We start from the raw sequence: 55554 nt of genomic DNA, 5'->3' as shown, positions 1-55554 counted from the left end.
GGCCGGGCCGTGCGACCAGCACCATCGGCGCGGTGTTGAGCATGCCGACCGGGGCCAGGTCCTTGAGCGGATCGAACTTGAAGGCCGAGGGATTGACCAGCCGCCCGATGGCGATGGCGCTGTCGGGGCCGACCACCAGCGTGTAGCCGTCCGGCGCCGCATTCACGGCCTTGGCCACGCCGATGGCGCCGCCCGCGCCGCTCACGTTCTCGATGACCACCGACTGCTTCAGCCGTTCGCCCAGTCGCGTGGCGACAAGGCGCGCGTTAACGTCCACGCTGCCGCCCGCGGTGTAGGGAACGATCAGCGTGATCGGCTTGGCGCTGGGCCATGCGCCCTGCGCAAGCGCCGCGGCGGGCAGCATCGAACAGAGCGTTGCGGCAAGTAGAAGGCGGCGAGAGTGGGTCATGGCGTGGGTCATTTCTGCTGAATGGGAGGTGGTGGCTCTGGTGCAAGGCGCGCGCGCAGCGCGTCGAATTCGAAGCTCCACTGCGTGCGCCACGCGCGGCGCTGCGTGTCGTCGATCCATGCGCCGTCGAGCCCGTTGTGCATGAAGCCGCGCAGTTCGTCCAGCCCGAAGCCGAAGTCGCGCGCCATCATCAGCCAGGCCCCTGTGGGCGTGACCTTGTGCAGCGTCGGATCGTCGGTATTGGGATGGATGCGCAGGCCCAGACCGGGCATGCGGCGAATGGGATGGTCGAGCGCCCAGCGCTCCGGGGGCAGCGTGCGCAGGTAGTAGGAGTTGGTGGGCACCACGGTAAAGATCACGCCTCGCTCGGCGCACTGGCGCGCGAAGTCGGGCTGGTCGACCACGGTGTAGCCGTGGTCGATGCGGTCTACCTGCAGCAAGTCGAGCGCGGTGCGCACGTTGGTCCACGGCATGCCGAACTCACCTGCGTGCGCGGTGGCCTTGAGCCCCGCGCGCCGTGCCTCGGCGTAGGCCTCTGCGAAGAGTTCCGGCGGGCGGTCGACCTCGCGGTAGTCGATGCCGATGCCGATCACCTCATCGCAGCGGTGGGACTTGACCCACTCCACCATTTCCACCGCGGCCTCGGGGCTCGCCTCGCGGTCGATGGCGGCGATGAGCCGGCCCGTGATGCCGAATTCCTGCTGCGCGTCATGGATCGCACGGACGATCGCGCCCTGCGCCATCGGATACGAAATGCCGGAGCCGTGCACCGTGCCCGTTGGGTTCCAGAAGAACTCGGCGTATCTCACGCTGTGAGCCGCCGCGTCCTCCAGGTATTCGCGCGTCAGCTGGTACAGGTCGCCGGGGCTGCGCACCAGCTGCGCGTCGAGCGCGCGCAGCACGCGCAGTACGCCGACCGGCTTTTCCCCGCGCGTATAGAAGCCCTCAATCTCCTCGGCCGCGAGCGGCGAGCCGGCGCGGTGGTTGAGTTGCTTGAAGGTTTCGTGGCGCACCGTGCCGAAAAGGTGGCAGTGCAGCTCCACCTTCGGAATCGCATGCAGCATGGATTCCAGCGAAAGCGGCGGCAGCACGGGGTGAGTCATGCCGTCCAGTCTAGGGATTGGCGGCCCATAAGCAAAATTTTGAATTCCTATAATTTGATTCACTGAATCGATAACGGGAACGCTATGGCCTCTTTGCCGCTTCGGGCGCTCACGCTGCGCCAGCTGCAGTTCTTCTCGGTGCTGGTGGAAGAAGGGCACTTCGGCCGGGCGGCGCGGCGCCTGGCCATCACCCAGCCGGCGCTGAGCAATGCCATCAAGCAGATGGAAAAACTGCTCGGCGCCGAGTTGTTGACCCGTTCCACCCATCGCCTGCAGCTCACGCCGGTGGGCGCCGAAGTGCTCGCGCGCACCGATTTTCTGGTCAACACCTTCGAGGTGGCCTTGCGCGACATCGAAAGCACGGTGCAGCGCGGCCGGGCTTTCGTGCGCGTCGGCGTGATCCCGTCGGCCAGCGCGCGCGTGACGGCCGCGGCCAGCGAATTTCTTGAAGCAGGCGATCGCGAGGTCGAGATCGCGTGGCGCGATGCGCCTTCGACCGTGCTGCTGGCCGAACTGCGCAGCGGCCAGCTCGACATGGCGGTGGCCGCCATCACCGAGCCGCCGGGCGGATTGGATTGCATCGACCTGTTCCGCGATCCGCTGGTGCTGGTGGTGCGCCGCGATCATGCGCTGGCCGCGGCCGGCGATGCCAGCTGGGAGGCCATCGGCAAGGAGCGGCTGGTGTTGTTCGAAAGCGGCAGCATGCCGGCACTCGGCAATCCGGCGCGTGCGCAATTCGAGCAGGGCGCCGAGCCCTATCGCGTGAGCTATTCCGAAACGCTCTACGCGCTGGTGCGCAGCGGGCAGGCGCTGGGGCTGATGCCGCGGCTCTACACCTCGTCGCTGCGCGACCCCGAGCTGGTGGTGCTGCCGCTGCTGAAGCCGCGCATCGAGCGGCGCGTGGTACTGGCCTACCTGCCGGGGCCGATGCGCAACGTGGTGGCGCAGGAGCTCATTGCGTTCTTGCGCGAATGGCTCCCGCAGCCCGGCGAGGCCGCGGTGCGGCGTGTGGCGGCCAAGGGAAAGCGCAGCCGGCGTTGATGGCGTTGATGGCGCTGAGGCCGGACAGCCGGCTCAGTGCAACTCGGCCGCCGCGTGGATGGTTTCGCGCACGCGCGGGTAGATCTGCGCGTTCCACTTGCTGCCGCTGAAAACGCCATAGTGGCCCACGCCGGCCTGCAGGTGATGGACCTTGAGATAGGGACGGATGCCGGTGCAGAGGTCTTGCGCCGCCACCGTCTGTCCGACCGAGCAGATGTCGTCGCGCTCGCCTTCCACCGTGAGCAGCGCGGTGCGGCGGATGGCTGCCAGGTTCACCGTGCGGTCACCCACCGTGAGCACGCCGCGCGGCAGGTCGTAGGTCTGGAACACGCGCTCCGCGGTCTCCAGATAGAACTCGGCCGGCAGGTCGTTCACCGCCAGGTATTCGTCGTAGAACAGGCCGATGGTGCGGGCCTTCTCGATGTCGCCCTCGATCAGGTGGTGGACCATGTCCTGGAACTGCTTCTTGTGGCGCTCCGGGTTCATGCTCAGGAAGGCCGCAAGCTGCAGGAAGCCGGGGTACACGCGGCGCATCATGCCGGCATGCGGCCACGGCACGTGGGTAATAAGGTTGCGGCGAAACCACTCGATGGGCTTGCTGTTCGCGAGCACGTTCACGCCCGTGGGATTGATGCGGCAATCGACCGGCCCGGCCATGAGCGTGAGGCTGCGCGGCGTGGCGGGGTTGTCGTCTTCGGCCATCAAAGCCGTGGCCGCCAAAGCTGCCACGCAGGGCTGGCAGACGGCGACCATGTGCACGCCGGGACCGATGGCTTCCAGGAACTGGATGACCTGCAGCGTGTAGTCGTCCAGGCTGAAGCCGCCATGCCACAGCGGCACGTCGCGCGCGTTGTGCCAATCGGTCAGGTACACGTCGTGGTCGCGCAGCAGGGTGCGCACGGTTTCGCGCAGCAGTGTGGCGAAATGGCCCGACAGTGGTGCGACCAGCAGCACGGGCGGATGCACGGCCTGCGTGTCCTTGCGGAAATGCAGCAGCGTGCCGAAGGGCGAGACCAGCGCCGTTTCTTCATGCACCGCGGTTTCCACGCCATCGACCGGCACGCTGGCAATGGCGTAGTCGGGGCGCGAATGGGTCAGCCGCATGCGCGAAAACACGTCGAACTGGGCGGCCATGCGCCGCAACATGGTGCGTTCGGTGCCGTCCTTCCAGAGCGCCTGGCCGAGGTACTGGGCTGCGAGCCGGGAGGGCGAGAGCAGGTCGGCTTGGTTCTGGTAGGCCCGGTACAACATGAAAGTAGTACAGGCAAGTTGCGGGCCAAGCGGTGGCACAGGCCTTGCAGGCCATCAAAGCCAACCGGCAGCATGCAGCAAGTCCGTCCAGGAGATCCACGATGGCCAAACCCGTTCTCACGATCAGCAGCAAGAACTACGGCGCATGGGCGCTGCGCGGCTGGCTGATGTGCAGGCTGGCCGGGCTCGACTTCAGCGAGAAGATCATCCCGCCCGACGATCCGGCCATGAAGGCCGAGATGCTGCTGCTCTCTTCTTCGATGCTGGTGCCCTCGCTGCAGCACGGCAACGTCAAGGTGTGGGATACGCTGGCCATTGGCGAATACCTGAACGAGATCAAGCCCAAGGGGGCGCTGCTGCCGTCCGACATCCAGGCCCGTGCGCACTGTCGCGCCATCTGCGGCGAAATGCATTCGGGCTTCGCCTCGATGCGCGGCGCATTGCCGATGAACATCAAGGCCCGGTTCCGAGGCTTCAAGATCTGGTCACGCGCGCAGGCCGACATTGACCGCATCGTCGCCATCTGGCGCGAATGCCTGAAGACTTACGGTGGACCCTTCTTGTTCGGCAAGGAGGCGGGCATGGCCGATGCGATGTATGCGCCGGTGGTCACGCGATTTCTCAGCTACGACGTTCCGCTCGACAGCGTGTGCGCCGCCTACTGCAAGCGCGTGATGGATTTGCCCGCCATGCGGGAGTGGGTGGCCGCCGCGAAGGAGGAGCCCGAGGAGATCGACGAGCTCGATGCGGAGTTCTGACCCGTCGCCGGTTCCGGCAATGCCGGCTAATGCCGGAACATCCGCAGGTCGAGCGGGCGCTCTTCGCCGAGCCACATGGCATGCGCCGTGTGGTCGGCAAAGTCGTTGCCCGTGACGCCGTGCACGAAGATGTCCAGGCCGTCGCGATGAGCCTCGAGCCATTCGATGACCTGGTCGAACTCGGCAGCGTCGAAGGCCAGCTGGCAGCTCCAGTGCGTGTGCGGGCCAACCAGCCGCTCGTGCACCCGGCCGACCACCACCATCAGCTCCCGGCCGGCCTGTTCGCACAGCTGCCTGGCCTGCGCCACCGTGGCGGGGCCGAAGTAGACGTGGGCGTGGTATTGCGGATAGAGGTTCTCGGGGCGGCGCGGCATGATGCGGTCATTGTGAACCCAACCGGAAGCGCCCGCTGTAGCGGAACACGTCGCCGAACCAGCGGTGGCGCAGCACCATCTTCATGGTGAAGCGGTCGGCATCATCCGGGTCGGGCCGCTCCTCGACGTAGGCGGTTCCCATCAATAGGCCGAGCGGCAGCGGCAGGTGCAGCCGGCCAAGGCGCCAGACGTAGCCCAGGTCGCGAAACACCAGCGCGCCTTCTTCGGCGCTCACGGCCAGGCGCATGCCGAGGCCGAAGCGCACATACTCGATCACCTCGCCGCCGCCCGCGGGCGCGTGCGCCATGTGCGAGCGAAAGTGGAACGGCGCGCGGCCCTCGAAGCTGAAGACGCGGTCCCAGTACAGGAGCGCGTCGCCGGGCCGGCAGCGGTAGTGCACTTCGATCGGCACGCGGGTGCCGGTGTAGGGAACGAGCGCACCGAACAGGCGGCCGAAGGGCATCAGCACGCGCGCCCAGGGCGCATGGTGCACCTCGTCCATCGTGCCGCGCACGCACACGTGGGCATTCGAGAACGGCGCCATCGTGTAGTGCCGGCGGATCACGTCGCCCAACTGCTCCCAGCCCGGGCCGAGCGCCTGCTGGAAGACGGGGCGCACGTCCTTCATGCGGCCGCCGCGGCGGTTTCGCTGCGCGCCTTGTAGAAGCGCAGGATGTGCTCGGAGAAGTCGCCCAGCAGAAACTGCGCTACGCGGTCGGCATACCAGTTGAAGCGCGTGCTCACGCGCCAGGAAACGTCGATGCGAAGCTCCGTGCCGCCCTCGCGCGGCGTGAGCGTGTAGGACGAATCGCGCAGTTCGAAATAGTGGCCGCCGATGACCACGTGGTCGTCCAGCGCGCCGGCGGGAAAAGAGTCGGGCGAAAAGCGGTAGCGCCAGCTCACGCGCTGCAGCGGCTGCCACTCGGTGATGACCTCCTCGAAGTGCACGTCCTTCTGCCACTGCACCTTGCGCACGCGGCCTTCTGCGGTGTCTTCGGTCAGGGCGGCCACTGGCATCGGCACGCCGATGCGATAGGCCCAGGCATCGCCGACTTCGCTCGGCCGGATGTCACGCACTTCGTTGAGTTCATGCCATACGCGCTCGGCAGGCGCGGCGATGAAGAGCGTGCGCGAGGTGTTCGAAATTTGCTCCGGGTTGGGCCAGTGCGGCTCGACGGCACCCAGCGCCAGAGGCAGCACCGCGAAGCCGTAGAGCGCAGGCTTCGGCCAATTGGTGATGCGGCAGACGATGCCCATCGCAAGGCCGCCGAGGCTGCCCATCACGCCGAACAAGGGCACGATGACGACGGCGCAGATCATTCCCTCGATGAACACCAGCAGCGTGCCGACGACGAACAGCGCGGTCGAAACCCACGGTGCCCAGATGTAGTAGCCCCAGCTGCGCCGCTCGATGCGCTCGGCCATGTAGACCGTGACGGCGCCGCACACCGCGGGCGCGAGATAGATGAAGGAACCCAGCATGGCGGAAAAGCGCTGGCCCGGCAGGCCGCTGAACGCGATGCGAAGCACCAGGGCTGCCGCGGCGCCTACGATCAGCGGCCAGAACCATGCGAAGGGCATGCGGCGCACGGGCATGTCGCGCATCTGCGTGGCGTCGGCCTCGATGGGTGCCAGTTCCCCGAGACTGGTTTCGGTGGGGTCGGTGCTCATGGAAGTTTCTTCTCCTCGTGTGTTGTTGTGATCTAGCTGGCGTTCAGCCGCTGCGCTTCGCAGTCACCATGCAGTAGTCGAAGTCGCGCCAGAAAAGGCCCAGCACCAGCGCGCAATAACTGGCCACGATGTGCTTGCGGCGCCAGGGGCTCAGCCTGCCGCGCGCCTTCCAGAGTTCGGCTAGCGCAAAGCGCGTCGCAAGCGCCGGAATGTGCAGGGCGCTGGGCGCCACGCGCCAGCGCAGCGACTGCACCTCGATGTCTTCGAATCCGTTGCTGCGCAGCGCCTCGACGAAATCGCCGCGCACGGCCAGCGTGGGCACGGCCCAGCTGTCGGCCCACAGGCGGTGCAGCCAGCCGGCGAGCCGGCCCGGCCGATGGCGCAGCAGGAAGCCGTCGACCACCGCGAGCCGCGCACCCGGCTTCAGCAGTCGGGCCGCCTCGCGCACGAAATCCGCCTTGGCCGTGCCGCTCGCGTAGCAGGCGCTTTCGACAGCCCAGGCGCCGTCCGCTTGGGCGGTGGGAAGGCCCGTGCGCGTGTAGTCGGCTTCGATATGCGCCATGCGGTCGGCCACTCCGGCGCCCGCGTCGAGCCGCACGGCAATGCTGTTCTGCACCGGCACATTGGTGACGGTGACGGCATACAGCGAAGGGTCGTCGCCCACCAGGGTGCGCGCGGTGGCGCCGGCGCCGCAGCCGAGGTCGATCATGCAGCGGCGTCGCGGCGCCTCCTGCGTGGCCCGGGGTTCGTCGAGCTTCAGCGCGCGGCCGACCGCACGGTTCATTTCCACCAGCATGCCTTCGCGACGCAGCGGGTTCAGCCCGAGCCGCCAGAAGCCGAAGTGCATGTTGTAGCTGGGGCTCCATGCGCGGTAGTCGTACGCCACCTCGGTGAAATAGTCCTGCGTGTCGGCCTTGGTGATGGGCGGCGCGGCTTCGGGCGAGGGCGCTTCGGACGCACCGGCGGTTCGAGGCACGCGGAAATCGGGCGGGAAGACATTCGGCATGAAAGCTCCTTTTCAGATCCGGCAGTTGCCGCCGGCGCAGGTGCGGGACGACTGCGCCGCCTTGCCGGCGACCAGGGCCACCAGCCAGCGCGGCAGCCGGTAGCGGTTGCGCGCAAGCAGCGCATACGCGCGATCGGCGAGCGGCGCGACCCACGGCAGGTCGAGCAGGAAGCTGCCGCTCGGCAACCCGACGGCATCGCGGCAAGCCCGGATGGCTGGAACCCCGACGAACACCTGGCCCGCCGCGTCGACCACATGGATGGCCCTCATGAGTGTGTCGCGCGGCGCCGGTCCGGCATCGAAGCCGGCGGGCGAGCAGTCGACGAGCCTCAGCCGGTCGGCGGCATCGCGCGCTTTCATCACGCTCATTTCCGCCGAGCACAGCATGCATGTGGCGTCGAAGTAGATGGTGAGTGGATACGAGGAGGAGGGCATTGCAGTTTTGTTTTCGTTATTTCTGTCAAAACAGAAATATAAGAGCAAAAAAAGGGGAGACTCAGATCATCGGCAGGCTGGCATGGTGGGCATCGGGGTCGTCGTTTTTCTTCAAGGCCGGAGTCGTCGGCGCCGGGGCATCACCGCGAACGAACTTCTGCACGCTGGCGCCGAGCGTCAGCACTTTGTCGAGCGTGCCGGGCGAGAGCCGCAGCATCTCGTCGGCCCAGGTGGCGAGCTTGCTCATCAGGTCCATGGTGGAGCGGATGCGGTCTTGCGCATCGGCGGGCTCTTTCTGGAAATCGGGGCTGGCGACGATTTCGCGCAGCATGCGGATGGTGGGGTCGAATTCGCGCTCCTTGCGCTCCCGCACCACGGTGCGAAACAGTTCCCACACGTCGACACTGGTCTCGAAATAGTCGCGCCGGTCGCCCAGGATGTGGGTGACGCGCACCAGGTTCCACGCTTGCAGTTCCTTCAGGCTGTTGCTGACGTTGGAACGGGCCACGCCCAGCGTCTCGGAGAGCTCTTCCGCATGCATCGGCTTGCCGCGTGCGAACAGCAGGGCGTGGATTTGCGAAACCGTGCGATTGACGCCCCACATCGAGCCCATTTCACCCCAGTGAAGAACAAACTTGCGTTGGATGTCGGTGAGTTCCATGCCTCGAAGTCTAGGATTTTAGAAATTTCTGTCAAGAGAGAAATAAAAAATCGGATTGCTTAATGAGCGGCCGAAGGATACTGTATGAGCATACAGTATTTGACGAGAAAGGATCTGCCATGCCGGCCGCCTACATTCCCATTCACGCCATCAAGGGCCGCGGCGCCGCCACGCGCCTGGCGCACCGTTTTTCGCGCGATGAGCGCAATGCTTTCGACGACGGCTGGGGCACGCTCGAAGAAGGCGCGGCCGAAGCCGAAGAGCTGCCGCCGCTCGCTACAGAAGTGCGGTTCGAGGACGTGAAGTCGGTGCTGAACGAAAACGACTCGCCCGACGTGTCGTTCGACCGCTCGCTCAATCCGTACCGCGGCTGCGAGCACGGCTGCATCTACTGCTTTGCACGGCCGACGCACAGCTACCTCAATCTCTCGCCCGGCCTCGACTTCGAAACCAAGCTCATCGCCAAGCGCAACATTGTCGAAGTGCTCCGCAGCGAACTCGGCCGCAAGAGCTACAAGCCGAGCCACGTCGCCATCGGCACCGCCACCGACTGCTACCAGCCCATCGAACGCGAGCTGCGGCTCACACGTTCGGTGATCGAGTTGCTGAAGGAAACACGGCATCCGTTTGCGCTGGTCACCAAATCGAGCGCGGTGGAGCGCGACCTCGACCTGATCGCACCCATGGCCGCCGAGCACTTGGCCGCCGTGTACATCACCGTGACCACGCTCGACGGCGAGCTGGCCCGCAAGCTCGAGCCGCGCGCCGCCGCGCCGCACCGGCGGCTGCGCACCATCCGTACCTTGGCCGAGGCCGGCGTGCCGGTGGGGGTGAGCGTGGCGCCGCAGATTCCATTCGTCAACGAAGACATGGAGCAGGTGCTCGAAGCCGCATGGGAGGCTGGTGCGCGCAGTGCGTTCTACACCGTGATTCGGCTGCCGTGGGAGGTGGCGCCGCTCTTCAAGGAATGGCTTCATCTGCACTACCCGCAACGCGCGGACCGCATCATGGCGCGCATCCACGAGATGCGCGGCGGCAAGGACTACGACGCCGACTTTGCGACTCGCATGAAGGGCACCGGCCTGTGGGCCGACCTGATCCGCCAGCGCTTCGAGAAGGCGGCAAACCGCATCGGCTTCAACCGCGAGCGAATCGAACTCGACCTCAGCGCGTTCCGGCCGCCTGGCGCAGCGGGGCAGGGCAGCCTGTTCTAGGGTCTACTGAATCGGGGGCGCCCGCGCCGCACCAGTCGCCGCCGAGCGCCTTCACCAGAAACACCGAGGTCAGCAGCCGCTGGCCCTGCAGCTGGGCGGCCTGGCGCTCCACTGTGAGCAGCGACTGCTGCGCGGTGATCACGTCCAGGTACGTCGAGGCCCCGCCTTCGTAGCGACTGGTGGCCATGTCGAGCACGCGGCGCGCAGCGGCGACTGCGGCCTGCGCCTGGGTGGTCGCGCGGTCGAGCGAGGCCAGGCCGGTGATGCCGTCTTCCACTTCCTGCATGGCGGTGAGCACCGTGCGGCGGTAGTTGCCGACGGTGGCGTCGTAGCCGGCCTTGGCAAAATCGACATTGGCGCGCACGCGGCCGCCGTCAAACAGCACTTGCGTGGCCGACACGCCCACCGACCACAAGAGGCTCGGCCCGTTGAACAGCGTCTCGATCATGCGGCTGTCGACGCCAACGGTCGGCGAGATGATGAAGCTCGGATAGAAGGCCGCCGTGGCCACGCCGATCTGTGCGTTGGCCGCGGCCATGGCGCGTTCGGCCGAGGCCACGTCGGGCCGGCGCTGCAGCATTTCAGACGGCACGCCCAGCGGCACCGGGGGCGGCCTGATCTCGCGCAGGTCCGCCGGCAGCGCGAAGCTCGGCGCCGGTGTGCCCGTGAGGGTGGCGAGCGCATGCTCGTACTGCGCGCGCTGCTTCTTCAACACATCGACCTGCGTCAGCGTGGTGTCGAGCAGCGCCTGCTGCTGCGCCACGTCGAGGCCGGACACGGCGCCCAGATCATGGCGCGCCGTGACGAGTTCGAGCGCGCGCCGCTGCAGCGCGATGGAACGCGAGAGCACGTCGAGCTCGATGTCGGTCGAGCGCAAGTTGAAATAGTTGTTCGCGACGTCGGCGGTGAGCACGAGCCGCGTGTTCTCCAGGTCTGCGGCCGATTGTTCGGCCGAGGCAGTGGCGCCTTCAACGCTGCGCTGCACGCGGCCTGCCAGATCGAGTTCGTAGCTGGCGTTGAGCGACAGCATGAAGTCGTTCTGCACCGTCGACGAATTGGCGGTCGCATAGTTGGTGAGCGGCCGGTTGGCGGAAATCTTGAGGCGCGAGGCGCGGGTGCCGAGCCCAAGCTGAGGAAACCGGCTGGCCGAGTTGGCCGCGAGCGTGGCGCGCGCCTGGGCGAGCCGCGCATTGGCAATGGCCAGCGTCGGGCTGCCGCCCAGGGCTTGGTCCTGCAGCGCATCCAGCTGTGCGTCGCCAAAGCGCTTCCACCACGGGCCCTTGTCGGCGCTGTCGTTCGGTGCGCTCTGGCGCCAGGGCTCCTCGAGTTTCCAGCTCACGGGCAGGGGCGTTGCGGGCGTCTTGTAGTCGGGGCCGACCGCGCAGCCCGCTGCGAGCAGCGCCGCGCCTCCTGTAGCAACCAGATAGCGCAGCCTCACGCCGGTTCCTTTCGCACGGGCGGCTTGGCGTCCGCCGGCGGTGCGTCGGGCGCGACCGTCACCACGTCGCCCTCGGCCAGCGAATCGGAGGGGTTGAGCACCATGCGGTCGTTGCCGCCGATACCGTCGATCACCTCGACGTTCTCACCGTAGTTGCGGCCCAGCGTGACCGGGCGCAGGCCGATGCGGCCTTGCGCATCGACCACCGCGATGCGCGTGCCTTCGGCGCGGAACAGCAGCGCATTGGCCGGCACGGTGAGCGTCTGGGCCGCCGCCAGCGGCAGCGAGACCTGCACATAAGCGCCCGGCAGCAGCGCGCCATCGCGGTTGGGCAGCGACACCTCGACCTGCATCATCCGCGTGGTGGCGTCGATCGAGCCCGAGGTGCGCCCCACCTCGCCGTTGAAGCGTTGGCCACGCAGCTCGGCCTGCGTCACGACCACCGGCTGGCCGGCCTTGACCAGCTGTGCATAGGCTTGCGGCACGTTGATGTACACGCGCAGCGGATCGGTCTGCGCCAGCATGAAGAGCGCGCGCCCGGCGCCGCCGCCCGCACCCGCGTCGATCAGGTCGCCCACGTCGACGTTGCGGCGCGTGATCACGCCCGCAAACGGCGCCACGATGCGCTTGAAGCTCTCGGTCTGCCGAAGCCGCTGCACGTTGGCATCGGCTGCCGCCACGTTCGAAGTGGCCTGCGCCACCGCACTGCGGCGCTCGTCCAGGTCCTGTTGCGAGACCACGTCCTTCTTGCGCAGGTTTTCCCAGCGCTCAGCCGTGCTCTTTGCGAGTTCCAGCCCCGATGCTGCCTGCGCGCGCGCCGCGATGGCCTGCGACAGCTGCTGGTCGATCTCGGGTGTTTCGATCTCGGCCAGCAACTCGCCCTTTTCGACGCGGCTGCCGATGTCCCGGGTCCAACGCTTGAGGTAGCCGCTCGCACGTGCCGAGATGGGCGATTGCACGAAGCCCTGCAGCGTGCCGGGCAGCGCCAGCGTCTGGCCAGCGGTGGGCGTGCGCGGCAGGGCTGTCTGCACATGCAGCTTGGCGCGTTCGGCGGTGCCCGCTTCGAGCGCGCGTGCATTGGCCATGCGCACGATCACCGTGCGCGCGGCGCCGAGCGCCAGCAAAACAAGCACGATGACCACGAGCCAGCGCGTGCGCTTCACGATCTGCCGGCGCCGCAGCAGTTCGCCCTCGCCCTCTTCGGCGGCGATGGGGTGGATGGCCAATGCCGAGTGGCGTTGCTCCGTCATGGGATCAGTTCTCCTGGGGCTGCGCCCGCTGGCGGTTCCGCGGCTGTTGCTGCACGTGTCGCCTTGCGGTGCGCAAGTCGACTGTGCACGCCCGCGAACACCGCGGGCACAAAAAACAATGTCGACACCGTGGCGAAAAGCAGGCCACCGATCACCGCGCGGCCGAGCGGCGCGTTCTGCTCGGCGCCTTCGCCGAGGCCGAGCGCCATCGGGATCATGCCGATGATCATCGCGAGCGCCGTCATCAGCACCGGCCGGATGCGCGTGGCGCCGCCTTCGAGCGCGGCCGAGAGCGGCGGGATGCCCGCCTGCAGCCGCTCGCGCGCGAACGACACCAGCAGGATGGAGTTGGCCGTGGCCACGCCCATGGTCATGATTGCGCCCGTGAGCGCGGGCACGCTCAGCGTGGTGCCGGTGATGAACAGCATCCACGCGATGCCGGCCAGCGCCGCGGGCAGGGCGGTGATGATGATGGCCGCGTCGAGCCACGACTGGAAGGTAACCACGATGAGCAGGTACACCAGCACGATGGCCATCGCCAGCCCCACGCCGAGCCCAATGAAGGACGACTGCATCGTCTGCACCTGGCCGCGAATGGTGACCTGGCTGCCGCGCGAGAGCTTGGGCCGCATCTCGTCGACCAGCACCTGCACTTTGGAGGCCACGCTCGCGAGGTCGGTGCCCTGCACGCTCACGTAGACGTCGATCACCGGCGCGATGTTGTAGCGCGACATCACGGCCGGCTGCCGCGCCGCCTGCGCGTCGACGAGGTTGCCGAGCAACTGCTGCGGGGCGCCGCCGGCCGCCGCCGTGCCGCCGGTGCCCACCGGAATGTTGAGCAGCGCGTCGAGCGAGTCGATGTTGTACTGTGGCGTTTGCACTGCAATGCTGTAGACCACGCCGTTCTGCGGATTGAGCCAGAAGGCCGGCGCCGTCTGCGAGCTGCCCGAGAGCGCGATCAGCACGTTCTGCCCCACGTTGGCGGCGGTGAGGCCGTATTGCTGCAGCCGCGAGCGGTCCATCTGCAGGCTGAGGCTCGGGCCGTCGAGCCGCTGGTGCACGTGGGCATCGACCGCACCGGGAATCTGCTTGATGGCCTTGGTGAGTTCGGCCGCACGGGCCGCGTTGCCTGCCATGTCGGCGCCACTGAACTGCACGTCAATGGCGGCGGGCAGGCCGAAATTGAGAATCTGCGTGACGATGTCCGCGGGCTGGAAGAAGAACTCGATGCCCGGAAAGCGCCTGGGCAGTTCGGCTCGCAGCAGCGACACGAATTCCTCGGTTGGCCGGTGGCCGTCCTTCAGCGAGAGCAGCAGTTCCGCATCGAAAGTGCCGATGGTGCCTGCATTGCTGTACGAGAGGTTGATGCCGCTGTTGGGAATGCCAAGGTTGTCGAGGATGGTCTCGAGCTGGTCCGCCGGCACCAGTTCGCGAATGGAGGCTTCCACTCGGTCGGTAAGGCGCGCCGTCTCCTCGATGCGGATGCCGGTGGGCGCGCGCACGTGCAGGCGGATCTGGCCCGCGTCCACGGTCGGAAAGAAATCGCGGCCCAGCACCGGATACAGCAGGCACGAAAGCAGGCAGAAGCCGAGGAAAAGGCCGATGAATCCGCCGCGCTTCGACAGCACCACAGACAGCAGCAGCGTGTAGGCCCGGCGCACGCGCTCGAAGCGCCGGTCGAAGCTGCGGTAGACACGCTGCAGTGCACTGGGCTTGGTTTCGGCGGCCGGTTGCCCAGCATGCGCGCCGCCCATCAGCAGCATCACGAGCGTGGGCACCAGCGTGCGCGAGAGCAGGTAGGAGGCCAGCATGGCGAACACCACTGCCTCGGCCAGCGGCACGAACAGGAAGCGCGCCACGCCCGAGAGAAAGAACATCGGCACGAACACGATGCAGATGCACAGCGTGGAGACGAAAGCCGCGTTGCCAATCTCGCCCGCGCCGACCTCGATAGCTTCTTTCAGCGGCGTGCCCATGTGCAGGTGGCGCTCGACGTTCTCGATGGTCACGATGGCCTGGTCCACCAATATGCCGACCGAGAGCGCGAGTCCGCCCAGCGTCATGAGGTTGAGCGTTTCCCCGAGGGCATACAGCACCAGGATAGAGGCCAGGATCGACAGCGGAATCGTGAGGCCGATGATGAGCGTGCTGCGCCAGTTGCCCAGGAACAGAAGCACCATCGCTGCCGTGAGCGCCGCGGCCAGGATGGCCTCGAACACCACGCCCTTGACGGCCGCCTTCACGAACACCGACTGGTCGAACAGCGGCGTGATCTTGATGTCCTGCGGCATGGTCTGCGCGGCGACTGGCAGCATCGCGCGAATGTTCGCCACGATGTCCAGTGTGGAGGCGCCGCCGTTCTTCAGCACCGACAGCAGCACGCCGCGCACGCCGTCCTGCCGCACGATGTTGGTCTGCGGCGAGAAGCCGTCGCGCACGTAGGCCACGTCGCGCAGGTAAGTGGTGGCGCCGTTCACCGTGCGCACCGGAAGGTCGTTGAGCCCCGCCACTGCATCGGGCGAGCCGTTCATGCGCACGCTGTATTCGGTGGCGCCGAACTTGGCGGTGCCCGAAGGCAGGATCAGGTTCTGCGTGTTGACCGCGTTCACCACGTCGGCCGGCGTGAGGCCGCGCGCCTGCAGCGCCTGGGTGTCGAGATCGACCGAGATCAGCCGGTTCTTGCCGCCGTAGGGAAAGGGAATGGCTGCGCCGGGCACCGTGATGAGCTGCGGCCGCAGCTGGTTCACCGTGGCGTCGAACAGCGAATTTTCAGAGCGCGTGGGGCTGGACAGCGCGAGCTGCACCACCGGCACGCTCGAGGCCGAATACTTGATGACCAGCGGCGGCGTGATGCCGGGCGGCAGCTGCCGCACCTGGGCCTGCATGGAAGCTACGACCTGTGAGATGGCCATCTCGATGTTGGCCGTGGGCTGGAAGAACACCTTGATGATCGACACGCCCGCGAGCGACTGCGACTCGATATGCTCGATGTCGCTCACCGTGGTGGTGAGGCCTCGTTCGACCTGGCCGGAGATGCGCTGGCCCATCTCCTGCGCCGGCAGGCCGGTGTAGTTCCAGATGACGCTGACCACCGGGATGTTGATTTCCGGGAAGATGTCGGTGGCCATCCGCGCCAGCACGAAAGGCGTGGCCAGTACGATCAGCATCGCCATGACGATGAACGTGTAGGGGCGACGCAATGCGAGCTGGACCATGGGTGGGACTCTCTGCTTCCGGCGGAAAAAGGTTTCGCATCATAAGGAAGTAGATTTAAGTTCAGCTGATGCACGGGGATTGCCCCGTGGCTGCACCAAAAGGGGTACTTATGAATGGGCTATGGCTGGTGGTGATGGGTGTTTCGGGCTGCGGCAAGTCGAGCCTCGGCGCTGCGCTGGCGGTCGGGTTCGGGTTGCCGCTGATCGAGGGCGACGACTACCACCCGCCCTCCAACGTCGAGAAGATGAGCCAGGGCATTGCGCTGACCGACGCGGATCGCGCCGGCTGGCTGGCGACGCTGGGGCACACGCTGGCCGGCTCGTCGCTTGGCGCGGTGCTGACCTGCTCGGCGCTCAAGCGCAGCTACCGCGACCAGTTGCGCGCGGCCGTGCCGGGGCTGCGCTTCGTGTTCATGGACATCGAGCGCGCAGAGGCCGAACGCCGCGTGGCCGCACGGGCGGGCGCGGGCGAGCACATGTTTCCGGCGAGCTTGGTGGCCAACCAGTTCGCGACGCTGGAGTCACCGGTAGGGGAGCCCGGTGTGCTGGCAGTCGACGCGACCGCGCCGCTGGGGCAGCTGGTCGCGCAGGTGAAGGCGTGGCTGCCGGCAGGCTGATCCGGCGCTGCGTCAGCCGATGACTTCCGGCCAGTTGGTGTGGAAGAGCTGGCCTTCAGGCTTGTCGGTGCGCTCGTACGTATGGGCGCCGAAGAAATCGCGTTGCGCCTGCAGCAGGTTGGCCGGCAGCCGCGCCGTGCGGTAGCTGTCGTAGTAGGCGAGCGAGGCACTGAACGCCGGCACTGGAATGCCGTTGTTCACCGCCAGCGCCACCACTTCGCGCCAGTTCTGCTGCGTGCGGTTGAGCAGGTCCTTGAAGAAGGGATCGAGCATCAGGTTGCCCAGCGCCGGATCGGTACGGTAGGCGTCGGTGATGCGGTTCAAAAAGCGCGCGCGAATGATGCAGCCGCCGCGCCAGATGGACGCGATTCCGCTCAGGTCGAGTTTCCACTCCTTCTTTTCGCCCATCGTCTGGATGAGGTCGAAGCCTTGCGTGTAGCTGATGACCTTCGACGCATAGAGCGCGTCGTGCACCTTGGCCACCAGCGCCTTCTTGTCGAGCGAGAGTTCGATCGTCGGCCCCTGCAATACCTTGCTGGCCGCCACGCGCGCTTTTTTCTGTGACGACAGCACGCGTGCCTCGACCGCCGCGTTGATGGTGCTGATGACCACCGCGTTCTCGGCTGCGTTGACGAGCGTCCACTGCCCCGTGCCCTTCTGGCCCGCCTTGTCCAGGATGAGCTCGACGATCGGCTGGCCGGTCTCGGGGTCTTTCTGCTCCAGCGCCTTGGCGGTGATCTGGATCAGGTAGCTCTGCAACTCGCCTTCGTTCCATTCGTTGAAGACGGCGGCCATCTCGTCGGTGCTGAAGCCTGCGGCCTTGAACAGGCTGTAGGCCTCGCAGATCAGCTGCATGTCGCCGTACTCGATGCCGTTGTGCACCATCTTCACGAAGTGACCTGCGCCGCCCGGGCCGATGTGGATCACGCAGGGCTCGCCGTCCACCTTGGCCGCGATGCTCTCGAAAATGGGCTTCATCACTTCCCAGGTGGAAAGCGGCCCGCCCGGCATGATCGACGGACCCTTGCGCGCGCCTTCCTCGCCGCCCGACACGCCCGCGCCGATGAAGCGCAGGCCCTTGCTCGACAGGTACGCGTCGCGGCGCTCGGTGTCGGTGTAAAGGCTGTTGCCGCCGTCGATGACGATGTCGTCCTTGTCGAGCAGCGGAATCAGCTGCTCGATCACCTGGTCGACCGGCGCGCCCGCCTTCACCATGATCTGGATCTTGCGGGGCTTGGCGAGGCTCTGCACGAACTCTTCGAGCGTCCTGGCGCCGAGCAGCTTCTTGCCGGGGTTCTCCGCCAGGAAGGCTTCGGTGGTGGCTTCGGTGCGGTTGTACACGCTGACCTGGAAGCCGCGGCTTTCCACGTTCAGCACCAGGTTCTGGCCCATCACGGCCAAGCCGATCAATCCGAAATCGCTTTTGTTGTTGCTCATGGCCCTTCTTTCGTCTGCGGTAGAGGTGACGGGCATTGTGCCGGGGGCGCCCTCGCGTTGCCATGGGAGCCGTCTATACCCGCTTGGCAAGCACGCGCGGCTTGGGTATGTTGGCGCGATGAACGGAAATGCCTTGATCGCTACTCCCGCGGTCCACACCTGGTCCACCGACGCCGTGCCGCCGTCGCAGCGGCTCGACTACTGGATCGGCGCGGTATGCGAAGGCTTTCTCGAGATGGACGTGACCAGTTCGCTGGCCGGCAGCTTCGGCGCCACGCTCGAATCCGCGCCGCTCGGCGCCATCGGCGTGAACCGGGTGCGCGGCAGCGCGCAGGACGTGTACCGCACGCGCAGGGCCATTTCCCACAGCCGCAGCAACTATTACTACCTGTTGTGCAAAACCGATTCGCCCTGGGTCGCCGTGCAGGACGACCGCTCGGCGCGCATGCTGCCGGGCGACGTGGTGCTGGTCGATTCGCGACGCTGCTACGAATTGCATCTGCTCCAGTCGGCCGATACGCTGTCGCTCGAACTACCCACCGCATGGGTGGAGTCGTGGCTTCCGGATGCCGGCGACCGGGTGGCGCGGCGCATCGATGGGCAATCGGGCTGGGGCCGGGTCCTGAGCGGCTTTGCCCAGCAGCTTTCGCCGCAGGGCGTGTTGAGGCCGCCTTTGCCTTCGGCATTGCTGACCGATCATTTGGGCGGGCTGCTTGCACTTGCCGCCGGAGCCGCGGACGAGGCGAGCGGGGCTGCCGCGCACGGCGAAGGCGCCCGTGCCGCGCTGCGCCGCCGCGTGCTCGACGCCACGCGCGATCGCCATGCCGAACCCGGCCTCACGGCTGCCAGCGTGGCGCGTGGACTGGGCATCTCGGAGCGCAGCCTGCATCGCAGCCTGAACGAAGGGGCGACCACCTTCGCGGCCGCTCTGTCCGGCTTTCGCATGCAGGTCGCGCGGCGCATGCTCGGTGACGCCCGCTTCGATCGTTTGAGCATTGCGGAAATCGGTTCGCGCGTCGGGTTCACCGATGCATCGCACTTCGTTCGCCAGTTCAGTCGGCATCTCGGCATGACGCCGGGCACCTTGCGGCGCCAGCGCTGAGAAAGGGCGGGTGGGGGCGGGCGCAAATCGGCCACGTGCCTGGCAGTGAGCGGCCATTCGCGCCGTCTGGTGTTTCCTAAAGTCGTCTTTTATTCAACGACGACGAAGATGAAGGAGACACGCATGTCCGATACCTATGTTCTGATCCACGGCGCCTGGCACACCGGCGCCGAAATGGAGGCCGTGGCCGCCAGCCTGCGCGAAGCCGGCCACGTGGTGCATTGCCCCACGCTCGTGGGCAACCGCGCGGGCGACGACCGGTCGCGCATCGGCCTGGATGAAGCAATCGACTCGGCCGTCCGCTTCATCGAAGAGAAAGACCTCTCCGAGGTTCGCCTGGTGGGCCACAGCTACGGGGGCATGGTGATCTCCGGCGTGGCGGACCGCATTGCGCAGCGGCTCAAGCGCCTGGTCTACGTCAACGCCTTCGTGCCGCTCGATGGCGAGTCGCTCAACGACATGGCGCCGCCGCACTACGTCACGATGTTCGACGCCGTGGCGGCGGCCAACGGCAACGCGGTGAGCCTTCCGTTCGAAGTCTGGCGCGAAGCCTTCATCAACGACGCCGACCTGCCGCTGGCGCAGGCCAGCTACGAGCGGCTGAATCCGCACCCCTACCGCACCTTCACCGACAAGATCCGGCTGCGCGAGCCGCTGGCGGCGTTGCAGATCGGCAAGTCCTACGTCAACTGCCAGCAGGACACGGCCATGCCGCACAGCCTGCCGTGGCATCCGCGCCTGTCGGATCGGCTCGGCCTGTTCAGGCTGGTGGAGTGCCCCGGCAGCCACGAGATGTTCTTTTCCAACCCGAAGCGGCTGGCGCAGGCGATCCTGGAGGCGGGGCGGGACTAGGGCTGCTAACAGCCTCAGGCTTGGGCGAAGAGCGCATCGAACACGCGGATCGATGCATAGGCGTCGTTGGCCGCATACCGAATCTGCGCTTCGGTCAGTTGCCGATTGGCCCAGTTCGACGTGGTGGCCTTGCGCGATTTGACGAAGCGCCGGTTGAACACCAGCGCCACGGCCGTCTTCACGCCCACCGACTTGCGGTAGCCGCGTCGGCGGAACTCGCTGTCGATGTCGAACACCGCCTTCGGCTCGATGTTGAGCCGGTTGCGTATCAGCGTGAGGTCGGTCGAAAGGCCGAAGCCGACCTTCCTGAGTTCGGTCGACGCAATCAGCGCGGCCACCACCGGATTGCATTCGGTGCGGTGCAGCTGAAAGAGCCAAGCCGTCTCGCGCGTGGAAAACTGAACCACGTGCGGACCGCTGGACACTTCGTTCTTTGCGAACGTGGGCTTCGATTCAGTGTCGAAGCCGGCAACGCCGGTGGCCAGCAGCGCGGCGGCGGCGTGCTCGGCCTCGGCCAGCGTGGAAACGACCACGATGTCTTTCAGGCCCAGGCCCTCGAACGCTTCGAGCAGCGCGATCTGCTCGCGCTCGGGAAGTGGCGGCAGGGCGAGTGTTGCATCGTCGCTCAAGGGGAGGCTGCTTTCTTTTTCTTCACGGGGACTTTCTTTTTAGCGGGTTTCTTTTTGGGCGGCTGGCCCGAACGCAAGGCGGCTTCGTAGGCGCGGCGAGCCCAGAGCGCGGCTTCTTCGCGGTCCTCGAAAAGATCGGCCGGGGCTTGCCGGTACGACATCGGCATCGTCTTGCCGTTGCGCTCGTAGGTGAAGGGCGGCAGGTTTTGCTTGTCGAAATGCTCGGCGCTCACGGCGTCCGACTTGAGATAGAGCGTGTCCTTGAGAACGATCGCGATCATCCGCCCCTCGTGAAAGATGCCGTGACCGCCGAACATGCGGCGCGGCTCGATGCGGCCGAAGCGCTCGAAAATCTCGTGCAGGCTCTCTACGAATTCACTCATTGCGCAAGCGGCTCATTGGCCGGGCGGGGCTCATGCGGTGATCTCGATGCGGTTGCCGTCCGGGTCGAGCACCACGCTTTCGTAGTAGCCGTCGCCGGTGCGGCGCGGTCCGTCGAGCAACGGGTAGCCGTCGGCCTGAAGGCGCTGCGTGAGCGCGTCCACCGCGGCATCGGAGCCCACGCTGATCGCCAGGTGCGTCCAGCCCATGCGCTGCGCGCCGGGTTCGGCGGGCACGGGCGAGAGCGTGCGGGTGGTCATGGCTTCGATGCGGGCGCCATCGCCCAAACTCAGGAAGCAGGATGCAAAGCCCTTGGCCGAGTTGACGTAGCCCGCGCCGGCCGTGGCGCCAAAGTAGTCGATGTAGAACCGCTTGCAGCGTTCGAGGTCGGTGGTCCAGAGGGCGATGTGATCGATGCGCATGAGAAACAGAAAAGAAGAGCGCTCAGCCAATGCTTCGCGGCTGCCGTGGCGGGCTCGGCGGAAACCAATGGTAGGCGACCCGTTCACGCCCGCTGGACGGGTGCCGATCGATGGTGCCGCGCACCAGGCCATAGCGCTCGTAGAAGCGTTGCGCCGCGGTGTTGCTGGTGGCCACGTGCAGCTTCCAACCGGACGGCATGCGCACGCTGGCTTCGTCGAGCAGCGCCTGCCCGAGGCCCTGGTTGCGCAGATGCGGTTCGACGAAGAGCTGGGCCACGTATTCGCGCCGCGCCAGCAGCACCATGAATGCGAGCACCTGGCCTTCGCGCTCGGCCAGCACCACGTCGGCCGGCGGCACGAACTCGGTTTGAACGCGCCGCAGCCAATGCGTGATCGGCTCGATGACGGTGGCCCTGCGGTTGGCCGCGATCCAGGCTCGACGCCAGATGCCGGCGAGCACCAGGTTCTCCTCCGGGGCGCCGTCCCGGGAGCGCAAATGGAAGGCAGGAATCTGTGCTGCGGACATATGCGCTCCATGATACGGCGCCGATCCGCCGAGGTCGATCAGACGTTGAGCGTTTGCGCGTGGTGGGCGATGTGGTCCGCCATGAAGGTCTGGATGAAGTAGTAGCCGTGGTCGTAGCCGGCGTGCCGGCGCAGCGTGAGCGGCTGGCCGGCGGCAAAGCATGCGGCCTCGAAGGCTTCCGGGTAGAGCTGCTCGGCAAGGAATTTGTCGGCCAGGCCCTGGTCGATCAGGATGCCCTGCGGGTAGGGGGCGGCCGTCTGCGATTTCATGAGTGCGCTGGCGTCGTGCGCCAGCCACTGTGCGCGGTCTCCGCCCGACTCGCCCAGGTAGCCGCTGAACGCCTTTTCGCCCCACGGGCATTGCGTGGGCGCGCAGATGGGGGCGAAAGCCGACAGCGACTTGAAGCGCCCGGGATGCCGCATCGCGAGCGTGAGCGCGCCGTGACCGCCCATCGAATGACCGCAGATGCCCAGGCGCTGGTCGTCGATGGCGAAGTGCCGGCCCACGAAGGGCAGCAGCTCGTGCACGATCCAGCTTTCCATGCGCCAGTGGGCGGACCAGGGCGCTTCGGTGGCGTCCAGGTAGAAACCTGCGCCAATGCCGAAGTCCCAGTTGGCGGTGGCGCCGGGCAGGCTTTCGACGGCGCTTCCGCGCGGGCTGGTGTCGGGCGCGATCAGCGCGAGGCCCAGGCTGGCGGCCATGCGCTGCGCGCCGGCCTTTACCGCGAAGGTTTCCTCGTTGCAGGTCAGCCCCGCGAGGTAGAGCAGGGCAGGCACGCGCCCGTTCGCGGCCTGCGGCGGCAGGTAGACCGAGAAGCGCATCGGCAGGCCGATTTCATGCGAGGCGTGCTCGTGAAAGCTTTGCACGCCGCCAAAGGCATGGTGCTCGGAAAGGGTCTTGAGGATGTCGGTCATCGGTCGGTGTCGTTGTGGAGTGCGGGCACGAGTTCGAGCACGGCGTCGGCAAAGATGCGCGGTGCCTCCTGGGGCAGGTTGTGGCCGACGCCGGGCACCAGCCGATGCGAGCGGGGCCCGCTGAAACGGTGCGCATGGGCCGAAGCGTCGGCGGGCGGACGCACACCGTCGTCGATGCCGTCGAAGGTGATGGCGGGCACGGCAATCGCCGGCTGCGCGGCCAGGCGGCGCTCGATGTAGCCGTAGGCCGGATCGCCTGGGACCAGCCCGAAGCGATGCCGGTACGAGTGGATCACCACGTCGACGAAGTCGGGGTGGTCGAAGGCGGCGGCGCTGCGTTCGAAGGTGGCGTCGTCGAACTTCCACGTCGGCGACCACAGCTGCCACAGCAGGCGGGTGAGGGCCTTGCGGTCCTTCGCCAGCCCGGCGCGGCCGCGCTCGCTGTGAAAGTAGTACTGGTACCAGAGGCTCTGCTCGTTCGCGGGCGTGTCGGGCTCCATCGCCTTGGCGATGTCCTGGATGTTGTAGCTGTTGAGCGAGACCAGCCCCGCGCAGCGCTCGGGCCACAGCGCCGCCACCACGCAGGCGGCGCGACCGCCCCAGTCGTAGCCGGCGAGCACCGCGCGCGGAATAGCGAGGGCATCGAGCAGCGCGAGCAGGTCGGCGCCAAGCGCGGCCTGTTCGCCCGACCGCGGCGTGGCATCGCTCAGAAAGCGCGTGGCACCGTAGCCTCGCAGGTAAGGCACGATGACGCGGCAACCCTGCTGAGCGAGCATTGGCGCCACTTCGGCGTAGGTATGAATGTCGTAGGGAAAGCCGTGCATCAGCAGCACGGGCGGGCCGTCCGCGGGGCCGGCTTCGAAGTACGCGACTTCCAGAACGCCCGCTTCGATCTTGCGCAAGGGCTCCATGCGGTTCATGTCGGGCGTTTTCTCCGGGATCAGTAAAGCACCACGCCGCGGATGGATTCGCCGCGCTTCATCAGGTCGAAGCCCTTGTTGATGTCTTCCAGCGGCATGGTGTGGGTGATCAGGTCGTCGATGTTGATCTTGCCTTCCATGTACCAGTCGACGATCTTCGGCACGTCGGTGCGGCCGCGCGCACCGCCGAAGGCCGAGCCTTCCCACTTGCGGCCGGTGACCAGCTGGAACGGCCGCGTGCTGATTTCGGCACCCGCCTCGGCCACGCCGATGATGATGCTGCGGCCCCAGCCCTTGTGCGTGCATTCGAGTGCCTGGCGCATCACCTTGGTGTTGCCGATGCATTCGAAGCTGTAGTCGGCGCCGCCGTCGGTCAGCTGCACAATGGCATCGACGATGTTCTCGTGATCCTTCGGGTTGAGAAAGTGCGTCATGCCGAACTTGCGTGCCATGGCTTCGCGCTCGGGGTTCAGGTCGACTCCGATGATCTTGTCCGCGCCCACCATCTTGGCGCCCTGGATCACGTTCAGGCCGATGCCGCCCAGGCCGAACACCACCACGTTGGCGCCGGCTTCCACCTTGGCCGTGAAGATCACGGCGCCAATGCCGGTGGTCACACCGCAGCCGATGTAGCAGACCTTGTCGAACGGGGCATCTTCGCGGATCTTGGCCAGCGAGATCTCGGGTGCGACCGTGTAGTTGCTGAAGGTCGAGGTGCCCATGTAGTGGAAGATCGGCTTGCCGTCCAGGCTGAAGCGCGAAGTGGCATCGGGCATCAGGCCCTTGCCCTGCGTGCCGCGGATCAGCTGGCAGAGGTTGGTCTTGCGCGACAGGCAGAACTTGCACTGGCGGCATTCGGGCGTGTACAGCGGAATGACGTGGTCGCCCTTTTTCAGCGTGGTGACGCCGGGGCCCACGTCGACCACGATGCCCGCGCCTTCATGGCCGAGGATGGCCGGGAAGATGCCTTCAGGGTCGGCGCCCGAGAGCGTGTAGTAGTCGGTGTGGCAGATGCCGGTGGCCTTGATCTCGACCAGCACCTCGCCAAACTTGGGGCCCTCGAGATCGACGGTTTCGATGGTGAGGGGGTCTCCGGATTTCCAGGCGACGGCAGCTTTGGTTTTCATGGGGCTTCTGGGCAAAGAGGGGATGGAAGAGCCAAGGATACCCAGACCTCGTTCAGGCTGGAGCCGCAGCAAAGATACCCGACATTCCGATGAAGCCGGGCAGGTGTCGAAAGTTCCAGACCCACCGTCGCAACGCCGGATATTCGTCAAGGGATATTCCGCCTTCGCCGGCCAGCGCCACGTACGGAAAGCAGGCCAGGTCGGCCACGGTGGCGTGCGGACCGGCCAGCCATAGGAGCCCGCCGCTCGCGCGCTCGGCCAGATGGTCGTCCAGCAGCCGAAAGACCTCATGCGCACCGCGGCGGCAGGCCTCGATATCTATCGTTTCGTAGCTGAATGCATCGTGCAGCCGCGCCGCCGACGCCGTGCGGGTAATCTGGTCGGCCGTGGCAAACCACATCGCGATCTGGCCGCGCAGTTGCGGGTCGACTGGGTACCAGCGGGCTTGCGTGTCGTATTTGCTCGCGAGGTAGACGAGGATGGCCTGCGAATCGCGCAGCACAAAGCCGTCGTCGTCGATCACCGGCAGCTGCCCGAGCGGGTTGACGCGCGCCAGGAACGCGGCCGACTTGTGTTCGCGTCCCGGATGAAAGTCGACCGGCACGCTCTGGTAGTCGAGGCCCAGCCAGGCGAGCATCTGCCGCACCTTGAAGCAGTTGCCCGACAGCGCGTAGTCGTAGAGCCGGATCATTCGGGCTGCCTCACACCAAAGCGCATCCCGCGCTCGCGCAGCCAGCGCCGGTAGGTAACCGAAGACGTGTCGCCGCGCGTCGGCGTCTCGGCGCGGCCTTCGAGCGGCATGCGCTTGAACGCGTGGTTCTCGAGAATCGGCTTGTCCTGTCCGAAGATGGTGTGCTGGAACGCGATGAGCTCGGCATCGGTCGAGGTGTCGTCATAGCAGGCCAGCAGCGTGTGGGCAATCACGTGTTCGTCGTCCAGCGGTTGCAGGAACAGTCCGATGGCATCGAGCTCGCCGTTGCGCGAGCTCGACTTGTAGAGCATGGCGGTGAGCGGCTGCATCACCCGGTACTTGTAAATCACTTCGCTGCCGCCTTCGTGGGCGGCCGAGGCGCGCGGTTGCCAGAAGCGGCAGTCGGTGGCCCAAATTTCGCCCGTGGCGGGGTCGACCTGCACCTGGTACCTGGCGACCTCGGTGTGCGGCACCTGGCCCAGGATGTCGGCATGCACGAAGGGAAAGTGCGCCATGTCGAGGAAATTCTCGATCACGCGCAGCCCCGACACGGCCACGCCGATGCCGCCGCAATCGACGATGCGGCGCCCCGCTTCGCCGTATTCCGGAAAGTCGAACAGCGGCCTAGCGGGCTTGCCGCTTGGGCAAACCCAGAGATAGCCGTGGCGCGATTGGACGGCCAGCGCCTGTGAGCCTAGCCGGCATTGCGGCATGCCGGCCGCATCGCGCCACAGCTGAAGCGTTTCTCCGAGCAGGCGCGCCGCGCGGGGCTCCGCTTCGGAGGCGCCGGCCAGCGCGGCGGCCGGACCGGCGACCAGCCAGTCGTCGAGCACGTTGGGGTCGTCGGTGACGAAAGGCATGGCGTTCCTTTTCCCTGTCAAGCCGTAGATTGCCGTGCTTCGATCTCGCCGCGCAGTCCGCGTGCGGCGGTGTGCAGCGCCTTCATCTTGTCGGTGCCCCTCGCGGCGGGGGTCCACAGGTGAATGAATGCCAGGCGCGGCCGAGCATCGAGCACCAGCGCCGCGGTATCAATGTGGTCCAGCGCGCCGCGCAGGGTATGCGATGACGCATCCGCCATGAAGCCCCGCGCCGCGAGCGCATCGCGCACGCCTGTTGCATCGGCGCGAACGGTGAGTGTTTGGCAGAATGACCAGCCCATGGGCACGGCATCGTCCGGCGGCGGAGCAGCGGGCACCGCCTCCGCAAGATTGACCCAGACCATGCCCGCCGCTTCGACCGCGCTGAACACCTTCGCGCAGACGTTGCGCGGCGGCGGCATGCCGGGATGCGCGGGAATGTGGGTGCATTGGCCATTGCCGGCGGCGTACTGCCATCCGTGATACGCGCAGACGAGGCGGTTTTCCACCACTTGCCCCAGCGTGAAGCGCACGCTGCGGTGGGGGCAGCGGTTCTCCCATGCCTGGGCCGTGCCGTCGGCCGAGCGCCAGAGCGCGAGTTCACGGCCTTCGGCAAAGCCCGCAACGATGTTGGCGCCGGCGCGCAGTTCCGCCGAGGGTGCCACCGGGTGCCAGGTCGAAATGCTGCTGTCTGCGCTCATGATGCGCGTTACCTTATCGCAAGTGATCGTGAAGGCGCTCGCCCATAATGTCGGCTCGCTCCGACCGCCATCATCATGAAGAAAATACTCGTCCTCAACGGCCCCAATCTCAACCTGCTCGGCACGCGCGAACCAGAGCAATACGGGCGCGACACACTGGCCGACGTCGAGCGCCTGTGCGCGGAGGCGGGCGCGAAGCACGGTGTCGAGATCGAATGCCGCCAGTCGAACCACGAAGGCGTCTTGATCGACTGGATCCACGAGGCGGGCCGCGAGGTGGCCGCCGGCAACATGCTCGGGGTGGTGATGAACCCCGGTGCCTACACCCACACCTCGATCGCGCTGCACGACGCCATCAAGGGCGCGAGCGTGCCGTTGATCGAGCTGCACATTTCGAACGTGCACGCCCGCGAGGAATTTCGCCACCGGTCGTACATCTCGCCGGCGGCGCGCGGCATCATCGTGGGCCTTGGCGTGAAGGGCTACGCGTTGGCCATCGCAGCGCTGGTGCCCTGACTCTGGGCACGCGCCGCGCCAGCCCGGCAGCGATCAGTCGGTCTGCTTGGGCGCAGCGGCTTTCCAGCTGCGGGTGATGTGGCCTTGCGCATCGACGCTCTCCAGATGAACGTCGAAGCCCCACAGCCGCGCGACGTGCTTCAGCACTTCTTCCGCATCGTCATGCAGCGGCAAGTTGTTGCGCTGAGTGTGGCGCAGCGTCAGGGCGCGGTCGCCGCGCATGTTGACATTCCACACCTGGATGTCGGGCTCCCTGCTGCCGATGTCGTATTGGCGTGACAGCGATTCGCGCAGCGCGTGATAGCCGCTGTCGTCGTGGATGGCGGACACCTCGAGTTCGGACTCGCTCTGGTAGTCGCGGATCGCGAACAGCCTGAAATCGCGCATGGTCTTCGGGCTCAGGAACTGGCCGACAAAGCTCTCGTCCTTGAAGTTGCGCATGGCGTAGTCGAGCGTCTTGACCCAGTCGGTGCCCGCGAAATCGGGGAACCAGCGGCGGTCTTCCTCGGTCGGGTTCTGGCAGACGCGCCGCAGCTCGGTGAACATCGAGAAGCCCAGCGCGTAGGGGTTGATGCCGCTGTAGGCCCTGTGCCCGACGGGCGGCTGAAAGATCACGCCCGTGTGCGAGCTGAGCCATTCCATCATGAAGCCGTCGGCAAGCTGGCCGCGGTCGTACATGGTGTTCAGCAGGGTGTAGTGCCAGAAGGTGGCCCAGCCCTCGTTCATGACCTGGGTCTGGCGCTGCGGATAGAAATACTGCGCGATCTTGCGCACGATGCGTACCACCTCGCGTTGCCAGGGTTCGAGCAGCGCGGCATTCTTCTCGAAGAAATAGAGCAGGTTCTCCTGCGGTTCCGAAGGAAAACGGCGGGACGCGTCGGACTCCGCGGCCTGCTCGCTCTTGCGGGGCAGGGTGCGCCAAAGGTCATTGACCTGCTGCTGCATGTGGCGCTCGCGTTCGGCGCGCTGCGCGCCTTCCCTCGCGAGAGATCGCTTCTGCGGACGGCGGTAGCGGTCCACGCCGTAGTTCATCAGCGCATGGCAGGAGTCGAGCAGCTGCTCGACCGCATCGAGCCCGTGACGCTCCTCGCATTCGGCGATGTAGTGGCGCGCATACACGAGGTAGTCGATGATCGAGGACGCGTCGGTCCACATCCGGAACAGGTAGTTGCCCTTGAAGAAGCTGTTGTGGCCGTAGGCCGCATGGGCGATCACCAGGGCCTGCATGGCCATGGTGTTTTCTTCCATCAGGTAGGCAATGCAGGGGTCGGAGTTGATGACGATCTCGTAGGCCAGCCCCATGTGGCCGCGGCGGTAGTTCTTCTCGGTGGCGATGAACTGCTTGCCGTACGACCAGTGCCTGTAGATCATGGGCATGCCGACACTGGCATAGGCGTCCATCATCTGCTCGGCGGTAATCACCTCGAGCTGGTTGGGGTACACGTCGAGACCGAAGCCCCTGGCCGTTTTTGCGATCTCGGTGTGATAGGTCTCGATGAGGTCGAAGGTCCAGTCCGACGGGCTGGGCAGGCGCTCCAGGCGTTCGAGGGGAGGGTGCAGGGACGTCATGCGGGCACTCCTTCCTTCTTGAAGAGGTCGCGAAACACGGGGTAGATGTCCCGCGCGTCCGACACCTTGCGCATTGCGAAGTTGGGCTGTATGCCTTCGAGCTGCGCGTATTCCTGCCACAGGTTCTGCTCGGTTTCGGCGACCTGCACATAGGCGTAGTAGCGCACCACCGGCAGGATGTGGTCGACCAGCAGCTCGCGGCAGCGGCCGCTGTCCTGGTGCCAGTTGTCGCCGTCGCTGGCCTGCGCACCGTAGACGTTCCATTCGCCGCTCGGGTAGCGCTCCTTGATGATCTCATCCATGAGCACCAGCGCACTCGACACCACGGTGCCGCCGGTTTCGGTGGCGTGGAAGAACTCTTCCTCGGTCACCTCTTGCGCCTGCGTGTGATGGCGCAGGAACACGAGGTCGATTCTTTCGTAGTGGCGCGTGAGGAACATGTACAGCAGCATGAAGAAGCGCTTCGCCATGTCCTTGCGCGCCTCGTCCATTGAGCCGGAAACGTCCATGAGGCAGAACATCACGGCCTTGGCGCTGGGCACGGGCGTTTTCACGCGGTTGCGGTAGCGCAGATCGATGGGGTCGATATAGGGCACATGCCGCATGGTGCGGCGAATCTCGTCGATCTGCTCTTCGGTTTCGCGGATTTCATTCTTGATCAGCCCCTGCCCCGCCTGCGGATGCGACCTCAGCGTCAGCAAGTGGGCCTCTAGGCGCTTGAGCTCCTTGCGCGGCTCGCCGCCCAGTGCAATGCGCCGGGCAAGGGCGCCACGCATCGAGCGCACCACGTGCAGGTTGTTGGGCGAGCCGTCGTTCGTGAAGCCCGCCCGGTGGCTCTTCCATTCGGGCACCTCGGCGATCTGCGTGCGGATGAGGTGCGGCAGCGCGAGGTCGTCGAAGAAGACGCGCATGAATTCTTCGCGCGTGAGGCGGAACACGAAATCGTCTTCGCCCTCGCCGCTGTCTCCTGCCTCTCCGCTGCCCGAACCGGCGCCGGCCTGCCCATCGGGCCGCGCGATGCGGTCGCCTTTCAGGTATTCCTGGTTGCCCGGGTGCACGTATTCGCGGTCGCCGCCGCGCGCATGGCCGAACACCGGCTCCGACACGTCGTGGCGCGGCAGGGTGACATCTTCACCTTGCTCCAGTTCGCGGATGTTGCGCCCGCTGACCGCCCGCCGCACGGCCTCCTGGATCTGCCCCTTGTAGCGCCGGAGAAAGCGCTCGCGGTTGCCAATGGACTTGTTCTTGCCCGAAAGCCGGCGGTCGATGATCTGCTGCAGGATGGCCACGATGTTGTCAAAGCTCCTTGCAAAAAAGGGGGCGAAGCCTCCGCCTCGCCGCTATGAGCTGTCGCTATGAACTCTTGCGCACCCGGAGGTACCACTCGCAGAGCAGCCGGACCTGCTTGGCCGTATAGCCCTTCTCGACCATGCGGGTCACGAAGTCCTCGTGCTTCTTCTGCTCGTCGGCACTGCTCTTGGTGTTGAAACTGATCACCGGGAGGAGTTCCTCCGTGTTGGAGAACATCTTCTTCTCGATGACTGCGCGCAGCTTCTCGTAGCTCGTCCAGGCCGGATTGCGGCCGGCGTTGCCGGCGCGCGCACGCAGAACGAAGTTGACGATCTCGTTGCGGAAGTCCTTCGGGTTGCCGATGCCCGCGGGCCGCTCGATCTTCTCGAGTTCGGCGTTGAGCGAGGCGCGGTCGAACACTTCGCCGGTGTCAACGTCGCGGAACTCCTGGTCCTGGATCCAGTAGTCGGCATAGGTGACATAGCGGTCGAAGATGTTCTGGCCGTATTCGCTGTAGCTCTCCAGGTAGGCGGTCTGGATCTCCTTGCCGATGAACTCGGCATAGCGGGGCGCCAGCAGCTCCTTGATGTAGCTGATGTACTTCTGCTCGGTTTCCGGCGGAAACTGCTCGCGCTCGATTTGCTGTTCGAGCACATACATCAGGTGCACCGGGTTGGCCGCCACCTCGGAGCTGTCGAAGTTGAACACCTTCGAGATGATCTTGAAGGCGAAGCGCGTGGAGACGCCGCTCATGCCTTCGTCGACGCCGGCGTAGTCGCGGTATTCCTGGATCGACTTGGCCTTGGGGTCGGTGTCTTTGAGGTTCTCGCCGTCGTACACCTGCATCTTGCTGTAGATGCTGGAGTTCTCGGGCTCCTTCAGGCGCGTGAGCACCGACAGCTGGGCCATCATGCGCAGCGTGCCGGGTGCGCAGGGCGCCTTGGCAAGCGACGAGTTGCGCACCAGCTTCTCGTAGATCTTGATTTCTTCCGATGCGCGCAGGCAGTAGGGCACCTTGACGATGTAGATCCGGTCGAGGAAAGCCTCGTTGTTCTTGTTGTTGCGGAAGGCCTTCCATTCGCTCTCGTTGCTGTGCGCTAGAACGATGCCGTCGAACGGAATGGCGCCGAAGCCTTCGGTACCCTTGAAGTTGCCTTCTTGCGTGGCCGTGAGCAGCGGGTGCAGCACCTTGATGGGCGCCTTGAACATTTCCACGAACTCCAAGAGGCCCTGGTTGGCCAGGCACAAGCCGCCCGAGTAGGCGTAGGCGTCGGGGTCGTCCTGTGCATAGGTCTCGAGCTTGCGGATGTCGATCTTGCCGACCAGCGAAGAAATGTCCTGGTTGTTCTCGTCGCCGGGCTCGGTCTTGGCGACCGCGATCTGCCGCAGCACCGACGGGTAGCGCTTGACCACCTTGAACTGGCGGATGTCGCCGCCGTACTCCTCGAGCCGCTTGACGGCCCAGGGGGAAAGGATGCGGTTCAGGTAACGGCGGGGAATGCCGTATTCCTTTTCGAGAATCTCACCGTCCTCGACGGCGTCGAACAGGCCCAGTGGCGTTTCGTTGACCGGCGAACCCTGGATGGCATAGAACGGCACGTGCTCCATGAGCTGCTTCAAGCGCTCGGCGATCGAGCTCTTGCCACCGCCGACCGGGCCGAGCAGGTAGAGGATCTGTTTCTTTTCTTCGAGGCCCTGGGCGGCATGCCTGAAGTACGACACCACCTGTTCGATGGCGTCCTCCATGCCGTAGAACTCCTTGAACGCCGGGTAGATCTTGATGACCTTGTTCGCGAAGATTCGCGACAGCCGGGAGTCGTTGCGCGTGTCGACCAGCTCGGGCTCGCCGATGGCCTTGAGCATCCGCTCGGAAGCAGTGGCATACGCCGTGGGATCGCGTTTGCAGATATCCAGGTAGTCCTGCAGCGACAGGACCTCCTCGCGGGTGCGCTCGTAACGGGCGGCAAAGTTGCTGATCACATCCATGGTCACGCCTCCATCAGGTCTGCGGGTTATTGGCCCGGAAGCCTGCAGCCCCAATGCGTTGCAACTTTTTAAAGGTGTGCCCGCCCCATGGCTGCAAGCCGTGGAAAACTCCCTTAATCACATCTTCTCAAACAGCATAAAGCAAAGAGTGCACCCGGAAAATTCTTTGTTAAATCAGAACCACAGTGCCGAGTAAAGTTCCTGAGAAAAACCCGCAGCATTTGGCAATTCCAGCTAAATTTCAGGGTTCGGCAATCGACGTTCGCGCGACCCTTCCGCCCAGTGAAAATACCTATGGCGATCGGCATATGCAGTCATTGCATCTTTTCCAGCGAACACACCTCCTAAAGAGCATCGAGCGGCTCAAAGCTGTTACACCCACCAATAACGCGCCGCACCTCGATTAGGTTTATTGCTCAATCGAAAAATATATAAAAGCAATCCCCGCGCCATCTTTTGATGGGCATGTTGCGCATGTGGGCGTGGGAAAGCGCGCCAAGGCGTGGTCAGCGTGGTTCCGAGGTGGGGTCGTCACGGTGCAAGGCACCGAACAAGGTCGGTGAGCACCGTTCACGTGCGCGAAGGCGCACGGCATCGAAGACTCGCCATGCGGCCCTCTTCTAACTGCTTGAAAAATCTGGGGAATCGGTGCACCGGCCGCTGATGAGCGCCGGGCAGAAGGCAATGCAGCGGGGCGCAGCGATGTGCCCCTGCTGCATTCAGGTGCTTCTTCTCAGCTGAAGAATTCCTTGGCCTTGTCGAACCAGCCCTTGTCCGTTGGGCTGTGCTTGTCGCCGCCCTTCTTCAAGGAATCGTCGAGCTCCTTCAGCAGCTTGCGCTGGTGCTCGGTGAGCTTGACCGGTGTTTCGACTCGCACGTGGCAGTACAGGTCGCCCGGATAGCTCGAGCGCACGCCCTTGATGCCCTTGCCGCGCAGGCGGAACTGCTTGCCGCTCTGGGTGCCGTCGGGAATGTCGATGGCCGCGGCGCCCTTGAGCGTGGGCACGCTGATCTCGCCGCCCAGCGCGGCCGTGGTCATGCTCACGGGCACCACGCAATGCAGGTCGTCGCCGTCGCGTTCGAACAACTCGTGCTTCTTGAGTCGGATCTCGATGTACAGGTCGCCGGGCGGCCCGCCATTGGTGCCGGGTTCGCCGTTGCCAGTGCTGCGAATGCGCATGCCGTCGTCGATGCCCGCCGGAATCTTGACTTCGAGCGTCTTGTTGTTCTTGATCTTGCCCTGGCCATGGCACACGGTGCAGGGCTCTGGAATGATCTTGCCGCTGCCGTGGCAGGTGGGGCAGGTCTGTTGCACGCTGAAGAAGCCCTGGCGCATCTGCACTGCGCCAGCGCCGTGACAGGTTGTGCAGGTTATGGGCTTGGTGCCCGGCTTGGCGCCGGAGCCGTGGCAGGTGCCGCAGTCGTCCCAGCTCGGGATGCGGATCTGCGCTTCCTTGCCTTCGGCCGCTTCTTCCAGCGTGATTTCCATGGCGTAGCTCAGGTCGCTGCCGCGGAACACTTGGCGGCCGCCGCTGGTGCGGCCGCGGCCACCGCCGAACACGTCGCCGAAGATGTCGCCGAAGGCCTCGGCAAATCCGCCGAAGCCGTCGGCACCAGGGCCGCCGCGCATGTTGGGGTCGACACCGGCGTGGCCGTACTGGTCGTAAGCTGCGCGCTTCTGTCCGTCGGACAGCATTTCGTAGGCTTCCTTGACCTCCTTGAACTTGGCCTCGGCATCCTTGCTGGTGTCACCGTGGTTGCGGTCCGGGTGGTGCTTCATCGCAAGCTTGCGATAAGCCTTCTTGATTTCCTCCTCGCTCGCGTTCTTGGGAACGCCGAGGGTCTCGTAGTAGTCGCGTTTTGTGGCCATGGCTGATTCGGTCGGGGCGGGCGGGAAGCCGTAACTTGAAGCGAGAAAGGCTGGAGCACCCGATCAGGTGATCCAGCCTTGTTCGAAAAGCTGAAGATCAGCCCTTCTTGACTTCCTTGACTTCGGCGTCGACCACGTTGTCGTCAGCCGGAGCACTTGCAGCTTCCGGGCCAGCACCAGCCGCGGCACCCGGGCCGCCGGCGGCGCCTGCCGCGGCCTGCGCGTCGGCGTACATCTTTTCGCCGAGCTTCTGGCTTGCGGTCATCAGCGTGTTGGTCTTTTCCTCGATCGAGGCTTTGTCCTCGCCCTTGAGGGCTTCTTCCAGGTCCTTGATCGCTGCTTCGATCTTTTCCTTCTCGCCGGCGTCCAGGCTCGCACCGTGTTCGCCAAGCGACTTCTTCACGCTGTGGACCATGGCTTCGCCCTGGTTGCGGGCCTGCACGATCTCGAGCTTCTTCTTGTCGTCGGCCGCATTGATCTCGGCGTCCTTCACCATCTTCTGGATCTCTTCCTCGGAGAGGCCGGAGTTCGCCTTGATGGTGATCTTGTTTTCCTTGCCCGTGCCCTTGTCCTTCGCGCCCACGTGCAGGATGCCGTTGGCGTCGATGTCGAAGCTCACCTCGATCTGCGGCGTGCCGCGCGATGCCGGCGGAATGCCCTCGAGGTTGAACTCGCCCAGCAGCTTGTTGCCCGAGGCAATGTCGCGTTCGCCCTGGAACACCTTGATGGTCACGGCCGGCTGGTTGTCTTCGGCGGTGGAGAAGGTCTGCGCGAACTTCGTCGGGATCGTGGTGTTCTTAGTGATCATCTTGGTCATCACGCCGCCCATGGTCTCGATGCCCAGCGACAGCGGGGTCACGTCGAGCAGCAGCACGTCCTTGCGGTCGCCCGAAAGCACCTGGCCCTGGATGGCGGCGCCGACGGCCACGGCTTCATCGGGATTCACGTCCTTGCGCGGCTCCTTGCCGAAGAAGGCCTTCACCTTTTCCTGCACCTTGGGCATGCGGGTCATGCCGCCGACCAGGATCACGTCGTTGATGTCGGACACGCTGATGCCGGCGTCCTTGATGGCCAGGCGGCAGGGGGCAATGGTGCGCTCGACCAGTTCGTCGACCAGGCTCTCGAGCTTGGCGCGCGTGAGCTTGATGTTCAGGTGCTTCGGGCCCGTGGCATCGGCCGTGATGTAGGGCAGATTGATGTCGGTCTGAGCGCTGTTCGACAGTTCGATCTTGGCCTTTTCGGCGGCTTCCTTCAGGCGCTGCAGCGCGAGCACGTCCTTGCTCAGGTCAACGCCTTGCTCTTTCTTGAACTCGGCAATGATGTAGTCGATGATGCGCTGGTCGAAGTCTTCGCCGCCCAGGAAAGTGTCGCCGTTGGTCGACAGCACTTCGAACTGCTTCTCGCCGTCGACGTCCGCAATTTCGATGATCGAGATGTCGAACGTACCGCCGCCGAGGTCATACACGGCGATCTTGCGGTCGGCCTTGTCCTGCTTGTCCAGGCCGAAGGCCAGGGCTGCAGCAGTCGGCTCGTTGATGATGCGCTTCACGTCCAGGCCCGCGATGCGGCCGGCGTCCTTGGTGGCTTGGCGCTGGGCGTCGTTGAAGTAGGCCGGCACCGTGATCACGGCTTCGGTCACCGCCTCGCCCAGGTAGTCTTCCGCGGTCTTCTTCATCTTGCGAAGAATGTCGGCGCTGACCTGCTGGGGAGCGATCTTCTTGCCGCGCACTTCCACCCATGCGTCGCCGTTGTCGGCTTTCGCAATGGTGTAGGGCATCAGGTCGATGTCCTTCTGGACTTCTTTCTCTTCGAACTTGCGGCCGATCAGGCGCTTGATCGCGTACAGCGTGTTGCGGGGATTGGTCACCGCCTGGCGCTTGGCCGAGGCACCGACCAGCACTTCGCCGTCTTCCTGGTAAGCCACGATCGACGGCGTGGTGCGCGCACCTTCCGAGTTCTCGATCACACGCGTGGTGTTGCCTTCCATGATCGACACGCACGAATTGGTGGTGCCGAGGTCGATGCCGATGATCTTTGCCATGTTCTTACTCCTGAAAGCCTGAAAAATATGTTGTTATGAACTTGTGGATAACCCGGCGCGATTCAAGGTATGAAGCGGGGATTTCCTGTGGGAATCGTGTGAACCGTTGCGCGGTTACTTGGGTGCGCTGACCGTGACCAGCGCCGGGCGCAGCACGCGCTCGTTGATGGTGTAGCCCTTCTGGAGCACGCTCACCACGGTGTTAGGTTCCTGCTCGGGGGCGGGCACCACCGAGATGGCCTGGTGCTGGTGCGGATCGAACTTGGTGCCGGGGGCGGGCGCCACCTCGATCACCTTGTTGCGCTCGAGTGCGCTCTTCAACTGGCGCAGCGTGGCTTCGGCGCCTTCGCGGATCTGCTCGGGGGTGGCGTCCTTGATGGCCAGGCCGGCTTCGAGGCTGTCCGTCACGGGCAGCAGGCTCTCGGCAAAAGCCTCGACCGCGAACTTGCGGGCTTTTGTGATTTCGTCGTCTGCACGGCGGCGGGCGTTCTGCACGTCGGCCTGGGCACGAAGATATTGGTCGGCCAGTTCGGCGTTCTTGCTCTGCAGGGCGGCAAGCTCGCCTTGAGCCACGGCCAGGGCGTCTTGCGCTTCGGCTTCATTGGCAGCCTGCGCGGCCTCCAGTTCTTCGGGGCTTGGCTCGCCTTGCAGCATTTGCGAATTCTGTGCGGATTGTTGCGGGTCAGACATTTTTCAAAGAACCGGCGTGTGCCGGGAAACAAACGATAGCCAGCCACTTGGGGCTGGTCAGGGGCTTTTCAAGCGAAAAAATGCGGCAAAAGAGGCCGCGAAGGCATGAAAAAGGCCCGCAATCGGGCCTTCGTGCCAGTCTTGGCTCGGAAACGATCAGTGTGCGTCGAGCAGCTCGACGTCGAACTTCAGCGTGGCGTTCGGGGGAATCACTCCGCCCGCGCCGCGTGCGCCGTAGCCCAGCGATGCCGGAATGATGAGCGTGCGCTTGCCGCCGATCTTCATGCCGGCAACGCCTTCGTCCCAGCCCTTGATGACCTGGCCCGCGCCCAGCGAGAACGCGAATGGGTCGTTGCGGTCGCGGCTCGAATCGAACTTGGCGCCTTGCACGCCGTCGTTGTAGAGCCAGCCGGTGTAGTGCACGTGCACGTGCTGGCCGGCCTTGGCTTCAGCGCCGTCGCCCACGGTGGTGTCTTCGTATTGCAGTCCGGAGGGGGTGGTAGGCATGTTGAACGCTCCTTGCGTCAATGGAATGGATGTGGATGGATAAGCAGAACCCGAAGGCGCGAAGTTTACCGATGCGCCGGCACCGGCCGGCCAGCCTGCTCAATTGGCAGTGTCAAGAGGCGGGCCGGAAGGCGGGGTCGAAGGAGAAGAAGAGGAGGGCGCCGCAGGGGAGGGCGAAGGACCAGCGGAAGAAGGCGAAGAGGGAGGCGACGTCGACGAGGAAGGAGGCGCCGCCGCGGGCGCCGCGGCTTTCTTGACCTGGCCCAGCTGCCATTTGCCCGCAAAGGCCTGCAGGTCCGACAACCGCTTGAGAAGGTCTTGCCCGCTCACGGTGAGGCTGTAGCCGTCGCCGCCGTGGCTCACGAGGCCTGCCTCGCGCAACTCCTTGATGCGGGTGTTGAGCGTATTGGGGGTGATGCCGCCGACGCTGTCCTGCAGCAGGCGAAAGGTCTGGGCGTGGCCGTCGCGCAAGGCCCAGAGCACTCTCATTGCGTAGCGGGCCTCGAGAAGTGCGAGCAGCTGGCTGACGGCTGCGTTTTCCTTGGTACTCATCGACTTCATCTCCTCGGGGCTGGTCGTCGGGCCATCGGTCCTGGGCAGGACCGCTGCCTTGCGTGTGGTGGCTCGTGGCCTGCTAGGGGCTCGTTGGCCGGCGACTATAGCGCAAGGATCAGGATGCTACTAGTTTTATAGCTGCCAGTGCATGCTGCACGGGGCCCCTGAGACAAAGCTTCACAATTTGGCGAAATTGGCCATGGCTTCGCCCAGGCGAACTGCGCGGGCGGGCGCCCATTCCGGATTGAAGGCCAGCACAGGCGGCGGGAACAGCATGACGACGGTGGACCCGAGGAGGAAACGCCCCATTTCCTCGCCCTTCTTGAGCACGATCTGCTGGTCGCCGTAGTGCCACTCGCGCAGTTCGCCGCCGCGCGGCGGATTGACCACGCCGTGCCACACGGTTTCCATGCTGCCGACGATGGTGGCTCCCACCAGCACCAGCACGAAGGGTCCTCGCGCGGTTTCGAAGACACAGACCACGCGCTCATTGCGCGCGAAGAGGCCAGGCACGCCGCGCGCGGTGGCCGGATTGACCGAGAACAGGTCGCCGGGCACGTAGATCATGCGCAGCAGCCGTCCTTCGCACGGCATGTGAATGCGGTGGTAGTCCCTCGGGCTCAGGTACAGCGTTGCAAAGCTGCCATGGGCGAACCGGTGTGCGAGCGCCGCATCGCCGCCGACCAGCGCGGTCGTCGTGTAGTTGTGGCCCTTGGCTTGGAAGATCTGATGCCCGTCGATAGGGCCGAACTGGCTGATCGCCCCGTCCACCGGGCACACGAGATCGGCCTGTGCGAGCGGCCGCACACCGGGCTTGAGCGCGCGCGTGAAGAACTGGTTGAAGCTCTTGTAGTGGTTGATGTCCGACTCGAGCGCCTCGCCCATGTCGACGCCGTACTTGGCCACGAAGCGCCGAATGATCCAGGTGGTGACGGCGCCGCGTTCCTTGCCCGCGACCCAGCCGGCGAAGTTCGTCAGGGCCTGCTTCGGAAACAGGTATTGGTGCAGTACGGCTGAGCGGTCGGACACGTGTGAAAGGCGTGGAGTGCCTGGAATGCGGATCGGAGGGGCATTCTATAAAGGGCTCCACGCGCCGGACGTAGGAAGCTTCCCTTGTATGCGGGGGCCCCTCGTTCGCACGCTGGACCCTCGCAAGCACGCCGGCCGGCGTCAGTCGGCCTTGATGCCGGCCGCCTTGATCACTTGCGCCCACTTCTCGACTTCGGCCTTCTGGAACGCGGCGATCTTGGCCGTGGTCAGGTCGGCGGGCTCCATGCCGAAGCCCTTGAGTTTTTCCTGCATCTCGGGCGTTGCAAGGATCTTGCGGATCTCGGTGTGCAGCCGGTCGACGATGGGGGCGGGCGTGCCCGCGGGCACGAAGATCGCCTGCCAAGACAGCACCTCGAAATCCTGCAAGCCGGCGATGCCGGACTCCGCAACCGTCGGCACGTCGGGCATCGAAGCCAGGCGCTTGGCCGAGGTCACGGCAATGGCGCGCAGTTTGCCGCTCTGCACGTGCGGGCCGGCCACCACCGTGGTGTCGAACATCATGTCGACTTGGCCGCCGATCACGTCCTGGATGGCCGGGCCGCTGCCCTTGTAGGGAATGTGCGTGAACTTCACGCCCGACTTGAACGCCAGCAGTTCGAGCGACAGGTGCTGCGAGGTGCCCGTGCCGGCCGAAGCAGACGACAGCCCGCCCGACTTGGTCTTGCTGGCTTCAAGAACGTCCTTCAAGGTCTTGTACGGGCTCGCCTGGTTCACCACCAGTACCAGCGGGTTGGTGCCGATGAGCGTAACCGGCGCAAACGACTTCTGCGGGTCGTAGCCGAGCTTCGGATACAGGCTGATGTTGATGGCGTGCGAACTGATGGTGCCGCCCACCATCGTGAAGCCGTCGGGTGCCGCGCGCGCGCCGATTTCGGAGCCCACGCTGCCACCCGCGCCGCCCTTGTTGTCGATGATCACGCTCGTGCCCAGCACCGTGCCGAGCTTCTGGCCGATGAGCCGTGCCAGCACGTCGGTCGTGCCGCCCGCGGGAAACGGCACAAGGTAGGTGATGGCCTTGCCCGTGGGCCAGTTGCCGGGGCCTTGCGCGAACGCGGGCAAGCCCGCGGCGAGTGAAGAGGCGAGGGCCGTGCGAATCAGTGTGCGGCGTTGCATAGCGATATCTCCTTTGATGATGTTGCGTGTGTTTGTCGTCGTCACGGCGTGTCGACGATCTCGATCCAGTTCGGGTTCTTGCCCACGCTGATGCGCGCGGGCTTGTCCAATGCGCCAGTCGCGGGATCGATGGCGTACAGCGCAACGCTGTGCGACTCCTGCCCGGCGGCAATCAGGTAGCGGCCGCTCGAATCGATGGCAAAACCGCGCGGCGTTTTCTCGGTCGGCGTTTGGCCGAGCGGCTTCAGCTGTCCGGTGGACGCGTCCACCCTGAAGGCCGACAGCGTGCTCGACGTGCGCTCCGAGGCATACAGAAAGCGCCCATCGGGCGTCAGATGCAGATCGGCTGCCCAGGGCTTGCCGGTGAATCCGGGCGGTAGCGTGGTGGTGCTCTGCTCGTGCTTGAGCGTTCCCCGCGCGGCATCCCAGCCGTAGACGTGCAAGCTCGCATCGAGTTCGTTCAACAGGTAGACGCGTCGCTGCGCCTTGTCCCACACGAAGTGGCGCGGCCCTGATTTCGACGCGCCCTGGGTCAGCGGCGGTTCGTTGGCCGACAGCAGACCCTTCTCGGCATCGAAGCGCCAGCTCGATACGTTGTCGCCGCCCAGGCTGGTGGCCAGCACGAAACGGTTGCTCGCATCCGCGTGGATCGCATGCGCGTTCGGCGCCGTCTGCACCAGTTGCTGGATAGCGCCCGCCGCGCCGTCCTTGCCGATGGCGTTGACCGAGATCTTGCCGCCCTGGTAGGAAGCGGCAAAGAGCCACTTGCCGCTCGCGTCGAGGTCGATGTTGGCCATGCTGTCGGCCAGCGGCGCCTCGCTGAGCTTCTGCAGCTTGCCGCTGGCGGCATCGATCGACATCGAGACCACCCGGAACGGCTGCGAACGCAGCGCGGCGTAGAGCACGCGCTTGTCGTGGCTCACCGTCATCGGCATCACCGTGCCGCCGACGTTGAGCGTCTGCACCGGCTTGAGCACGCCTTGCGCGCGGTCCAGCTCGAGCACCGAGATTTCCTGGCTGTCCGCGTTGGACACATAAACCCAGGTGGCCGCCGAGGCGTGTCCGATGGCGGCCATGGACAGCAGCGCGGCCGCGCTCCGAGCCATCGCCCGAGGCAAGCGGGTGCGCAAAGAGACACGAATTGCGTGAAGCATGGGAGTGTGCCGGTTCATGGTTTGATGTTGAGCTTGGCGATCAGCGCCTTGAAGTACGCGTTGTCCTTGGCAAGCGTTTCCTTGAACACCGCGCCGTCGGTGTAGACATAGCCAAGGTTCTGCTTGTCCATCACTTCATGCATCAGCGGCTCGGCCGCCGTCTTGGCCGTGATCTCGCGCAGCTTTGCCATGACTTCGGGCGGCGTGTTCTTGGGTGCGCCAAGGCCGCGCCAGGTGCCGATCGACAGGTCGATGCCGCGCTCCTTGGCCGTAGGCACGTTGTCGAAGCCCTTCACGCGCTTGTCGGCCATGACCATCAGCACCTTGAGCTTGCCGGACTGGACATGCGTCGTCACCTCGGCCGGGCTCACCGCCACCGCCTCGATGTGGCCACCCAAGAGCGCCAGCACCGCGGGCGCCGCGCCCTGAAACGGGATGTGGCCGAACTTGGTGCCGGTCTTGTCTTCCAGCGCGGCCGCGGCCAGGTGCCAGATCGAGCCGTTGCCCGAATTGCCGACACGGACGCTCTCGGGCGACTTCTTTGCCGCGGCCAGAAACTCTTCAATCGTGTTCCACGGCGCATCGGCCTTGACGGTGATCGCGGCCGGGTCTGCGTTGAGCTGCGCAATCGGCTGGAAGTCGTCGTAGTTGAACTTGGCCAGGCCCAGGTGCGGCAGCGTCAGCAGTTCCACCGTGAGCACCGCGAGCTTGTAGCCGTCGGGCCTGGCATTGATCACCTCGGTCCAGCCAATCGCGCCGCCGGCACCCGGGCGGTTGACGATGACGATGCTCTGCGAAATGTGCTTGCGGCTCGCTTCGGAAAAGGCACGCGCCAGGCCGTCGGTGCCGCCGCCGGGCTGGTAGGGCACCAGCAGCTCGATGGCATGGGTCGGAAAGTTGCTGCCGTTGCCTTGGGCGGCGGCCACTGCCGCATACCCGAACGAGAGGCTCGCCGTTGCCGAAAGGGCGGCCAGGCCGCGAAGGAATCTGCTTCTGTTCATTGGTTGTTGTCTCTGTTGTGGTTCTGTGCTGCAGCCTTGGAGCGAATTGGAGCGAAGGCGGTCTTCCGTCAGGGCATGTACTGCCCGCCGTTCACCTCGATCACCTGGCCGGTGACATAGCCCGAGAGCTGTTCCGAAGCCAGGTAGAGGAAAGCGCCCACGCATTCATCCGGCGTGCCGATGCGGCCCATCGGAATGCCGGCGCGGAACGATTCGAGCATCGCGGGCGTCGAGAAGCGGTCCTGGAACGGCGTCTGGATGACGCCCGGCGCCACCGCGTTCACACGGATCTTGTCGCCGACGAGTTCCCTGGCGAGGCCGTGCGTGGCCGTGCTCACGAAGCCCTTGGAGCCCGCATACAGGTAGGCGCCGGGCCCGCCGCCGGTGCGCGCCGCGACCGAGGTCACGTTGATGATGTTGCCGCCGCCATGGGTGCGCATGAGCGGCACCACCTCGCGCGCAAACGCGAGAACCGAGCGGGCGTTGATGTGCATCACCTCGTCGAACAGCGCATCGTCGAATTCAGCGATGGGCACGCGCTTCACCAAACTGCCGGCGTTGTTCACCAGCACGTCGATGCGGCCGAACCGTGCGGCGGTCTGCTTCACGCATTCGCGGATGGCGGCGGTGTTGAGCACGTCGCCCTGCAGCGCAAAGGCGTCGCCGCCGGCAGTGCGGATGGTCTCGACCACCTGGTTGGCGGCTTCGGCCGAGCTGTTGTAGTGCACCGCCACGCGCATGCCGCGGGCCGCGAATGCAATAGCCACCGCGGCACCGATGCCGGTGCTAGCGCCGGTGACGAGTGCGGTCTTGCCTTTGAGGTCTTCCATGAGTGTTTCCTTTTGAGGTCGTCGGGTGAAGTCAGGTCACGGGGGCGGGGTTGAACAGCACCAGCGCGTTGTGCAGCTTCCACTGCTCGGCCCAGGTCTTCTTTCTGCCGCTGGCCACGTCGAGCATCAGGCGGAACATTTCCCAGCCCACGTCCTCGATGGTGGCGTCGCCATCGGCGATGCGGCCTGCATTCACGTCCATCAGGTCGTGCCAGCGGCGCGCCAGGTCGCTGCGCGTCGCCACCTTGATGACCGGCACTTCGGCCAGCCCGTAGGGCGTGCCGCGGCCGGTGGTGAACACGTGCAGGTTCATGCCGGCGGCCAGCTGCAGCGTGCCGCAGATGAAGTCGCTGGCGGGCGTGGCCGCATAGAGCAGGCCCTTCTGCCTTGCCTTCTCGCCCGGCGAGACCACGCCGGAGATCGGCGCACTGCCGCTCTTGACGATCGAGCCCATGGCCTTTTCGACGATGTTCGAGAGCCCGCCTTTCTTGTTGCCCGGCGTGGTGTTGGCACTGCGGTCGACGCGGCCGCGGTCCAGGTAGGTGTCGTACCAGGCCATCTCGCGGATCATGGCTTCGGCCACTTCGGGCGTGGTCGCGCGCGAGGTGAGTTGGTCGATGCCGTCGCGGACCTCGGTCACTTCCGAGAACATCACGGTGGCGCCGGCGCGCACCAGCAGGTCGGTGCAAAAGCCGACGGCCGGGTTGGCCGTGACGCCAGAGAAGGCATCACTGCCGCCGCATTGCACGCCCACCACCAGTTCACTGGCTGGCACGGTTTCGCGCCTGCGGGCGTTGAGCCGCTCCAGGTGCTCCTCGGCCTGCCGCATGATCGAATCGATCATCGACATGAAGCCCACATGCGCGTCGTCCTGCAGGCACACCACGTCGAGCTTGGCATTGGCCGTCTCGCCGATGTCGGCCACATTGCGTTCATCCACCAGCGCAATGCTTCCCGGCGGAAGCAGGCGCTCGGGCTGCAGCTTTTCGCAACCCAGGCTGATGACCATCACCTCGCCGCCGAAGTTCGGGTTGAGGCTGATGTTGCGCAGCGTACGGATCGGAATGATCGCGTCGGGCGCGTCGATGGCCACGCCGCAGCCGTAGCTGTGCGAGAGGCCCACCACGTCGTCGACGTTGGGGTATTTCGGCAGCAGCTCGGCCTTGATGCGCTGCACCGCAAAATCGACCACGCCCGCCACGCACTGCACGGTCTGCGTAATGGCGAGGATGTTGCGCGTGCCCACCGATCCGTCGAGGTTGCGATATCCCTCGAAGGTGTAGCCCTCGAGCGGCGGTTGCACAGGCGGCTTGACGGTAGCGATTGGCAGGCCTTCGAGCTCGCGCGCCGCGGGCATCTTGAGCAGCCGCTCGTGCACCCAGCTGCCGCGCGGAATGGCCTTCAGCGCATAGCCGATGACCACGTTGTAGCGGATGACCGCATCGCCTTCGGCCAGGTCGGCCAATGCGACTTTGTGGCCTTGCGGCACGTTGTCGACCAGCACGAGGCCATCGGCAAACGCTGCGCCGGCCTTCAGGCCGCCGTCATTGGCCACGATGGCGACGTTGTCCGCCGCGTGCATGTGGATGCGGTGCGGCGGGCGCACCGGCGGGGAAGAGGGTAGTGATGAGTCGGCCATCGGATCGAACTCCGCGTTGCTTGTCTTTGGTGTCACTTGACCGCGTTGACGAGGTCCGGCAGCCACATCGAGAACGCCGGAACATAGGTCACGAGCATCAGGCAGATCAAAAGGGCACCATAGAACGGCCAGATCGACCGCATCACCTGCCCCACGGATACCCCTCCGATCGCGCAGCCTATGAACTGCGTGGTGCCCACCGGCGGCGTGTTGAGGCCCAGCGCGCAATTGATCAGCATGACGATGCCGAACTGCACCGGGCTCATGCCGAACTGCATGGCAATCGGCAGGAAGATGGGCGTGCAGATCAGGATGGTCGCGGCCATGTCCAGGAAGGTGCCCAGCACGAACAGCAGTACGTTGATCATCAGGAAGATGACCCACGGATCGCTGGAGACGCTGGTCATGAGTTCGCCGGTCTTCTGCGGCACTTCATAGATCGCCATGAAGTAGCCGAAGGCCGAGGAGATGCCGATCAGCAGCAGCACCACGCCGGTCGTCTTGCAGGCCTTGGCGCAGGCCTTGAAGAAGTCCTTGCGGCTGAGCGAGCGGTACACGAGCACCGTCACGCCCAAGGCCCAGAGCACGGCTGTCGCAGCCGACTCGGTGGCGGTGAACACGCCCGACAGAATGCCCACCAGGATGATCGCCACGATCATCAGGCCTGGAAGGGCGCCGATGAAGGCCGAGAGCACTTCGCCCCAGCCCGGAAACGCGCCGCGGATCGGATAGCCGCGGCGAATCGCCACGTAGTAGGCCGCGCCCAGGTTGCACAGCGTGAGGATGAGCGCGGGAATCAGGCCCGCGAGAATCAGGCTCAGCACGCTGACCGACGCAATGCCGGTCGTTGCGAGCGTGAAGATGATCAGGTTGTGCGACGTGGGCATCAGCGCGCCCACCAGGGCCGCGTGCGTCGTCACGTTGACGGCGTAGTCGGCGTCGTAGCCTTCCTTCTTCATCAGCGGGATCATCACCGAGCCCATGGCCGAGACGTCGGCCACCGGCGAGCCGGCCACGCCGCCGAACAGCGTGCAGCCGATCACGTTGCTCATGCCGAGGCCGCCACGCACGTGGCCCACCAGGCTGTTGGCAAATCGGACGATGCGCTGCGCGATGCCGCCGTAAAGCATGAGCTCACCGGCAAACACGAAGAACGGGATCGCCAGGAACGAGAAGACCTGCATGCCGCCGACCATCTTCTGAAACACCACGGCAACGGGAAGGCCGGCATAGAGCACGGTGGCGACGGAGGCCAGGCCGATCGAGAACGCAACCGGCACACCCAGCACCAGCAGTGCCAGGAAAACGAGGGAGAGGACAGTCAGTTCCACGCGGGCACCACTTCTTCATCGCGCAGCAGGGCGACGATATGTTCAATCGAGAAAAAGACGATCAAGAGGCCCGCGATCACGAGCGCCAGGTAGTCGAGGCCGACCGGAATGCCCATCATGGGCTTGATGTCGCTCCACTTGAGCGTGGTCCAGACCCAGCCGCTCCAGGTCATGATTCCGCCGAAGAGCGCAACCAGCGCATGGATCAGTATTTCGATCTTCAGGCGCAGCGATTCGGGAAGCAGCACCACCAGCGAGTCGAGCCCGATGTGGCCGGCATCGCGCACGCCCACGGCAACCCCGAGTGCGGTGACATACAGCACCAGCTGCAGTGCAAGGCCTTCGGCCCAGGTCGGCGTGTCGTTGAACACATAGCGGCCAATCACCTGGTATTGAACGCAGACGATGATGGTGATGAGCATTGCCACCGCGAGCATCAGGCTGGCCTTGGACAGAAACGCGCAGAAGCGCGAATAGGCGTGATTGGAGGGCGGACGTCCGTGCGGATCGACCAGGTCTTCGAGCTCGATGGGCACGCCAGTCGCCATCGTGTCTACCGCGGGAACGGTAAGAGTCATGGGAATTTCCCTGAATATGGATGAGGGCCCTCCCGAAGATCGGGAAGGCCGGGGCGCGTTACTTGTTGTCTTGAACGGCCTTGACGAGGCGCTGCAGATCAGGCGTCGAGATGAACTTGGTGTAGACCGGGGTCATTGCCGAGCGAAACGAGGCCTTGTCAACGTCGGCAACGATCTGGGCGCCGCCCTTGGTCACGACTTCGAGCGACTTGGCTTCCTGCTCGTCCCACTTCTTGCGCTGGAACGCGACCGATTCCTTGGCCGTGGCGCGGAACAGCTCCTGGTCGGCCTTGGGCAGCTTGTCGTAAACGGCCTTCGACATCACAAGCATTTCAGGCGCCATCGAGTGTTCGGTGCGCGAATAGAACTTCACCGCTTCGTAGTGCTTGAAGCCGTCGTACGAAGGGATGTTGTTTTCCGCCGCATCGATGAGGCCGGTCTTGAGCGCGGTGAACACTTCGCCGGCGGGCATTGGCGTGGCGTTGGCGCCCATGGCGCTCACCAGCGCAACCCACAGGTCGGACTGCTGCACGCGGATCTTGAGACCCTTTGCATCGGCCAGCGTCTTCACCGGCTTCTTCGCGTAGATGGAGCGAGCGCCACTGTCGTAGAAGGCCAAACCAACCAGGCCTTCATGCTCGCAGCCCTTCAGGATTTCTTCGCCGATGGGGCCGTCGAGCGACTTGCGCATGTGGGCGATCGAGTCGAACAGGAAGGGCATTGTCGGCACCAGCGTCTTGGGGCAGATCGAATTCAGCGCGCTGATGTTGACGCGGTTCATCTCGAGCGCGCCGATCTTCACCTGGTCGAGCGTTTCCTTCTCGCTGCCGAGCGCGCTCTTGTTGAACACCTTGATCTTGTACTTGCCGTTGCTGCGCTTCTCGAGCAGTTCGCTCATGTGCTTGACGGCTGCGACGGTGGGGTAGTCGTCGCTGTTGTGCACGTCGGCCGAACGAAACTCGACCGCATTCGCTGCCATGGCCAAGGCGCCTACGGCCAGGGCGATGAGGTGGCGGGTGTATTTCATTTGTCTTCCTCTTGGGGTTGGTGGTTAAAAAACAATCAGAAACGGCATTCGGGTTCCGGCAGCCCCTGGACGCCGGGGCGCAGCGCAAAAACGCCGCCGGCCAGCGGTTGGTCGGACAGGTCGCCGCCGGGGCGGATCGACGTCACGTAGAGCGTGTCGAGCTCTGGGCCGCCAAAGGCGCACATCGCGGGCTTCTTTACCGGCACGGCCAAGGAGCGGTCGAGCCTTCCGTCAGGTGTGAAGCGGTGCACGAGCCCGGCGTCGTTGCCGCAGATCCAGTAGCAGCCGTCGACGTCGACGGCAGCGCCGTCAGGGCGGCCCGGCAGCGGCTTCATGTCGACGAACACGCGGCGGCCATGCGGCGTGGCAGTGTCGGTGTCGTAGTCGAAAGCCCAGATGGTCTGCACCGCCGGATGCGAATCCGAGAGGTACATGGTCTTGCCGTCGGGACTGAAGGCGAGGCCGTTTGGAACGATCATGCGATCGAACTGAACGCGCAGCGCCACTTCCGCATTCACGTCGCCCTGGTAGCGGTACACGCGGCCGACCTCGTGGGCTGCGGCCATGTCCATCTGCATGGTGCCGGCCCAGAAGCGGCCCTGCCGGTCGCAGCGGCCATCGTTGAAGCGCATGCCGCGCTCCGCATGCACGGCACTCGCAATGGGGCTCGCGGCGAGCGTGCCGTCGGGGCGCGTGGCGATGGCGAAGAGGCCGCTTTCCATGCCGGCGATCCACTCGCCCGGATGGTCGGCGCGCGGTGCAATACAGGCCAGCATCTCGTCGCCGGTCCAGCAACTGCGCGCTCCGGTCGCCGCATGCCAGCGGTGCAGTTGCCGCGCCGGAATGTCGACCCAGTAGAGCGACTGCTCATCGGCGCGCCAGACAGGGCTTTCGCCGGTTGCGCACTGCGCATCGAGAACGAGTTCGGCCTGCATGCTGGACGTCATTTGTCGCCGAACGGGCCCTGCGCCGTGAACGCACCGCCCTGGTAGATGGCATTGGGGTCGGTAGGCGCCACGGGAGGCTGGGCCTCGACCTTGTCGCGGAACACTTCGGAGGTGTCTTGCGGCACGAAGCCGAGGTGCGAGGCCGCGCTGTTGTCCCACCAGACGTCGCGGTTGGCCGACATGCCGTAGACGATCGTGTGCTTGACGTCCGGCGTGAAGATCGATTTCTCGATCAGCGAGGTGAGGTCGCGATAGCTGAGCCAGGTACTCATCATCCGGCGGTTGAGCGGCTCCGGGAACGAGGAGCCGATGCGGATGCTCACCGTCTCGATGCCGTAGCGATCGAAGTAGAACTGCGCGACGTCTTCGCCGAACGACTTGGACAGGCCGTAGTAGCCGTCGGGGCGGCGCTGCGCGCTGGCGTCGAGCCGGTCGCTCTGCTTGTGAAAGCCGATCACGTGGTTCGAGCTCGCGAACACCACGCGCTTCACGCCGTGCCGGCGGGCGGCTTCATAGACGTTGAACACGCCCTTGATGTTGGCCTCCAGGATCTCCTCGAACGGGCGCTCGACCGAGACGCCGCCAAGGTGCACGATGGCGTCGCAGCCTTCGACCAACGCGTGGACCGCCGCCTTGTCCGAGAGGTCGCAAGGCACGACCTCCTCGTGCGGACCCTCGGAAGGCGCGATCGCCGCGATGTCGGAAAGGCGCAGGATCTCGGCAAAGGGGCGCAGGCGTTCGCGCAGTACCTTGCCCAGGCCGCCGGCCGCGCCGGTCAACAGAATCCGGTGGAGCTTGTTGTTTGAGGCTTGTGGGGACGTCGACATGTGTTGGCTTATGAAAAAGGTTGATTTCCAGGGGCGATGACGCAATCACCGACAAGGTGGGCCGGACAATCCGGCGGCTGGGTCAGTCCAGACAATCAAATCAATGAATGGAACGCGCCAACAGCTGAAGTGATGAGTTATCTGTTGTCGTACAACTAATAGGAGATTATTATCGTGACCATGGTCCAAACGGCTACGGGTAATCCCTCAATTTCAGATGCAGCGGCTGACGCCGTTGCCGGCGCCTCCTTCGTGGGGCGCCCGCGTCCGCGCGGCCTGGCCCATGGCCTGGTGGAAGATCTGGGCGAGAAAATCCGCAACCAGTCGCTGCGCCCTGGCGACAAGCTGCCCACAGAGTCGGCCATCATGAAAACCTTCGGCGTGAGTCGAACGGTGGTGCGCGAGGCGCTGTCCAAGCTGCAGGCCGCCGGGCTGGTCGAAACGCATCATGGCGTCGGCACCTTCGTGCTGCAGCCACGCGCCGCAGGCATGTTCCGGCTCGATTCGGCCGACATCGCCACATCGGTGGACGTGCTGGCCGTGCTCGAGCTTCGCATCAGCCTGGAGACCGAATCCGCCGGGCTGGCAGCCACGCGCCGCACCGAGGAGCACCTGCTTGCCATGCGCCAGGCGCTCGATGATTTCGAGCGCAATGTGGCAGTGGCGGGGGACACCGTGGCGCCCGATTTCCGCTTTCACCTGCAGATCGCCCAAGCCACGGGCAACCCGTATTTCGCGGACATCATGAGCCACCTAGGCACCACGATCATTCCGCGTACGCGCATCCACGCCATTCGCAATTACGACCGGCGCGGCGAGTACCTGAGCCGCGTGAACCGCGAGCACGAAGAGATCTATGCGGCCATTGCGCGCCGCGATCCCGACTCGGCCCGCGCGGCCATGCGCATCCACCTGACCAACAGCCGCGAGCGGCTGCGCGTGGCGCAGGAAGCGGCCCAGCAGGCAGCGCAGCAGGACGCTGCTGCCACGCCTCCGGCCACTACCTGATCGAAATTTCGCGCAAACGCTGGACAAGCGTCATTCGTAGTTGTACGATGACTGACAACACAACCTAGCAGGAGACCTGAATGAGCTTGAAACGACGTGACCTGATGCTTGGCGCCCTGGGCGGCGGAGTGCTCGCGGCCGGTGGTGTGCATGCGGCCGAGGCCTGGCCCACCAAACCGCTGCGCATTGTGGTGCCGTACCCGCCGGGCGGTTCGTCCGACATCATTGCCCGCTCCATCAGCCAGCCGCTGTCGGAAGCGCTCGGCCAGCCGGTCATCGTTGAGAACAAGCCGGGTGCCAATGGCAACCTCGGCGCCGATTTTGTCGCGAAGTCCAAACCCGATGGCTACACGCTGCTGCTGTGCGACGTGGGTGCTCTCGCCATCAGCCCCTCGGTCTACACGCGGCTGCCTTTCGATCCCTCCAAGGACCTGCGCGGCGTGACGATGCTGGCTTATTCGCCGCACTTGCTCGTGGTGCATCCGTCGGTGCAGGCCAACAACCTGAAGGAACTGATCGCGCTGTCGAAGAAATCGGACATCAACTTTGCCGTGACCGCCACCGGCAGCGCGCCTCACCTTGCCGGCGTGGCGCTCGAGCGCGCCAGCGGCGCGCGCTGGCAATACGTGCCCTACAAAGGCGGCGTGCAGGCGGTGCAGGACACGGTCGCCGGCCAGACCCAGATCCTGATGAACGGCATGCTGGCCACCTTGCCGCACGTGCAAAGCGGCAAGCTCAAGGTGCTCGGCGTTTCGAAATCGACCCGCATGCCGCTGATCGGCGACGTGCCCACCATCGCGGAGCAGGGCGTGGCCGGCTTCGAATCGGGCACCTGGCAAGGCGTGCGGGTTGCCAAGGGCACGCCCGACGCCATCGTGCAGCGCCTCAACAAGGAACTGATCACCGTCATCCGCGCGGCCGACATCCGCTCGCGCCTTGCGGGGCAGGGCGCGGAGGTCGTGACCATGGTACCGGCCGAGGAAGAGCAATTCTTCGGCAAGGAACGCACGCGCTGGGCCAAGGTGGTGGCCGACGCCGGCATCAAGCTGGACTGATCGGCTCTCCCCCAGTCTGCGCGCACTTCGTGTCGCTTCGCCAAGTCCACGAAAAGAACGGATCCATTTTTTAACCCACTCTCATTGGTGTCTCGATGAACCCTCAAGAACTTAAATCCATCATGGGCTCCGGCCTGCTCTCGTTCCCGTTGACCGACTTCGACGCGAACGGCGACTTCAACCGCAAGGGCTACGAGAAGCGTCTCGAATGGCTCGCCCCCTACGGCGCGAGCGCGCTGTTCGCGGCCGGCGGTACGGGCGAATTCTTCTCGCTGACCGGCGACGAGTACCCCGGCATCATCCAGAGCGCGGTCGACACCTGCCGCGGCGTGGTGCCGATCATTGCCGGCGCCGGCGGCCCGACTCGCTTTGCGATCCAGTGCGCGCAAGCGGCCGAAAAGGCCGGCGCACACGGCATCCTGCTGCTGCCGCACTACCTGACCGAAGCCGGCCAGGAAGGCTTGGCTGCGCACGTCGAAGCGGTGTGCAAGAGCGTGAAGTTCGGCGTCATCGTCTACAACCGCGCCACCAGCCGCCTCAAGCCCGACACGCTGGCCGGCCTGGCCGAGCGCAACCCGAACCTCGTCGGTTTCAAGGACGGCATCGGCGACATCGAAGCCATGGTTGCGATCTACCAGAAGATGGGCGACCGCTTCGCCTACCTGGGCGGCCTGCCCACGGCCGAGGTGTATGCCGCGGCCTACAAGGCCATGGGCACGCCCGTGTATTCGTCGGCCGTTTTCAACTTCATTCCGAAGACCGCGGTGCAGTTCTATGAAGCCGTGCGGGACGACGACATGGCCACCCAGCATCGCCTGCTGAAGAACTTCTTCATGCCATACCTCGAGCTGCGCAACCGCACGCCGGGCTATGCCGTGAGCATCGTCAAAGCCGGTGCCAAGATCGTCGGCCACGACGCCGGCCCGGTGCGCGCGCCGCTCACCGACCTGAAGCCCGACGAGATGGAACAGCTCAAGGCGCTGATCGACGCGCTCGGCCCGCAGTAATCGAGACCAGCCACAAGCAACAACAACGGAGACAACACCACATGCTCATGAAAAAGCTTCTTCTCATTGCCGCGTCGGCGGTTCTGTTCTCGGGCTGCGCCATGGTGCCGGCCGGCGGCGGCGCCGCGGCCGAACCGGCAGTGGCCGCGGCCGCCGAGCGGTTGCGCATTGCGATGGTCGATCCGACGCCCGGCGCCCTCGGCGCGCTGGTGGCTGAGGACCTGAGCTACGGCCATTCGGGCGGCAGAGTCGACACCAAGGCCAGCTTCATCGGTGACCTCATCGCCGGCAAGTCGGACTTCGTGTCCATCACCATCACCGACCAGACCATCAAGGTGGTCGACGGCCAAACGGCCATTGTGCGCCACACGCTCGCGGCCGACACGCTCGATTCGGGCAAGCCCGGCAAGGTGGCGCTGAAGATCCTCGGCGTGTGGCAAAAGCAGGGCGGCGACTGGAAGCTGCTGGCCCGCCAGGCCGTGCGCATCACGTCCTGACCGGAAGGCTCGGATGAAGAGAAAAGAACTTCTCGCGGCGGGCCTCGCACTTGCCGTCACCGCGCTGCTGCCTCTTCATGCCTTGGCCCAGGCCGACGCATGGCCGCAGCAGAAGCCGGTGACCATCGTGGTGCCGTTCCCCGCCGGTGGCTCCACCGACATGGTGGCGCGTGCACTGGCGCTGCAATTGCAGGCAAAGCTCGGCGGGAGCTTCGTCGTCGACAACCGCCCCGGCGCCACGGGCACCATCGGCACGGGACAAGTCAAGCGCGCGGCGCCTGACGGCTACACGCTGCTGGTGTCTTCGCTCGGCGCCTTCGTCGTCACGCCGCACCTGCAGAAGAGCGTGCCCTACGACGCCACCAAAGACTTCGACTACATCACCGTACCCGTGCAGGCGCCCAATGTGCTGGTGACCAATGCCGCGCGGCCCGAGCACACCGTGGCCGAGGTGCTGGCATTGCTGCGCAAGACTCCGGGCAAGGTCTCGTTCGCGAGTTCGGGCAACGGTTCGTCCGACCATCTGTCGGCCGAACTGTTCTGGCAGCAGAGCAAGACCGAAGGCGTGCATGTGCCCTACAAGGGCGGTGCGCCGGCAATCAACGATCTGCTCGGCAACCAGGTCGATTTTTCGTTCCAGAACGTGAATGCCGTGCTGCCTCATATCCGCGCGGGCAAGCTGCGCGCCCTTGCAGTCACCGGCGATAAGCGTTCGCCCGTGCTGCCCGATGTGCCCACGCTGGCCGAGGCTGGCGTGAAGGGCGCGGAGGTCTACTCGTGGCAAGGCATGGCTGCGCCGAAGGGCCTGCCGCCTGCCACGAAGAAGAAGCTGAGCGACGCGGTGATCGCCGCCATGCAGGACCCGGAGACGAAGAAGCGCATGCTCGACCAGGGCCTGGAAATCGTCGCCAGCACCCCCGAAGAATTCACCGCCTTCCAGCTGCGCGAGTGGACGCGCTGGAAGACATTGATCGACACTCGCCATATCACCGCAGATTGAGGCACCGAGCCCGAAAATGACAAGTCCTGAATCCGTTTCCAAAGTTGTGTCGGGCGCGCCCGTCGTCACCGGCATGCGCGTGGTGCCCGTCGCGGGCCACGACAGCATGCTGATGAACCTGAGCGGGGCGCACGGCCCGTTCTTCACGCGCAACCTGCTGATCCTGACCGACAGCGCGGGCCACACCGGCGTCGGCGAAGTGCCCGGCGGCGAGAAGATCCGCCAGACGCTCGAAGATGCGCGCGACCTCATCGTGGGCCAGCCGCTCGGCAAGCACAACGCGGTGCTCAACAGCATGCGCAATGCGTTCGCCAACCGCGACAGCGGCGGCCGCGGCCAGCAGACCTTCGACCTGCGCGTGACCATCCATGCAGTCACCGCGGTCGAGGCGGCGCTGCTCGACCTGCTGGGCCAGCATCTCGAAGTGCCGGTGGCCGCATTGCTCGGCGAAGGCCAGCAGCGCGATGCCGTGCAGATGCTCGGCTACCTGTTCTACGTGGGTGACCGTACCAAGACCGACCTGCCCTACGAGACCGATCCAGGCGCCGACAACGACTGGTTCCGCCTGCGCCATGAAGAAGCGATGACGCCCGAAGCCATCGTGCGCCTGGCCGAGGCCACGCATGCGCGCTACGGCTTCACCGACTTCAAGCTCAAGGGTGGCGTGCTGCGCGGCGAAGAAGAAGTCGAGGCCATCCGTGCGCTGCACGAGCGCTTCCCCAAAGCGCGCGTCACGCTCGATCCGAACGGCGGCTGGCTGCTGCAGGATGCGATTCGCCTCTGCCGGGATTTGCACGGCATCATGGCCTATGCCGAAGACCCCTGCGGCGCCGAAGGCGTGTTCTCGGGCCGTGAAGTGATGGCCGAGTTCCGCCGTGCCACCGGCTTGCCCACCGCCACCAACATGGTCGCCACCGACTGGCGCGAGATGGTGCACAGCCTCTCGCTGCAGTCGGTCGACATTCCGCTGGCCGACCCGCACTTCTGGACCATGCAGGGCTCGGTGCGCGTGGCGCAGCTGTGCCAGGCCTGGGGCCTGACCTGGGGCTCACACTCCAACAATCACTTCGACGTATCGCTTGCCATGTTCACGCACGTGGCGGCCGCGGCGCCGGGCAAGGTCACGGCCATCGACACGCATTGGATCTGGCAGGACGGCCAGCGCCTGACGAAGGCGCCGCTACAGATCGAAGGCGGCTTCGTGAAGGTGCCGACGCGCGGCGGGCTGGGTGTGGAACTCGACATGGACGAGGTCGAGAAGGCGCATCAGCTGTACCTCAAGCATGGACTCGGCGCACGTAACGACGCGCAGGCAATGCAATACCTGATCCCTGGGTGGACTTTCGACAATAAAAAACCATGCATGGTTCGCTGAAGGTTTAGTCTCTCTCCCGTTTCGATTTTCCGCAGCCGGACACGCAGTGCTCCGGCTTCTTTCTTTCCATCGAGCAGCAAGGAATCCTC

55 protein-coding genes (1 of these 55 only partly in view) are annotated in these 55554 nt (G+C 65.3%); 13 read left to right on the top strand and 42 right to left on the bottom strand.

The genetic code is table 11. The features are described from left to right. Together J2X92_RS28385 and add are read right to left on the bottom strand one after the other, a co-directional pair. Window positions 1-409, bottom strand: the 5' portion of a protein-coding gene (locus J2X92_RS28385; RefSeq protein ID WP_307581031.1) for a Bug family tripartite tricarboxylate transporter substrate binding protein. It extends 572 nt beyond the left edge of the window; only the first 409 of its 981 coding nucleotides appear in the window; it begins with the start codon at window positions 407-409; its stop codon lies beyond the left edge, outside the window. Between the two features lie 8 nt (window positions 410-417). Continuing rightward, a complete protein-coding gene (gene add, locus J2X92_RS28380; protein WP_307581029.1) occupies window positions 418-1512 on the bottom strand; it encodes an adenosine deaminase in 1095 nt (364 codons plus the stop codon). Between the two features lie 84 nt (window positions 1513-1596). Here add and J2X92_RS28375 point away from each other — a divergent pair, with 84 nt between their 5' ends. Further along, window positions 1597-2553 carry a LysR family transcriptional regulator gene (locus tag J2X92_RS28375; RefSeq protein ID WP_307581027.1) on the top strand — a complete coding sequence of 319 codons (957 nt, stop codon included), beginning with the start codon at window positions 1597-1599 and terminating at the stop codon, window positions 2551-2553. A gap of 33 nt (window positions 2554-2586) precedes the next feature. Here the strand turns inward: J2X92_RS28375 and J2X92_RS28370 are convergent, their stop codons facing one another. Further along, window positions 2587-3804 (bottom strand): polyhydroxyalkanoate depolymerase, encoded by a 1218-nt coding sequence (locus J2X92_RS28370; RefSeq protein WP_307581026.1) that lies wholly within the window; start codon window positions 3802-3804, stop codon window positions 2587-2589. Between the two features lie 101 nt (window positions 3805-3905). Here J2X92_RS28370 and J2X92_RS28365 point away from each other — a divergent pair, with 101 nt between their 5' ends. Further along, entirely contained in the window at window positions 3906-4562 is a 657-nt protein-coding gene (locus tag J2X92_RS28365) for a glutathione S-transferase (RefSeq protein ID WP_307581024.1), read from the top strand. Between the two features lie 26 nt (window positions 4563-4588). Here J2X92_RS28365 and J2X92_RS28360 read toward each other — a convergent pair whose 3' ends face one another. The 6 genes from J2X92_RS28360 to J2X92_RS28335 form a co-directional block, all read right to left on the bottom strand. Continuing rightward, window positions 4589-4936 carry a DOPA 4,5-dioxygenase family protein gene (locus tag J2X92_RS28360; RefSeq protein WP_307581022.1) on the bottom strand — a complete coding sequence of 116 codons (348 nt, stop codon included), beginning with the start codon at window positions 4934-4936 and terminating at the stop codon, window positions 4589-4591. 7 nt (window positions 4937-4943) lie between these two features. Next, window positions 4944-5564 (bottom strand): DUF4166 domain-containing protein, encoded by a 621-nt coding sequence (locus J2X92_RS28355; RefSeq protein ID WP_307581020.1) that lies wholly within the window; start codon window positions 5562-5564, stop codon window positions 4944-4946. Then, window positions 5561-6607 carry an SRPBCC domain-containing protein gene (locus J2X92_RS28350; RefSeq protein WP_307581018.1) on the bottom strand — a complete coding sequence of 349 codons (1047 nt, stop codon included), beginning with the start codon at window positions 6605-6607 and terminating at the stop codon, window positions 5561-5563. The genes J2X92_RS28355 and J2X92_RS28350 overlap by 4 nt, the downstream gene beginning before the upstream one ends. Window positions 6608-6650: 43 nt before the next feature. Then, window positions 6651-7613 (bottom strand): methyltransferase domain-containing protein, encoded by a 963-nt coding sequence (locus tag J2X92_RS28345; RefSeq protein ID WP_307581016.1) that lies wholly within the window; start codon window positions 7611-7613, stop codon window positions 6651-6653. A 12-nt stretch (window positions 7614-7625) separates the two neighbouring features. Further along, a complete protein-coding gene (locus J2X92_RS28340) occupies window positions 7626-8048 on the bottom strand; it encodes a thiol-disulfide oxidoreductase DCC family protein (RefSeq protein WP_307581013.1) in 423 nt (140 codons plus the stop codon). Between the two features lie 61 nt (window positions 8049-8109). Further along, a complete protein-coding gene (locus J2X92_RS28335; RefSeq protein WP_307581011.1) occupies window positions 8110-8709 on the bottom strand; it encodes a GbsR/MarR family transcriptional regulator in 600 nt (199 codons plus the stop codon). A 119-nt stretch (window positions 8710-8828) separates the two neighbouring features. On the opposite strand from J2X92_RS28335, the gene J2X92_RS28330 reads away from it, so the two are divergent. Beyond that, window positions 8829-9923 carry a PA0069 family radical SAM protein gene (locus J2X92_RS28330; protein ID WP_307581009.1) on the top strand — a complete coding sequence of 365 codons (1095 nt, stop codon included), beginning with the start codon at window positions 8829-8831 and terminating at the stop codon, window positions 9921-9923. Here J2X92_RS28330 and J2X92_RS28325 read toward each other — a convergent pair. Genes J2X92_RS28325 through J2X92_RS28315 form a run of 3 tightly spaced genes read right to left on the bottom strand, consistent with a single transcriptional unit; the run spans window position 9874 to window position 15826 of the window. Beyond that, window positions 9874-11361 (bottom strand): efflux transporter outer membrane subunit, encoded by a 1488-nt coding sequence (locus tag J2X92_RS28325; protein WP_307581008.1) that lies wholly within the window; start codon window positions 11359-11361, stop codon window positions 9874-9876. The two genes, J2X92_RS28330 and J2X92_RS28325, sit on opposite strands and share 50 nt — an antisense overlap. Continuing rightward, window positions 11358-12611, bottom strand: coding sequence for an efflux RND transporter periplasmic adaptor subunit (locus J2X92_RS28320; RefSeq protein ID WP_307581006.1), 1254 nt, complete (start codon window positions 12609-12611; stop codon window positions 11358-11360). The genes J2X92_RS28325 and J2X92_RS28320 overlap by 4 nt, the downstream gene beginning before the upstream one ends. Continuing rightward, the gene (locus tag J2X92_RS28315) at window positions 12608-15826 is read right to left on the bottom strand and encodes an efflux RND transporter permease subunit (protein ID WP_307581004.1); all 3219 of its coding nucleotides are present in this window, start codon (window positions 15824-15826) and stop codon (window positions 12608-12610) included. Before J2X92_RS28315 ends, J2X92_RS28320 begins: the two co-directional genes overlap by 4 nt. A 110-nt stretch (window positions 15827-15936) precedes the next feature. Here J2X92_RS28315 and J2X92_RS28310 point away from each other — a divergent pair, with 110 nt between their 5' ends. After that, on the top strand, window positions 15937-16443 hold the full coding sequence (locus J2X92_RS28310) for a gluconokinase (RefSeq protein WP_307581003.1): 507 nt from the start codon (window positions 15937-15939) through the stop codon (window positions 16441-16443). A 12-nt stretch (window positions 16444-16455) separates the two neighbouring features. Here the strand turns inward: J2X92_RS28310 and gnd are convergent, their stop codons facing one another. Further along, on the bottom strand, window positions 16456-17880 hold the full coding sequence (gene gnd, locus J2X92_RS28305; RefSeq protein ID WP_307581001.1) for a decarboxylating NADP(+)-dependent phosphogluconate dehydrogenase: 1425 nt from the start codon (window positions 17878-17880) through the stop codon (window positions 16456-16458). A gap of 133 nt (window positions 17881-18013) precedes the next feature. Between gnd and J2X92_RS28300 the strand changes: the two genes are divergently transcribed. Both J2X92_RS28300 and J2X92_RS28295 read left to right on the top strand, forming a co-directional pair. Then, on the top strand, window positions 18014-18982 hold the full coding sequence (locus J2X92_RS28300; protein WP_373424893.1) for a helix-turn-helix domain-containing protein: 969 nt from the start codon (window positions 18014-18016) through the stop codon (window positions 18980-18982). Window positions 18983-19105: 123 nt separating this feature from the next. Further along, on the top strand, window positions 19106-19834 hold the full coding sequence (locus tag J2X92_RS28295; protein WP_307580999.1) for an alpha/beta fold hydrolase: 729 nt from the start codon (window positions 19106-19108) through the stop codon (window positions 19832-19834). A 14-nt stretch (window positions 19835-19848) separates the two neighbouring features. On the opposite strand, the gene J2X92_RS28290 is transcribed toward J2X92_RS28295, so the two are convergent. From J2X92_RS28290 to J2X92_RS28245, 10 genes are read right to left on the bottom strand one after another with little or no spacing between them, the layout of a single operon-like run. Beyond that, complete coding sequence (locus J2X92_RS28290) at window positions 19849-20463, bottom strand: 3'-5' exonuclease (RefSeq protein ID WP_307580997.1); 615 nt, start codon at window positions 20461-20463, stop codon at window positions 19849-19851. Then, the gene (locus J2X92_RS28285) at window positions 20460-20846 is read right to left on the bottom strand and encodes a TfoX/Sxy family protein (RefSeq protein WP_307580995.1); all 387 of its coding nucleotides are present in this window, start codon (window positions 20844-20846) and stop codon (window positions 20460-20462) included. Before J2X92_RS28285 ends, J2X92_RS28290 begins: the two co-directional genes overlap by 4 nt. A 30-nt stretch (window positions 20847-20876) precedes the next feature. Beyond that, a complete protein-coding gene (locus J2X92_RS28280; protein WP_307580994.1) occupies window positions 20877-21266 on the bottom strand; it encodes a VOC family protein in 390 nt (129 codons plus the stop codon). 22 nt (window positions 21267-21288) lie between these two features. Continuing rightward, window positions 21289-21792, bottom strand: a complete 504-nt coding sequence (locus J2X92_RS28275; RefSeq protein ID WP_307580992.1) for a GNAT family N-acetyltransferase — start codon at window positions 21790-21792, stop codon at window positions 21289-21291. A gap of 38 nt (window positions 21793-21830) precedes the next feature. Then, window positions 21831-22706 (bottom strand): S-formylglutathione hydrolase, encoded by an 876-nt coding sequence (gene fghA, locus J2X92_RS28270; RefSeq protein ID WP_307580990.1) that lies wholly within the window; start codon window positions 22704-22706, stop codon window positions 21831-21833. Beyond that, entirely contained in the window at window positions 22703-23626 is a 924-nt protein-coding gene (locus tag J2X92_RS28265; RefSeq protein ID WP_307580988.1) for an alpha/beta fold hydrolase, read from the bottom strand. The genes fghA and J2X92_RS28265 overlap by 4 nt, the downstream gene beginning before the upstream one ends. Before the next feature lie 20 nt (window positions 23627-23646). Further along, entirely contained in the window at window positions 23647-24753 is a 1107-nt protein-coding gene (locus tag J2X92_RS28260; protein WP_093012145.1) for an S-(hydroxymethyl)glutathione dehydrogenase/class III alcohol dehydrogenase, read from the bottom strand. A 52-nt stretch (window positions 24754-24805) separates the two neighbouring features. Next, window positions 24806-25444 carry a glutathione S-transferase family protein gene (locus tag J2X92_RS28255; protein ID WP_307580984.1) on the bottom strand — a complete coding sequence of 213 codons (639 nt, stop codon included), beginning with the start codon at window positions 25442-25444 and terminating at the stop codon, window positions 24806-24808. Further along, a complete protein-coding gene (locus J2X92_RS28250; RefSeq protein WP_307580982.1) occupies window positions 25441-26304 on the bottom strand; it encodes an aromatic ring-hydroxylating oxygenase subunit alpha in 864 nt (287 codons plus the stop codon). Before J2X92_RS28250 ends, J2X92_RS28255 begins: the two co-directional genes overlap by 4 nt. 17 nt (window positions 26305-26321) lie before the next feature. After that, entirely contained in the window at window positions 26322-27002 is a 681-nt protein-coding gene (locus J2X92_RS28245; protein ID WP_307580980.1) for a Rieske (2Fe-2S) protein, read from the bottom strand. A gap of 75 nt (window positions 27003-27077) precedes the next feature. Between J2X92_RS28245 and aroQ the strand changes: the two genes are divergently transcribed. Next, window positions 27078-27518 carry a type II 3-dehydroquinate dehydratase gene (gene aroQ / locus J2X92_RS28240; protein WP_055799873.1) on the top strand — a complete coding sequence of 147 codons (441 nt, stop codon included), beginning with the start codon at window positions 27078-27080 and terminating at the stop codon, window positions 27516-27518. Window positions 27519-27551: 33 nt separating this feature from the next. Here the strand turns inward: aroQ and J2X92_RS28235 are convergent, their stop codons facing one another. The 19 genes from J2X92_RS28235 to J2X92_RS28145 form a co-directional block, all read right to left on the bottom strand. Beyond that, window positions 27552-29087, bottom strand: a complete 1536-nt coding sequence (locus tag J2X92_RS28235) for a SpoVR family protein (protein WP_307580978.1) — start codon at window positions 29085-29087, stop codon at window positions 27552-27554. After that, window positions 29084-30376, bottom strand: coding sequence for a YeaH/YhbH family protein (locus J2X92_RS28230; protein ID WP_307580976.1), 1293 nt, complete (start codon window positions 30374-30376; stop codon window positions 29084-29086). Before J2X92_RS28230 ends, J2X92_RS28235 begins: the two co-directional genes overlap by 4 nt. 64 nt (window positions 30377-30440) lie before the next feature. Continuing rightward, window positions 30441-32363, bottom strand: a complete 1923-nt coding sequence (locus J2X92_RS28225; protein ID WP_307580975.1) for a PrkA family serine protein kinase — start codon at window positions 32361-32363, stop codon at window positions 30441-30443. Window positions 32364-33096: 733 nt separating this feature from the next. Beyond that, on the bottom strand, window positions 33097-34233 hold the full coding sequence (gene dnaJ, locus J2X92_RS28220) for a molecular chaperone DnaJ (RefSeq protein WP_307580973.1): 1137 nt from the start codon (window positions 34231-34233) through the stop codon (window positions 33097-33099). 97 nt (window positions 34234-34330) lie between these two features. Continuing rightward, the gene (gene dnaK, locus J2X92_RS28215) at window positions 34331-36274 is read right to left on the bottom strand and encodes a molecular chaperone DnaK (protein WP_307580971.1); all 1944 of its coding nucleotides are present in this window, start codon (window positions 36272-36274) and stop codon (window positions 34331-34333) included. Window positions 36275-36388: 114 nt separating this feature from the next. Then, window positions 36389-36964, bottom strand: coding sequence for a nucleotide exchange factor GrpE (grpE, locus tag J2X92_RS28210; RefSeq protein WP_093012118.1), 576 nt, complete (start codon window positions 36962-36964; stop codon window positions 36389-36391). A gap of 156 nt (window positions 36965-37120) precedes the next feature. Next, the gene (locus J2X92_RS28205; RefSeq protein WP_012746856.1) at window positions 37121-37471 is read right to left on the bottom strand and encodes an FKBP-type peptidyl-prolyl cis-trans isomerase; all 351 of its coding nucleotides are present in this window, start codon (window positions 37469-37471) and stop codon (window positions 37121-37123) included. Between the two features lie 99 nt (window positions 37472-37570). Then, on the bottom strand, window positions 37571-38023 hold the full coding sequence (locus J2X92_RS28200) for a winged helix-turn-helix transcriptional regulator (protein WP_307580968.1): 453 nt from the start codon (window positions 38021-38023) through the stop codon (window positions 37571-37573). Between the two features lie 180 nt (window positions 38024-38203). Next, a complete protein-coding gene (gene asd, locus J2X92_RS28195; protein WP_307580965.1) occupies window positions 38204-39055 on the bottom strand; it encodes an archaetidylserine decarboxylase in 852 nt (283 codons plus the stop codon). A gap of 141 nt (window positions 39056-39196) precedes the next feature. Next, complete coding sequence (locus J2X92_RS28190; RefSeq protein ID WP_307580963.1) at window positions 39197-40189, bottom strand: Bug family tripartite tricarboxylate transporter substrate binding protein; 993 nt, start codon at window positions 40187-40189, stop codon at window positions 39197-39199. A gap of 41 nt (window positions 40190-40230) precedes the next feature. Continuing rightward, window positions 40231-41343: a lactonase family protein gene (locus J2X92_RS28185; RefSeq protein ID WP_307580961.1), complete on the bottom strand. Its 1113-nt coding sequence runs from the start codon at window positions 41341-41343 to the stop codon at window positions 40231-40233. 14 nt (window positions 41344-41357) lie between these two features. Beyond that, on the bottom strand, window positions 41358-42344 hold the full coding sequence (locus J2X92_RS28180) for a Bug family tripartite tricarboxylate transporter substrate binding protein (protein WP_307580959.1): 987 nt from the start codon (window positions 42342-42344) through the stop codon (window positions 41358-41360). A gap of 68 nt (window positions 42345-42412) precedes the next feature. After that, complete coding sequence (locus tag J2X92_RS28175) at window positions 42413-43174, bottom strand: SDR family NAD(P)-dependent oxidoreductase (RefSeq protein ID WP_307580957.1); 762 nt, start codon at window positions 43172-43174, stop codon at window positions 42413-42415. Between the two features lie 31 nt (window positions 43175-43205). Then, window positions 43206-44813, bottom strand: coding sequence for a galactarate dehydratase (gene garD, locus J2X92_RS28170; protein WP_307580955.1), 1608 nt, complete (start codon window positions 44811-44813; stop codon window positions 43206-43208). A gap of 32 nt (window positions 44814-44845) precedes the next feature. Continuing rightward, window positions 44846-46144: a TRAP transporter large permease gene (locus J2X92_RS28165; RefSeq protein WP_307580954.1), complete on the bottom strand. Its 1299-nt coding sequence runs from the start codon at window positions 46142-46144 to the stop codon at window positions 44846-44848. Continuing rightward, a complete protein-coding gene (locus J2X92_RS28160) occupies window positions 46135-46581 on the bottom strand; it encodes a TRAP transporter small permease (RefSeq protein ID WP_307581089.1) in 447 nt (148 codons plus the stop codon). Before J2X92_RS28160 ends, J2X92_RS28165 begins: the two co-directional genes overlap by 10 nt. A gap of 199 nt (window positions 46582-46780) precedes the next feature. Next, on the bottom strand, window positions 46781-47749 hold the full coding sequence (locus J2X92_RS28155) for a TRAP transporter substrate-binding protein (RefSeq protein WP_307580952.1): 969 nt from the start codon (window positions 47747-47749) through the stop codon (window positions 46781-46783). Window positions 47750-47784: 35 nt separating this feature from the next. Continuing rightward, on the bottom strand, window positions 47785-48684 hold the full coding sequence (locus tag J2X92_RS28150; RefSeq protein ID WP_307580950.1) for an SMP-30/gluconolactonase/LRE family protein: 900 nt from the start codon (window positions 48682-48684) through the stop codon (window positions 47785-47787). An 8-nt stretch (window positions 48685-48692) separates the two neighbouring features. Then, window positions 48693-49523, bottom strand: coding sequence for an NAD-dependent epimerase/dehydratase family protein (locus J2X92_RS28145; protein WP_307580949.1), 831 nt, complete (start codon window positions 49521-49523; stop codon window positions 48693-48695). 180 nt (window positions 49524-49703) lie between these two features. Here J2X92_RS28145 and J2X92_RS28140 point away from each other — a divergent pair, with 180 nt between their 5' ends. From J2X92_RS28140 to gudD, 6 genes are all read left to right on the top strand, one after another. Beyond that, entirely contained in the window at window positions 49704-50531 is an 828-nt protein-coding gene (locus J2X92_RS28140) for a FadR/GntR family transcriptional regulator (protein WP_307581087.1), read from the top strand. An 80-nt stretch (window positions 50532-50611) separates the two neighbouring features. Continuing rightward, the gene (locus J2X92_RS28135; protein WP_373424889.1) at window positions 50612-51586 is read left to right on the top strand and encodes a Bug family tripartite tricarboxylate transporter substrate binding protein; all 975 of its coding nucleotides are present in this window, start codon (window positions 50612-50614) and stop codon (window positions 51584-51586) included. A 95-nt stretch (window positions 51587-51681) separates the two neighbouring features. Continuing rightward, window positions 51682-52593 (top strand): 5-dehydro-4-deoxyglucarate dehydratase, encoded by a 912-nt coding sequence (gene kdgD / locus J2X92_RS28130; protein ID WP_307580947.1) that lies wholly within the window; start codon window positions 51682-51684, stop codon window positions 52591-52593. Window positions 52594-52634: 41 nt separating this feature from the next. Next, window positions 52635-53090 (top strand): nuclear transport factor 2 family protein, encoded by a 456-nt coding sequence (locus tag J2X92_RS28125; protein WP_307580945.1) that lies wholly within the window; start codon window positions 52635-52637, stop codon window positions 53088-53090. A 13-nt stretch (window positions 53091-53103) separates the two neighbouring features. Beyond that, window positions 53104-54090, top strand: a complete 987-nt coding sequence (locus J2X92_RS28120) for a Bug family tripartite tricarboxylate transporter substrate binding protein (RefSeq protein WP_307580944.1) — start codon at window positions 53104-53106, stop codon at window positions 54088-54090. 16 nt (window positions 54091-54106) lie between these two features. Next, a complete protein-coding gene (gene gudD / locus J2X92_RS28115; RefSeq protein ID WP_307580942.1) occupies window positions 54107-55465 on the top strand; it encodes a glucarate dehydratase in 1359 nt (452 codons plus the stop codon). Window positions 55466-55554 lie beyond the last annotated feature (89 nt).

This window comes from Variovorax paradoxus, assembly GCF_030811855.1.
Lineage (GTDB): Bacteria > Pseudomonadota > Gammaproteobacteria > Burkholderiales > Burkholderiaceae_C > Variovorax > Variovorax paradoxus_L.
Note: the sequence above shows the minus strand (reverse complement) of the source record. Positions and strands in the feature narration are given on the sequence as shown.

Bases quoted from the DNA above. Each gene is read 5' to 3' on its own strand.
- J2X92_RS28180 (WP_307580959.1), bottom strand. From the start codon at position 42,344: ATGAACAGAAGCAGATTCCTTCGCGGCCTGGCCGCCCTTTCGGCAACG.
- J2X92_RS28150 (WP_307580950.1), bottom strand. From the start codon at position 48,684: ATGCAGGCCGAACTCGTTCTCGATGCGCAGTGCGCAACCGGCGAAAGC.
- J2X92_RS28280 (WP_307580994.1), bottom strand. From the start codon at position 21,266: ATGCGCATCGATCACATCGCCCTCTGGACCACCGACCTCGAACGCTGC.
- J2X92_RS28260 (WP_093012145.1), bottom strand. From the start codon at position 24,753: ATGAAAACCAAAGCTGCCGTCGCCTGGAAATCCGGAGACCCCCTCACC.
- fghA (WP_307580990.1), bottom strand. From the start codon at position 22,706: ATGACCGACATCCTCAAGACCCTTTCCGAGCACCATGCCTTTGGCGGC.
- J2X92_RS28205 (WP_012746856.1), bottom strand. From the start codon at position 37,471: ATGCCTACCACCCCCTCCGGACTGCAATACGAAGACACCACCGTGGGC.
- dnaJ (WP_307580973.1), bottom strand. From the start codon at position 34,233: ATGGCCACAAAACGCGACTACTACGAGACCCTCGGCGTTCCCAAGAAC.
- J2X92_RS28255 (WP_307580984.1), bottom strand. From the start codon at position 25,444: ATGATCCGGCTCTACGACTACGCGCTGTCGGGCAACTGCTTCAAGGTG.
- dnaK (WP_307580971.1), bottom strand. From the start codon at position 36,274: ATGGCAAAGATCATCGGCATCGACCTCGGCACCACCAATTCGTGCGTG.
- J2X92_RS28185 (WP_307580961.1), bottom strand. From the start codon at position 41,343: ATGCTTCACGCAATTCGTGTCTCTTTGCGCACCCGCTTGCCTCGGGCG.
- J2X92_RS28135 (WP_373424889.1), top strand. From the start codon at position 50,612: ATGAGCTTGAAACGACGTGACCTGATGCTTGGCGCCCTGGGCGGCGGA.
- J2X92_RS28265 (WP_307580988.1), bottom strand. From the start codon at position 23,626: ATGAACCGCATGGAGCCCTTGCGCAAGATCGAAGCGGGCGTTCTGGAA.
- J2X92_RS28175 (WP_307580957.1), bottom strand. From the start codon at position 43,174: ATGGAAGACCTCAAAGGCAAGACCGCACTCGTCACCGGCGCTAGCACC.
- J2X92_RS28235 (WP_307580978.1), bottom strand. From the start codon at position 29,087: ATGACGTCCCTGCACCCTCCCCTCGAACGCCTGGAGCGCCTGCCCAGC.
- J2X92_RS28330 (WP_307581009.1), top strand. From the start codon at position 8,829: ATGCCGGCCGCCTACATTCCCATTCACGCCATCAAGGGCCGCGGCGCC.
- add (WP_307581029.1), bottom strand. From the start codon at position 1,512: ATGACTCACCCCGTGCTGCCGCCGCTTTCGCTGGAATCCATGCTGCAT.
- J2X92_RS28315 (WP_307581004.1), bottom strand. From the start codon at position 15,826: ATGGTCCAGCTCGCATTGCGTCGCCCCTACACGTTCATCGTCATGGCG.
- garD (WP_307580955.1), bottom strand. From the start codon at position 44,813: ATGGCCGACTCATCACTACCCTCTTCCCCGCCGGTGCGCCCGCCGCAC.
- J2X92_RS28360 (WP_307581022.1), bottom strand. From the start codon at position 4,936: ATGCCGCGCCGCCCCGAGAACCTCTATCCGCAATACCACGCCCACGTC.
- J2X92_RS28335 (WP_307581011.1), bottom strand. From the start codon at position 8,709: ATGGAACTCACCGACATCCAACGCAAGTTTGTTCTTCACTGGGGTGAA.
- J2X92_RS28200 (WP_307580968.1), bottom strand. From the start codon at position 38,023: ATGAGTACCAAGGAAAACGCAGCCGTCAGCCAGCTGCTCGCACTTCTC.
- J2X92_RS28355 (WP_307581020.1), bottom strand. From the start codon at position 5,564: ATGAAGGACGTGCGCCCCGTCTTCCAGCAGGCGCTCGGCCCGGGCTGG.
- aroQ (WP_055799873.1), top strand. From the start codon at position 27,078: ATGAAGAAAATACTCGTCCTCAACGGCCCCAATCTCAACCTGCTCGGC.
- J2X92_RS28370 (WP_307581026.1), bottom strand. From the start codon at position 3,804: ATGTTGTACCGGGCCTACCAGAACCAAGCCGACCTGCTCTCGCCCTCC.
- J2X92_RS28365 (WP_307581024.1), top strand. From the start codon at position 3,906: ATGGCCAAACCCGTTCTCACGATCAGCAGCAAGAACTACGGCGCATGG.
- J2X92_RS28145 (WP_307580949.1), bottom strand. From the start codon at position 49,523: ATGTCGACGTCCCCACAAGCCTCAAACAACAAGCTCCACCGGATTCTG.
- J2X92_RS28225 (WP_307580975.1), bottom strand. From the start codon at position 32,363: ATGGATGTGATCAGCAACTTTGCCGCCCGTTACGAGCGCACCCGCGAG.
- J2X92_RS28285 (WP_307580995.1), bottom strand. From the start codon at position 20,846: ATGAGTGAATTCGTAGAGAGCCTGCACGAGATTTTCGAGCGCTTCGGC.
- J2X92_RS28345 (WP_307581016.1), bottom strand. From the start codon at position 7,613: ATGCCGAATGTCTTCCCGCCCGATTTCCGCGTGCCTCGAACCGCCGGT.
- J2X92_RS28340 (WP_307581013.1), bottom strand. From the start codon at position 8,048: ATGCCCTCCTCCTCGTATCCACTCACCATCTACTTCGACGCCACATGC.
- J2X92_RS28295 (WP_307580999.1), top strand. From the start codon at position 19,106: ATGTCCGATACCTATGTTCTGATCCACGGCGCCTGGCACACCGGCGCC.
- J2X92_RS28140 (WP_307581087.1), top strand. From the start codon at position 49,704: ATGGTCCAAACGGCTACGGGTAATCCCTCAATTTCAGATGCAGCGGCT.
- J2X92_RS28275 (WP_307580992.1), bottom strand. From the start codon at position 21,792: ATGTCCGCAGCACAGATTCCTGCCTTCCATTTGCGCTCCCGGGACGGC.
- J2X92_RS28310 (WP_307581003.1), top strand. From the start codon at position 15,937: ATGAATGGGCTATGGCTGGTGGTGATGGGTGTTTCGGGCTGCGGCAAG.
- J2X92_RS28350 (WP_307581018.1), bottom strand. From the start codon at position 6,607: ATGAGCACCGACCCCACCGAAACCAGTCTCGGGGAACTGGCACCCATC.
- gnd (WP_307581001.1), bottom strand. From the start codon at position 17,880: ATGAGCAACAACAAAAGCGATTTCGGATTGATCGGCTTGGCCGTGATG.
- grpE (WP_093012118.1), bottom strand. From the start codon at position 36,964: ATGTCTGACCCGCAACAATCCGCACAGAATTCGCAAATGCTGCAAGGC.
- J2X92_RS28250 (WP_307580982.1), bottom strand. From the start codon at position 26,304: ATGCCTTTCGTCACCGACGACCCCAACGTGCTCGACGACTGGCTGGTC.
- J2X92_RS28245 (WP_307580980.1), bottom strand. From the start codon at position 27,002: ATGAGCGCAGACAGCAGCATTTCGACCTGGCACCCGGTGGCACCCTCG.
- J2X92_RS28190 (WP_307580963.1), bottom strand. From the start codon at position 40,189: ATGCAACGCCGCACACTGATTCGCACGGCCCTCGCCTCTTCACTCGCC.
- J2X92_RS28155 (WP_307580952.1), bottom strand. From the start codon at position 47,749: ATGAAATACACCCGCCACCTCATCGCCCTGGCCGTAGGCGCCTTGGCC.
- J2X92_RS28125 (WP_307580945.1), top strand. From the start codon at position 52,635: ATGCTCATGAAAAAGCTTCTTCTCATTGCCGCGTCGGCGGTTCTGTTC.
- J2X92_RS28320 (WP_307581006.1), bottom strand. From the start codon at position 12,611: ATGACGGAGCAACGCCACTCGGCATTGGCCATCCACCCCATCGCCGCC.
- kdgD (WP_307580947.1), top strand. From the start codon at position 51,682: ATGAACCCTCAAGAACTTAAATCCATCATGGGCTCCGGCCTGCTCTCG.
- J2X92_RS28120 (WP_307580944.1), top strand. From the start codon at position 53,104: ATGAAGAGAAAAGAACTTCTCGCGGCGGGCCTCGCACTTGCCGTCACC.
- J2X92_RS28375 (WP_307581027.1), top strand. From the start codon at position 1,597: ATGGCCTCTTTGCCGCTTCGGGCGCTCACGCTGCGCCAGCTGCAGTTC.
- J2X92_RS28160 (WP_307581089.1), bottom strand. From the start codon at position 46,581: ATGCTCGCGGTGGCAATGCTCATCACCATCATCGTCTGCGTTCAATAC.
- gudD (WP_307580942.1), top strand. From the start codon at position 54,107: ATGACAAGTCCTGAATCCGTTTCCAAAGTTGTGTCGGGCGCGCCCGTC.